This is a genomic window from Deefgea sp. CFH1-16, assembly GCF_016881365.1.
Classification (GTDB): domain Bacteria; phylum Pseudomonadota; class Gammaproteobacteria; order Burkholderiales; family Chitinibacteraceae; genus Deefgea.
Window position 1 is genome coordinate 460,576 of sequence record NZ_WLYT01000001.1, and the last position, 57,671, is coordinate 518,246.

Genomic DNA, 57,671 nt, shown 5'->3' on the forward strand with positions numbered 1-57,671 from the left:
ACCTTGTCTTGCTGCCAACGGGCACGATAGGCGTCCTCCCATTGACGATCTTCAGCAACAACTGCGCCATAGCCATCAGCAAAAGTTTCTCGAGTACGGCTTAAGAATTTTAAACGATCTAAAAAATTACTCATGGACCCTCCAACTAGAAGCAGTCAGTGTGTGAGAGATGCTTTTGCTTGAGCTGAGCACCTTAATTCTCGGCAAGCTTGAACGGTTTGCCGCTTGATCAATAGGGAAAATTAGCAAGGTAATGGCGCATTTTTCCGTGCATAGAAAAACCAAGTTATGCATAAACACAGCACATAAAACACGATAAAACAATATAGTGCGACTTCGGGGCCTCCGGTGTTTTTCATCGAAAGCCCAAAGCTTTGCGGAATAAAAAAGCCACCATAAGCGCCAATCGCACTAATAAAACCAGCTGCCGCCGCAGATTCTTTTAAGCCGTCCAATCTAGATTGCTCAATGGCCGCATCGCCTTTGCCTTGCGCATCACGACGGCATACCGTGGCAAAAATAGTTGGAATCATTTTGTAAGTTGAACCATTACCGACGCCGGTTAACGTAAACAAACACAAAAACATGGCAAAAAAATCCAGTCCAACTGCCACCGACTAATTGCCCAGTTGCATCATGTGATGGCAAGAAATACAGCACACCTAACACAGCAATGACCATGCCGAAAAACACCGCAGCAGTGACCTTAGCGCCACCTAATTTATCGGAAATCGCGCCGCCAACCGGACGAATCAAAGCGCCAATTAAAGGGCCTAAAAAGGCATAGGTTTTAACGCTAATCTCAGGAAACATTGTTTTGGTCAGCAATGCAAAAGCGCCTGCAAAACCAATAAAACTACCAAAGGTACCTAAATATAAAACGCACATAATCCAATTATGTTGCCGTTTAAAAATCACCGCCTGCTCAGCAAATGAAGCCCGTGCATCAGCAATATCATTCATACCAAACCATGCGGCAATCGTCGCAATCGCAATCAAAGGCACCCACATAAACCCGGCATTTTGTAGCCACAGTTGATGCGTCACACCGTCTTTTAAATAAGTTTGCGCTTCGCCGCCAAAAACGCCCATTAAAGGCAAAGTCACCGCCAAAGGAATCAATAATTGCGCCAGTGACACGCCCAGATTACCAAAGCCAGCATTCAAGCCATTGGCTGAGCCTTTTTGTGCTGTAGGAAAGAAATACGCAATATTGGCCATCGAGCTGGCGAAGTTGCCGCTACCTAAACCACATAGCAAGGCAATGGTGAGCATGACCGGATAAGAAGTAGTTGGATCTTGAACGGCAAAACCAAGCCATAAGGCTGGAACCAGCAGCAAGCCCGTTGAAATCGTGGTCCATTTGCGCCCTCCGACTAAGGACGGCATAAATGAATAAAAAATACGCAGTGTGGCACCGGATAATTGCGGCAAAGCGGTCAATAAAAACAGTTGTTCTTTGGTAAAGGTAAATCCCGCGTTGGGCAGATCGAGTGTGACCATGCTCCATAACACCGAGATAATAAAACCCAAGGTCAGACATGGAATAGAAATCCAAAGATTACGCTTCGCAATCGACTGGCCTTCTGATTGCCAAAAAACCGGATTTTCAGGCTCCCATCGTTGCAATAGTCCCGCTTTTGCCATTTTTCTCCCCTTTTTCGATTCGATTTTCGTCAGCTAGCGAATAATGCCCAGACTCATCAGTAGCTAGCATTTCCTTTCATTTCAAGCGCACGATGTAATTTAGCTAGACCAATGGTGATCGCTACGCAGCTTGTAAAACAGCCAAATCAGTACAAATAGAAGAACAAAGTAAGAACAAAACAACAAACAAACCAAAAAAAACTTACACCAACAAAACAAATATTAAACATCAGACGTCAAAATGGCATCGTAAATAATGCAAACTACCTCTTTGTTGCTCGGATTGGTGGGGATTGGATTTCTTACTATGCTCGCGCGATGGCGAGCGCGAGAAGACACTAGGCGGAATGCTTTGGCCGGCCTATGCACGATGCAAATTGATCTAATAAACCGTACTGTTGGCGTATTCAACGCGTTAAAATCAAGTGCACTCAGTTTTGTTATCGATCGATCTTGGATCACCCAAAGGTTTTATGCAGCGCCGCACTTTTTTAGCTTTACTCAGCACATTACCGAGCACGGTATGGGCGCAATCATCCCTACAAAACATGCAGGCTGAGGCCAATCGTCGCCGCGTCATTTTTTTGGCGCAAGTACGCCAAATGGCCATCGAGCAAGATCCTGCGATTTACTTTAGCGCCGCCGATCCGGTGATCGGTGCGGCCACTGCACCACGTACTGTTTTGGTTTTTACTGATTTTAATTGCCCCTACTGCCGCAAAATGGATGCCCTGCTGCAACAAGTAGCCCAAGCATGGCCCAACGCACGCTTTGTTTTAAAATGGCAAACCATGATGGCTGATAGCAGCGCCAGCGCCGCCAACTACGCGCTGCAGGTTTGGCAATCGGCGCGCCAGCAGTATTGGCAAGTCCATCAAGCCTTAATGCAATCACCTATTCCCATCACGCAACAAGCCATCAACGACATCGCGCAGCGCACCCAACTCAGCATTTACTGAATTTGGCCGAGCCCGCAGCGCTCAAAGCCAGCGTCCAGCTCGGTCAGCAATTGCGGGTATTTGCCACGCCGAGCTTACTCATCGGCAGCAAAATGATGGGCGGGATGACGGATGCCAAAACGCTGAAAGCCACGATTTTGCAATGGCCACTCAAGCCTTAAATGGCCTATTTGTTGCGCCATGCATCGCTGACTACGCCTTGATTCGCCGCGCAAAGCCCACCAGCGCGGCGGCAAACCCAACGTCAACAGACCCTAGCCTTCGGCCGAAATATGAAATTTAAATGACAAGTATCTTTATCCAGCCCATATTGCATCTATGCTGGCTTGATATACCGTGTATTTTTTGAATCAAGCACTACACTCAGTTTATTCTCTTGCCCACTGAGACTTCACTTTGTACCTTGCTGAACTTGCCGCACTCGAAAAAATCATTGCCAGCGCCGGCGCCCAGCTACGCACTCAACAACACGGCAGCGTGACGTATCAGCAGCATTCATTCCCACTATATAGTTTGCAACTGGGCTCACAAGATTCGGCAGCGCCGGTGATTGGTTTTTTTGGCGGGGTTCATGGCTTAGAGCGCATTGGCAGCCAGATTTTAATTGGCTTTTTACAGAGCCTATTGCAAAGGCTCAAATGGGATCGCAGCCTGCAATATCAGCTTGAATCGCTACGCATCGTGTTTATGCCCATCATCAATCCCATCGGCATGGCGCTGGGCCGCCGCGCCAACGGCAATGGCGTTGACTTAATGCGGAATGCCCCGATAAATGCCGCTGGCCCCGCAGCGTTTTTAGTCGGAGGCCAACGCATCAGCCGCCATTTGCCTTGGTTTCGCGGGCTAGAGGGCGCGGCAATGGAAGGCGAAAACCAAGCGCTTTGCGCGGTAGTACAAAACCAATTACTCAGTAGCCCGCTGAGCATTGCCTTAGATTGCCATTCAGGCTTTGGACTACGGGATCGAATCTGGTTTCCCTACGCCGCTACGCGCCAACCCATGCCACAATTGGCCGAAATCTACGCCTTACAACAGCTTTTAATCCAGTGCTATCCGCACCACCCCTATGTGATTGAACCGCAAGCGCGGCAGTATTGTACGCATGGCGACGTGTGGGATTATTTATTACACACCCTCACCCCAGCCCCAGCGTTACAAAGCGCCAGCGTACCCCCTCACGCGCATATTTTTTTACCCCTCACCCTTGAGCTTGGTTCTTGGCTGTGGATTAAAAAAAACCCACGGCAGTTGTTTTCTATTGCGGGCTTTTTTAACCCCTTGGTCGCACATCGCCAGCGACGGGTATTGCGCCGCCATTTACCGCTACTTGAATTTCTCATTCGCGCCACGCACGATTACCGCAGCTGGCTACCGCAATCGATCCAGCGCATGGATTGCCAACACGCCGCCATCGAGCAATGGTATCGGCAGGATAGGCCATGAAAAACTGGGTGTTACTCCGTGGCTTGATGCGTGAAACGCGGCATTGGGGCGATTTTGCACAGCAATTGCAGCAGCAATACCCGCAAGATCGCATCATCGTGCTCGACTGGCCGGGCAATGGTCAGCTCAATTCCGAAACCAGCCCAAACCGCATCGAACACATGGTGCAATACCTCAGGCAAACGCTGATCGAGCAAGGACATCAAGCGCCCTACCATGTCATAGCGCTCTCGCTTGGCGCGATGGTGGCCATTGCTTGGGCGCAGCAAGCACCCAATGAATTGGCTAGCGCTACGCTGATCAATACCAGCTTGCGCCCTTTTAATCCGTTTTACCAACGCCTAAGGCCACGCAATTATCTGCAACTACTGCGCCTACTGTTCAGCACTGCCGCGCAACAAGAACAAATCATTTTGCAACTCACCAGCAATCGATATCAAGCCCAGCTATTGCCGCAGTGGATCGCGTATCAGCAGCAATATCCAATTCGCCGCAGTAATATTTTGCGGCAATTATTCGCTGCTCTGCGCTACCGCAGCAACCTTGAATGCCCCGCTGTTCCGCTGCAATTGCTAGCCAGCCAATGCGATCAGCTGGTGAGTGCACAATGCAGCCAAACACTGGCACAGCGCTGGCAAATCCCGCTGTATAGCCACCCCAGCGCAGGGCATGATTTACCGCTAGACGATGCTGCATGGGTGCTAGCGCATTTGCAGCTTGGCCAGCCAACATGATTTTGATAGGCAATCGAACTTAATCCAAAGCAAAAGACAGTATTCAGATTTGGTATTGATGCTGTGCCGCGCTCGTTGAGCTGGGACTTAAAACCCGTCCAAGGCACCGAGTGCGGAGGGAGACAAACGGTTTTATCGTTTGGCTCACGACCATCGAGGGCACAGCGGAGCTGAGCGAGATCAAAATCGCCTTTCTTTTCCCCCAACTCTTTGACGGACAAAGAGTTGGGGTCCCCGTCGCGGACTGCGACTGTACAAAATGTGCCGAAGGCACTTAAAATCATCTACATCAAATCTGAACATTGCCAAAATAAAAAAGGGTATATCAACACAGCGCTTATGGATAAAGCACTGTATCAACATACCCTTAAATCATCCGCCGCAATACGGCGGCAGCAAATCAGCAAATCAGTTTATTTTTTATTTTCTTCTGCCTGGCACGCCGCAGCAGTAAATAAGACATCCGTCGACGAATTCAACGCGGTTTCTGCCGAATCTTGCAACACGCCAATAATAAAGCCGACGGCGACCACTTGCATTGCCACATCATTCGAAATCCCAAACAAGCTACACGCCAATGGAATCAATAACAGCGAACCACCAGCCACACCCGAAGCGCCACATGCACAAATCGCGGCCACTACGCTCAATAGCAAAGCCGTTGGCAGATCAACCACAATACCCAGCGTATTCACCGCCGCCAAAGTCAGCACCGTAATCGTAATTGCCGCACCGGCCATATTGATGGTTGCGCCCAATGGAATCGACACCGAGTATGTGTCTTCATGCAGGCCTAGCTTTTCACACAAGGCCATATTTACTGGAATATTCGCGGCTGAACTGCGGGTAAAAAACGCCGTAATCCCGCTTTCGCGTAAGCAAGTAAATACCAAAGGGAATGGATTTTTACGGATTTTCCAAAACACAATCAAAGGATTGAGTACCAACATCACCAACAACATACTGCCCAGCAATACCGCCAACAACTGGGCATAGCTCCACAATGTGCTCAAGCCACTTTCGGCCAAAGTCGCGGCAACCAAGCCAAAAATACCCAAGGGCGCAAAACGAATAATCAAACGCACAATAAACGTGATGCCATAGCTTAAATCGTGCACTACCAATTTAGTGCTTTCAGAAGCATGTCTAAGCGCAATCCCCAGTGCAATGGCCCACGCCAAAATGCCGATAAAATTAGCTTTTAATAAGGCATTAATTGGATTGTCCACCACATTAAACATCAAACTTTTGATGACTTCACCAATGCCGCCGGGCGGTGCTAATTCGCCGGTTTTCGCCACCAAAGTCAGTGCAGTCGGAAAAGCAAAACTCATCATCACCGCAACCAAAGCCGCCGAAAACGTACCCAATAAATACAGCACTAAAATCGGCCGAATATGCGTTGGTTGGCCTTTTTTATGATTGGCAATTGATGCGGCAACCAAAACAAACACCAAAATCGGTGCCACCGCTTTTAGCGCACTGATAAATAAATTACCCAGCAAACCCACCGATTTTGCCGCGTCGGGCGCAATCAAGGTCAACAAAATACCTGCCGCCAGACCCAGCATAATCTGGCCCACTAAACTTCCATGCTTTATATAGCGCAGCAAATGATTCATTTTATTCCTCTCTCAAAGTGACCCCCCTCAAGCGCAGCATCAGCCGCCTTAAATTCGAAGGGGGTCGACAGTCTAGCGGTAAAAACGTCATTAATTTGAAATAAACCACAACAATTTACTATTTTTTGCAAGCAGAAAGCCAATCGCTAACAAGTAGTCAATAAGGAGTTGATTTTGGGTAAGAAATAAGCCGAACTGCTGACAAAACGCAGCAATACTCGCCAACGTAACAAAACCCACTCGCACCAAGCAATAGGCGCTAGCGAGCTGGGCTTAGGCTATTGGCGGTATAAATGAGCTGGCCTTGGTAACGAATATAAAACTGATCTTTGGCCCGCAAAATACTCAGCCCTTCAGTCTTGTTTTGATACAAGGTCGGCGTGACATCGCCCTCAAGCACCTTTTGAGCGCTCAAGATGGCCGGTTTATCGCTAGTGGCAAAAAAGATTTCGGCTTGCTGCCGATCAGCAGACAACACCACAAAAATAGACTGCGGCTCGCTCGCCTTGGCGTCATAACGCTCAAAGCGAATACCGCGCTCAAACAGGCGAATACATTCACCCAGCATCGCCGACCACTGATACCCTGCCGAAGCAATACAGCCGTTGGCATCTCGATCCGCACCCACAACCTTTAGCACCGACCGCGCTGGCGCGACATTCGTCGACGATGCACTGATGGCAGCGCGACTCACAACGGGCGCATCAGCAGATGTGCATTGATTGCCCGCCGCAGCACCAGCTTGATCGAGACAACGATCTTGTTGCCCAAAAGAGCAAGCCCCCAAGCTCGCCAATAATAGGCATGCGCCCAATCGTTGATATTTTTTCATTCGTTTTAGTCCTTCAAACAAACCACTCAACAGCCAGCGGCTAGCCTGTAGTCGCCGCCTGCCACTTAATCCATCATCGCATTAAATTTACTCACGCTGTGATCAATCTGTTCTGGGGCGTAATTATTACCCACCGAATAAGCCGCAATCTTGCCCAGATGGGTGTAACTCAAACCGGTTTCATTCGCCCAAGTATTAAACGCCTGCTGAATGCGTTCTAAATCGCGTTTGGCGCTCGGTTGAGCGGGAATATCCAAACCGGCTTGCTGCAGCGCCAACACCACATCTTGGCTTAATACAAAGCCATCTTTGCCGACATAGCGCAAAAACCATTGCCCGGTATTACCACCCAAGCGGCTACCGCGTTTTTTTTAACACCGCCATCAAATCGATCTGCCTCGACGCAGGAAAAGTATTTAAAAACCGCGCAAAACTACCGTACTCATGGCTATACGCCCGCACAAAGCTGACATTATCCATTAGCGCTTTAATCCGCGGCCAATGCCGCACCACACGAGCATCATTGCAATACGCCTCCCACTGCTCGGCAGACAGCATCGCCAACCGATCGACATCAAAACCCAAAAAAGCCGCCTCAAACTGCGGCCATTTGTTATTGATCACCGTCCAATTAAAACCCGCTTGATTAATCGTGCGGCACATCATCGCCAACACCCGATCATCGGGCAACGCCAAAAACTGCGCCTCGCTCGCCACCTTGGGCAATAAAGCCTGCAAAGCCTGCGCCCCACCTTTACGCGCCATCGCGCGGGCTTGAATCTCAGCAAATTTTTCCATCATCGTCTCCAAATCACCCAACAACGCAGCAAATCAAAATCGAGCCAAGTCGCTACCAATCATGATACCCAAGTCCAACGCAGCGCAGCGCGGACTGATGGCTAAACAACACGATCAACGCAACATCGCCAAGAGCGATTCATCCAGTGAGGGGATAACAAGCGGAGGTTAATACGGGGTATGAATAGCAAGGTTTGGAAAATAAAGAGCGGCAATTAAATACCTAGGTAGGGTGTATTCGACGCGAAGCGGCAATACGCCAATTGACTTAGAGATTCAGCGTGGTGGAGTGCGATGCGTGATTGATTGCGGAATGCGGCGTAATGCCTTCGGCGATTACGCCCTACTTAGTACCGCGGTATTGTAGGGTGTGCAAATCCACCGGATTTGCGCACGCGGTTGCCAAAGATATCATCACCGCAGCGATACCCGAAAAATACATCCGCCACACATACGACTCACTGCGGCTGATTAGCCACACAAGATAAAAAACAGCCAGTTAATGCCCCATATCCCAAGCAAGAATATCGTAGTAAATTGCTGGAACGCCCGCTTTGCTTGTAATCGTAGCGATTTTTTTCTGAAATTTGATGTATTGCTCTAAACTCTCAACAAATTTCATCGTTGCATTTTTTGGAATTGAAAATTCTGGTGAAATACTTCGCAATCCAATAATTGTGTAGCTATCTAGTGGTACGTGCTGCAACGAAATAAGAGTTTGTTTCTGCCCCGGCGATAGTGATTCCAAACAAACAAATTTTTTCAACACCAGGTTGAAAAAGTTTTGCACCTCTTCCATAACCCATTTCTGAATTGGTTATGTTTTTCCATTCATCGCACAACGATAAAGTTGCGTTATGAACATAATCTGAATATGCCAATTCAGTACTGTAATTACTTAAATTAGCAACACTTTTTTGAAGATAATCCGCTGCCCAATTTCTAAATGTTATTGATGGCTTGACATTAAGATTTCGAAAAGCTCTAAATGTATTGCCTGTTACGCCCGTAGTAACAACGTCATTTATAGTACCGCTCTCCATTGCAAAAAATGCTGCTGAGCTGCCAGTCGTGTTTTTTCTTGGCCTAACATATCAATCAATTCTGATTCAGACTTAAACTCGTATGGTCTAGGCATTTATTTAAATTCCTAATTTTTAATAAAATAGATCTTAGAATGTAGCTAAAAATTCAAGAGAAACACTTTTGACTATTCATAGAACTTATTCAGTCAGCAACGCATTGTATTTTATGGCACGCCAGCTCCTACAAGTCTAATCTGTTATTCGTGACCACTCACATAAATTTATTAAAAATACCAATTAAAAGAAAAAACTAACTATCAAGAACCTGATTAAATGCATCTTCAACTGAAAAACCCTCAGTAATCAACTCGATAATTTCATCTCGATATTCACGAATTTTTTCAGGCAATGTTGTTTTATGCATTGAATAGCAGCATCAATGGGGTCAGAGTCGATTGATTTCTAGTTTTCCGTGGAATCAATCGACTCTGACCCACTGCTGTCCCAGTTAAATCCAATCAAAATGGCCTGATTACACCTTAAAAATATACAATAGAGTCAACACAACACATTGATATTTATAGGGTAATCAAGCCGTCCCTCATCATAACATTGTGCTTTCCCAACTACTACGACTCGTACCCCGACATCAATTTGACAGTACTGTAGGTTGGGCTAAGCCTGCGCAGCCCAACGTTTACCGCGTACCTAGGCCATAATTTCAATCGAAAACATCAACCTGCAGCACCAATAAATCATGCTAAAGCTTGGCTTAAATAACGAAAAAGATCATGCGCCATCGACGCTTGTACTTCGATAAAACATTTTCATGATGCCGACATCGCTTCAAAGCAATCTCGTAATGAAATGAATCGCGATTACAGATTGGCACTCGGTAAACGTTGGGCTGCGCAAGCTTAGCCCAACCTACGATACTGATCGAAGTTGATGACCTCGGCGATAGATTGGCGGGTTACGCCTGAAGGCTAACCCGCCCTACGCTTTGGATTTACGTTTTGGTATTTGATTGCAGGGCTTTATTAACAAAGCCCTGCTACCCATACTCCCAGTATCACCGTCCTTCCATCACGCTAATGACGCTTCGACCGCCGGCGGTTTTTTGTACGCTGATTTTGCTGGCGATGCGTTCGGTCATTTCTTGTACGTGCGAGATGACGCCGACTTTTCGGCCTAGCGCTTGCAGGCCGTCTAGCGCATCCATGGCGATACTGAGGGTGTCGGCGTCTAGGCTGCCAAAGCCTTCGTCGATAAATAGCGATTCAACGCGCACCCGCTGCGATGAGAGTGACGCCAATCCCAGCGCCAGCGCTAGCGACACCAAAAATGACTCACCGCCCGAAAGCGAATGTACCGAGCGCGCTTCGTCGCCCATGTCTTGGTCGATCACCATCAGCGCCAGCGTTTCGTTAATCCGTTGCAAGCGGTAGCGGCGGGAGAGTTGCTGCAAATGGCGGTTGCTATAGCCAAGCAGCACATCCAGCGTGTATTGCTGGGCGTAATTGCGAAATTTTTTTACCGTCGCTTGAGCCAATTAAATCACCGAGTTGCGCCCAGCGGCGCTGGATGGTTTCTTGCGCGGCGATTTCTAGCAGCAGATCGGCGGCGGCGCTGCGGCGGGCATCGTCTTGGGCGAGTTGTAATTGTAAGGTGGCAACTTTCGCCTGCGCGGCGGCTTGCTCGCTGCTGATGTCTGCAACCTGTGCTTGCAATTGCGCCAGCGCGGCGCCGTCCTCAGTGTTGACGAGCTCGGGCTGTTGCGCTTGGTGTTGTTGCTGTTGCAGTCGGCGCTCTTGCAATACCGTTTGCGCGTGCAATAGCGCCGTATCCAGCGCCAATAGCGCGGCGCGCTCACTGGCTAACCCTGCGGCATCTAATGCCAAATGTTGTCGTAACACCGCCAGTTCAATGCCCTGCTCGGCCAACCATTGATCAAGTTGCTGCTGCGCGTTGTGCGCTTGCTGTTGCCATTGGCTCAGCTGCGCTTGGGCTTGGGCCAACGCCGCTTGCTCGCGAACCACTTGCTGCGCGCGGCCGATTGTGCGGCGAGCAAGGCTTGGTTTTGCAGCGCTTTGGCGCTGGCCAAGGCTTGCGCCAATTGCGCCTCAATACTTGCAACGCTGTGTCCGGCAAACAGCGCCTGTCGCTCAGTCTGCAATGCGCTTAGCGCGGCTTGCTCGGCATTCATTTGCGCTTGCAAGCGCTGCTGCTCGGCGCTGGTTTGTTGCGCGGCGGCGAGTAATCCAGCCACCGTTTGCGCCAGTAAGGCGGTGCTTTGCAGGCCGCTCGCGTGTGCGCTGTGCTGCGCCAACCAAAGCTGAGCTTGCTGTTGCCAATGCGCTTGCTCCGCCGCCGGATCGGCCTGCCAGCGCGTTTGCCAAGCGGCGTCAAACTGTAAAGCCGGTGCCAATTGCGCCAAGCTGGCGGCGCAGCGCGCGGCGTGCTCTTGCTCGGCAAGTTGCGCGGCAGCGCGTTGCGTGGCGATCTGCTGCAATACGCTTTGGCATTGTTGCACCGCGTCTTTCTGACTTAGCTGCGCTTGGTTGGCTTGCTCGAATGCCGCTTGTGCGCTGTCTTTGGCCTGCTGCGCGTGTTGCCATGCGGCTTCTTGCGCGGCCATGGCGCTGGCTTGTGTTTGTAATGCGGTGTGTTGCTCGGCAAACCATGCGGGCTGCTCAGCCGGACTCATTGTGCTGATTTCGGCCAGTAAAGCATGGTTTTGCCATTGCGAATTTAAGGCATCGCGCTCTGCGGTGATGCGGGTGATTTCGGGGTGAATCTCGGCCAAAGCGCGCTGAATGTTGGCAAGCTCGGCGCTCAATTGGCTGTGTAAGCTTAATTGCTGTTGTTGCTGCTGCCGCTGCGTGGCGACTTCGGCTTGCAAGCTGGCCAACATCGCTTGCAACTGCGGATTTGCACTGACGTAAGGATGATCGAGCGCACCGCAGACTGGGCAAGGCGCATCCTCTTGCAGCGCATCGCGTAGCGACTCAACGTTGCTGTTACACGCCGCTTCGGCCAATTTGAGCGAGCGCTCAGCTTGCGCCAAGGTGGCGGCAATCAGCGGTTGCTGCTGCGTCAGCACTGCCAAACTTTGCTCAGTTTGAGCCTGCGCCGCTTGCTGCATGGCTTGCTGATGCAGCAATTTATCCAGCTGCGCCGTGTATTCGCTGATGCGCTGCACCAGTTGCTGGGCGCTGGCTAAATCATCCCGCCGCTGCGTCCATTGCAGTTTTTGCGCTGGCAAGCTGCCAATGTCAATTTGCGCCTGCTGGGCTATGGCCGCTTGCCGCAGTTGCTCGGCCTGCTGCACTGCAATTTGCGCTGTTGCTAATTGTTCATTAGCGGCGCTAAGCTGCGCTGTTTGCGTAGTATGCGCTTGCGTCAATTGGGCGCATTGGCTGGCTGCGCCTTGGGCGGCGGTGCGCGCCGCGGCCGCTTGTTGCAGCTGCACTGCATACGCGGCCCAATTCTGCGCCAAATCTTGATACTGGGTATGTGCATGCAGCCATTTTTCAGCGTTGGCTAGCTGTATATACCCATGCTCAAGCTCTTTTTGTTGCTGCTCATGCTGCGCCCATGCTTGCTGCGCGGCGTGATTGGCTTGCGCCACCGTACTGTGCAATGCCGCTTGTGCGGATTGGCGAATGTCGATGCTGGTGTCGAGCTTTTTGGCGGCATCCAGTTGTGGCGCCGCAGCGCTTTGCGCTTGTTCGGCCGCCAGTTGCTGGCTTTGCGCTTGGCTCAATGCGGCATTGGCTGTGTCACTGGCCTGATTGGCCGCGCTCAATTGCTGCTGCCCCACGGTGATGGCCGCGCTGGTTTGCGCCAAACTCGTGACAAGGCGATCCACGTCAAGCAATAAAGGGCGGGCGGCTTGCACCAGATCGAGCTGCTGCAGCGTTTCGCGGCGTAAAGCCGCCGCCGCATGGGCAGTCTGTTGTTCAGCCACGGCAACTTGCGCGGCATTCACACCAAGGACGAGTTTGTCGGCCTCGGTGTACCAGCGCAGTGCGTTATTCAATGACTGCGCCGTGGTATCGAGGGTGCTTAAAGCTTGCGCGGCAGTAGTGGCCGCCACATCCAGCTCGCTACGCGCCTCTGCACTGAGTGGTTTTTGATCGGCGAGTCTATCGTTAATCCGCTGCAGCGCTTGTAATTCAGCTTTGGCGCGAACAAAAGCGCCTTGCGAGAGCTGGCTATAAATGGTGCTGCCGGTGAGCGTTTCTAATAGCTCGCCGCGCTCGTTATCATCGGCTTTTAAAAAGCTGGAAAACTCATTTTGTGCCAGCAATACCGCGCGGGTAAATTGCTCAAAATTCAAACCAATGCGCTGGATGATCTCGGCTTTGACTTCATTTTTTTTGCCGCCAATGGGCTGCATGTGCGGCAATTGCAGCAGCGACATCGTACTGGCTTGCAAGCTGCCTTTAACACTGCCGCGCGCCCGGCGCACGCTCCAGCGCGCGCGATAGCTCGCACCATCGTTGCCGACAAAATCCACTTCGGCATAGCCATCAGCACAGCCACGGCGCAGCAAATTGGCGGCGTCTTGATGGGTGATTAAATCCGTGCCGTCAGGCAAGGTTTTGCCGCTACCGGCTTTAAGTAAGCGCGGCGTGCTCTCATACAGCGCCATGCACAGCGCGTCGAGCAAAGTGCTTTTACCGGCGCCCGTTGGGCCGCTAATGGCAAATAAACCGGCGGATTTAAGTGGCTCTTGCTCAAAATCAACGTCAAATTCACCGGCTAAAGAGGCGAGGTTTTTACCGCGTATCGCTAAAATTTTCATTTTTCATCCGCCCCTGCATTGAGCATTAATTCGGCCAACGCCGCCATCAACTCGGGCGGCGCATCCGCCGCGTATTTGCTGCGATAGAGGCGATTAAAAATGGCATCGGGCTGCAATTGCGCTAACTCAGGCAAGGTTTCATCTTCAAGTTCAGCGCTATTTTGGGCGGCAAAGCGAGTTTCAATTTTGGCCAAGCGCACCGGTTTGCCTTCAATGGCCGCTTCAATTTGCGCGCGCAAACCGGGCTCGGGCTGCTCCAGCGCAATTCGCACCTCTAAAAAACGGATACTGCTCAGGGGGCAAATCAGCCGGTAAATTAAGCGCCGCTAAAGCCGCCAACACCTCGGCCATTGGCGCGGCTTTTTTAGGGATGCGCAATAAATCCACCGCGCGCGGCACCCATAAAGGCGTCACATCCACCACCGTTTCGCCTGCGGTATCAAAGCGCAGTACTTGATGCGGATACGCCACTTCGGCAAACGACAGCGGAATTGGGCTGCCGCAATAGCGAATATGCGCTTGTTGCCCCACCATTTGCGCCAAATGCAAATGCCCCAAAGCGGCGTAGGCAATATTGGCGTCAAACATTTTGGCCGATAGCGCTTCGCTGCCACCAATCACAATCGGCCGCTCTGAATCTTGCGAAACCTCACCGCCCACCATATGGCAATGCCCGAGCGCAATAATCGGCTGGCCCGCTTGGCGCAGGCTCAGCGCATACGCCAAAGTCTGTTGATACAGCGCAGTAATGCCGGCGGTATACGGGTCAACGCCTTCGGCTAAATCGGCAACGCGTGGCACATCCCGGGGCGTAAAAATGGAATCGCTAAACACCACGCCGCCACGCCTTGCGTGTCTTGCAGTGGAATCACTAAGCGGCTGACGTCGATTTGCCCTGCCGCATCGCGCGGTACAAAGCCGATTACGCTGGCATCCATCCCCGCTAAAAACGGCGCAGGCATTTCAAGCCGCCCCGGTGAATCATGATTACCGGCGATAATCACAATATTGAGCGCCGGAACGCGCGCCTTGGCTTGCTGCAAAAATTGATAAAACTGCTTTTGCGCTGCAGCCGAAGGGTTGGCGTTATCAAAAATATCACCCGAAATCAGCAAGGTTTGCGCTTGCTCGGTCACCAAGGTCGCCAGCAACCAATCCAAAAAACATTGATGCTCAAATCGACGCTCAAAATGATGCAAGGTTTGGCCTAAATGCCAATCAGAGGTGTGAATAAAACGCATACCAATCCCAAAGTGAATAACTCAATGTGCCAGCGCCCAAATCAGCACAAAACGCCCCAATATAACCGAATCAATCCGTCGCCGTCAGTAAGCCAAGCCAAAGCCGTACGAATCCCTACTCCCTACTCCCTACTCCCTACTCCCTACTCCCTACTCCCTACTCCCTACTCCCTACTCCCTACTCCCTACTCCCTACTCCCCATTCCCCATTCCCCATTCCGCCCCAACCTTGATCCAGATCGCGCAGTGTGCCTAGTTTACTGCGCTCAAGTGCAGTTCAGAGTATGCTGCCAATCCCCGCGTTGCCCGTCACTGGGCGCAATCAATGAAGGAACGCCGATGCCTGAGCGCAATGTGCAACTGATCATCATCGACCCGCAAAATGACTTTTGCGATCAAGCCGGCGCGGCGCTGCCCGTTGCTGGCGCCAGCGCTGATTTGCAGCGCATTGGCGCACTTTTAGCCCAGCAAGGCACCGCGCTCAGCCAAATTCATGTCACGCTCGATTCGCATTTACCGGTGGACATTGCCCACCCGAGTTGGTGGTGTGATGCCGCAGGCCAACTCCCCGCGCCGTTCACGGTGATCAGCCAAAACGAGGTAGAAAGCGGTGTGTGGCGGGCGCGCGATCCGGCGCAGCAAGCGCATAGTTTGGCGTATGTGCAAGCGCTCAGTTGCAATCAACGCTATCAACTGATGATTTGGCCCGAGCATTGCCTGATTGGCAGTTGGGGGCAAGCGGTGCAAAGTGATTTACTCGCTGCGCTTTACACATGGCAACGGCAAACGCTCAAACCGCTACACTTTATTCATAAAGGCAGCAATCCGCGCAGCGAGCATTATTCGGCGCTGCAAGCCGAAGTGCCCGATGTGAATGACGCCAATCCAGCCGATACCGCGTGGTTAACTGAGCTCGCCAAAGCTGATTTGATTTTGATTGCCGGCCAAGCGCTATCGCATTGCGTGGCCAGCACGGTGCGCGATTTAGCCAACGCCTTGGGCGAAGCGCAGATTCATAAATTATTATTACTCACCGATTGCACCAGCCCTGTGGCCGGTTTTGCCGAACAAGGGCAAGCTTTTATCACCGAGATGCGCGCCCGTGGCATGCAAACCGCCAGCCATTTAACGCTGGCGCTCGATCATTGATCCAACTTAGAAGCGATCTTTGCATGACAACTTTTGTGCCTGTGATTGAGTCTTTACTCGACACCGATTTATATAAATTCACCATGATGCAAGAAATTTTGCATAGCCAGCCGCAAACGCAGTCGGAATACGCGTTTAAATGCCGCAATCGTACCGCGCTGCCGCTCGCGGCTTGCCAAGCCGAAATCAACGCCCAGCTTGATCATTTGTGCACACTGCGCTTTAGCGAGGACGAGCTGGCTTATTTGGCGGGGCTGCGCTTTATCAAATCGGATTTTGTCGATTTTTTGCGTTTATTTCAGTTGCAACGGCGCTTTATTCGCGTCAGCGAAATCAACGCAACAGCCGGGCCAATTGTGCATCACCGTGAAAAGGCCGATGCTGCATTGCATGTTGTTTGAAATCTACGTGCTATCGATTGTGAATGAAGTGTATTTCCGCCAGTTTGAGCTCGCGCCTGCGCTCGCAATTGGCCGTGCCCATCTAGCGGCCAAAATCAATACTTTGCAGCAATTTGCCCAGCAAGCGCCGCTGGCCAATCCTTTTGTGTTTTTTGATTTTGGCACTCGACGGCGCTTTTCGCGGCAATGGCATGCTGAAGTGGTGCAAGCACTCGCCAGCCAAAGCAGCGCAATGCGCGGCACCAGCAATGTATTACTCGCCAAACGCTTTGGCCTTACGCCGATTGGCACCATGGCGCATGAATATCTGCAAGCGTTTCAAAGCTTTGGTTCACGACTGCGCGATTTTCAAAAAAATGCGTTAGAGCATTGGGTGCGAGAATATCGCGGCGATTTGGGCATTGCGCTGACTGACGTTGTCGGCACCGAGGCGTTTTTACGTGACTTTGATTTGTATTTTTTGCAAACTGTTTGACGGCGTGCGCCATGATTCGGGCGACCCATTTATTTGGGGCGAAAAAATCATCGCGCATTATCACACCATGAAAATCGACCCGAGCAGCAAGCAATTGGTGTTTAGTGACGGGCTCAATATTGATAAAGCCATTGCGCTCTACCAACACTTTGCGCCGCGCTCACGTGTCGGCTTTGGGATTGGCACCGATTTATCCAATGACTGCGGACTAGAACCCTTACAAATCGTCATGAAACTGGTGTATTGCAACGGGCAACCCGTGGCCAAAGTCAGCGATACGCCGGGCAAAGGCATGTGCGAGGACGTGAATTTTCTCAATTATTTGTGTGATGTTTTTAAAATCAAATAAACCGCAAAAATCCATAAAAATCCAATATCGCCGCGTCAGTACAAGCAGCAAATCCATGCCGAGTGGTGTAATGCTGACAAATTCAGGCGTATTGTGATTCATTCAAAAGACGCGAGCGCCTTCCCCTTTGCTGGGATTGCAGCAACACGCAAATCTTCACTTCTTCATCGGTATTGATGGGTATTTACTTGTAGGCAAGGTTAACAATTACCTGCAGGTAAATACCCATATAGATGGTATTTCAGCACTCGCCTTAATGCCCGTTAAACCGGCCCCGCTCGAATAATGGCCATCGCCAACAAAAAATACAACAAAAGAAAGAATAAAGTAAGATTTAACGCCTTATTTACGCAGCTTACTCGGCAAACTATTCTTGCCGCGACCTCACCCGACTAAATCCTTACAGATCAATATGCTACGACTAAGAACTGATGCATGCAAACCACAGAAAGCGGCAAATTGCATTAGGCATTTCCCCTAAAATGACGACATGCCAAATAAATTACTAGTCATTTAAGCTGTAACCCAATACCATCAGCATTAACTAATATACTGTTAATCTAATTTAAAGCCACCATGCCGCACCAACCCCATTTCAATCCACTCTGCCATTGCGTTAAAACACCATTTCAACTGGGCTTTACCTTAATCGAGCTCATGGTCACGCTCAGTATTTTGGCCATTTTAACTGCCATTGCTGCCCCCAATTTTAGCCAAATGATGGTCGCCAATCGCATGACCACACAAAACAATGAATTGATTGCGGCGATTAATTTGGCACGCTCCGAAGCGATCAAACTCAATCGCAGCGTCACTTTTTGTAAGCTTGATTCGGCCAGCGCCAGTGCGTGCTCGAGCACCGCCGGCAATTGGTTGCATTGGGGTGTTATTTCTAACGAAGGCCTAATCCGCCGTGGTGTCATCACCAGCGCCAGCGAAATCAAAGTCATTAGCGATTTAACCGCCAACCAACTGCGCTTAGGGGCCGATGGCTTGGCTTACAACAATAACAATTTAGCCGCTGCCAATATGTCGATTTGGTCGTGCAGCTGGGGCCGTCCTAGCGACAATTTAATGACGCTCGCCATTGGCGCCGGGAGTCGTTTTAGTTAGCACAAAAGGGAGCAAAGTATGCCCGTAAACTCATTGTCTTCGCCCCGACCACAAGCTGGCTTTAGCTTAATTGAAGTGCTGATAGGGATTGTGGTGCTATCAGTCGGTTTATTGGGTTTTTGGCGGCGTTACAATTGGCCACGCTCAAGCACAACCAAAGTTCGACCGAGCGCAATATGGCGGTGATTCAAACCAATTCAGTGCTCAGCGCCATGCGCGCAGATCGCGAAAACGCCATTAACGGGCAGTTTAATCTGGCGATCGATAGCGCCGTCAGCTCTGGCAGCAGCTTTGCCAGCGGGGTACTGAATCGTTGGCGCACCAGCATTAGCAATCAGTTGGGTGAAGGCGCTAGCGGTGCGGTCAACTGCAGAGCAGCACTATGTACGGTGACCATACGCTGGGATGATTCGCGCGCGGCGCAAGGCGAGCGTGAACAAACCATCGTCACCGAGGTGTTTCTATGAGCCATCCATCCCTACCCGCTCGAGCGGGATTTTTATCTCAGCGCGGATTTTCGATTGTTGAATTGATGATTGCCGTGGCGATTGCCTTATTGATGATTGCCGCTGTGTCTGGGGTAGTTCTGTCGAGTAAGCAAAGCTATCGCAGCTCTGAGGGCTTGTCGCAAGTCAACGAAAGTGGCCGCAGTGCGCTGAGTTTTCTAGAGCGAGCTATTCGTGGCACCGGCGTGATTGCCTGCGGCAATACCCAGCAAGTAGCCAATGTTTTAAACAATCCAACTTCACAATGGTGGTCAAATTGGGCGGCGATTCGTGGATTTTCTGGGAGTACGGCAACCAGTGCCGCCGCTTTTGGCAGCGGTGTTGGTCAGCGTATTACCGGCACACACGCGATTCAATTACAAGGCATGAGCGATTCGGCCTACAGCATCGAAAGCCATAACGGCGGCTCGGCCAATATCAAGCTCTCTGGCAGTAATTTCGACATTGCCGCTGGGGATATTTTAATGGTCTGCGATAGCGATCATGCCACCATTTTTCAAGTTTCAAATATCAATGGCACCGGCAATCTAGTGCATAACAAAGGCAGCGGCACTTCTCCAGGCAATTGCAGTAATGACTTGGCCTTTCCGACTGACTGCGGCAGTGGCCCGACCAGTAAATATGAATTTGCGCCCAATTCAACCGTGGCTAAATTGGCGGCTTCCACTTGGTATATTGGCAATAATGGCCGCAGCCAAGACGGTGGCCGCTCGCTGTATCGCGTTGGCATTGATGGCACACGCATCGAGATGGCCGCTGGCGTGGTCGATATGCAAATCAGCTATCGCATTCCTATCAGCACCAGCTGGGTGGACGCCAGCAGCCTCAGCAATACCCAGTGGGATCAAGTCAATGCCGTCACCTTAACGCTCAGCCTGCAAAGTGCGGAAAAAAACATTGCCACCGCAGCGACCACGCCCAATGGCCGTTTAACGCGCGAAATCACCCAAGTTATCTCGCTGAGGAATCGAACATTATGATGCGCGCAGCGTCTTACCGCCCTGCACAAGCGGGCATTATTTTAATCATGGCGCTGGTTTTGCTATTGATTGCGACCTTGCTCGGCGTATCAGGCATTCGTAATGTGCTACTGCAGGAAAAAATCAGCGGCAATAATTATGATCAATCCATGGCCTTACAAGCCACCGAATCGGCACTGCGCGCTGCCGAAGCCAAGATTGAAAGTAACCCCGATATCACCGCGCTCAATGGACAAAGTTGCCTTGCGCCCACGCTATGCCCGATTTCTCCGCCCGATGATGCCCCAAGCGGCTGGACCGATATTGACGCGGCTTATTTGGTCAACACCGCGCTACTTGAAGGCAAACCTCAGTATTTTATTCAGTTGATGTCTGAAACCAATAGCGATGATGAATCAGGGATTTCTGGCAGCGCCTTAGCCAATCAATACGGCGGTAGTGGCGGGATTGTTTCGCGCACTTACCGCATTACCGCGCGCAGCCATGCGCCCGACGCGGCCACAGGCCGTGCCGCAGTTCGCCTACAAACCACCGTCAAAGTCGATAGGTAGCACCATGTTTAAATGTCAGATCAAATCGATCACCTACTTGGTCGTGATCGCGGTTGCGACGCTAACGCCGCCCGCTTGGGCGGCAATTGAGATTGCCCCTGCCCCCTTGTATGTCGGTGGTTTTGTACCCGGCAGTTTGGCCTTAGTGCCTTCGGTTGAGTTTCCGACCATTCTTAGTCAGGCCAATGTCGGTGCTTATTCAGCGGCCAATGAATACACCGGCTATTTTGACGCCAATAAATGCTACGACTACGTGAATGCCAGCAATGAAGCCGATCGCCATTTCAAGCCCGTCAGCAAAACCACCACACGCAGTTGCTCAGGCAATTGGAGTGGTAATTTTATGAATTGGGCGGTCACACAAACCATCGATCCATTTCGTTCGGCACTGACTGGCGGTTATCGCGTTCGTGACACGGCAGGCGAGACGTGGCTAGAAAAAGCCCGGCATGATCGTGGAGGCAGTTATGGTGATCGCACCAGCAACGTCGCCGGCACTACGCCGTTTAGCTGGGGTAATCTCACCATCCGCGTCGCTGGCTTGGGCAATAAGATGTATTTCACCGGCACTGGTAATGTCAACAACCCAGGTACCGTGCGGCCTTATCCTGATTCAATCAGCAATGCCAAAAAAGATCAGGTATTTGAAGCCTCGGTGCGCGTGAAAGTCTGCGACTCGGCCTTCCCCGAAAAAAAACTGCACGCAATATGGCAGTAATTGGAAGCCTGAGGGCTTGATTCAACAATATTCAAGTAATTTGCAATACAGTATTTTTGGCTATCTCAATGACAGTAGCGCGCTACGAGATGGTGGTGTGATGCGCGCCAAAAATAAATTTGTCGGTGAATATAAACTCGATCCCAGCAGCAACCGTTTAATCGCCAATAGTTCACGCGAATGGGACCCTAGCACAGGGATTTTATACCGCAATCCAGATTCTGCTGATGCGGCCGATACCAATGCGGGCATTCAAGATAGTGGCGTGATTAACTATCTGAATAAGTTTGGCCAAATGACCAATCGCCAACACAAAAGTTACGACCCAGTGAGCGAGTTGTATTACGCCGCGATTCGTTATTTTAAAAACTTGGGCAATGTAGCGAGTTATTCCACTTTGTCCGGCGATAGCACGCAAAAGTATGAGCAAGCTGATGGCTTTCCGGTGATTACCCGCTGGGATGATCCGATTAAATACTGGTGCCAAAAAAATGTGATTTTAGGGATTGGCGACGTCAATTCGCACCGAGACAAAAACTTACCAGGCAGTACCCAAAGTCGCGGTGAGCCAAGCATGCCAAGCGAAGTCAGTGATGACAAAACCATTAATGTCGTCACCGCAACGCAAAAAATCGCGCAATTAGAAGGGATCAGCATCAACGATACGCAATTTACTGGCCGCGACAACTCAGCGTATATCTCCGGTTTAGCCTATGACGCCCACACCGTTGATCTGCGTCCTGAAGGTAATAACAGCAGTAGCGAGCTACTCAAACGCATTAAAGGCATGCAAACGTTATCAACGTATTGGGTTGATGTGCGTGAGGGCGGCGTGCTTGCCAACCGTAGCAGCAATCAATATTGGTTGGCGAGTAAATATGGTGGTTTTAAAGTTCCGAACGACTTTAAACCCTACGACAGTAAAACCACCAGCATTGCCGATGCGCTGTGGTACACCACCAAAGACATCTTATCGACAGGCGACAAGCGCCCAGATAATTTCTTTGTCGCCAGTGACGCACAAAATATGGTCTCGGGTCTCACCAAAGCGTTTGCCAGTATTAGTGCCGAGCGAACCAGTTCAGCCGCTGCGCTCACTTCGTCGAGTAATAAAATTGAGCCCGGCGTAGCCGTGTTTCAAACTACATTTTCTAGCTCTAGCTGGAGTGGTGATTTAAGCGCCTACGCCATCAATCAAACCACGCAAAAACCAGAAAGCACGCCGTTATGGAGCGCCGTTTGCCGCACTACCTCAACCGGTGGATCGTAAAATTTATTTTAATCAAACCCCACAAGCGGCCTCAGGCAAAACGGAATTTAAGCCCGGTGCCAGCGGTTTAGATCCCAATGTATTCACAACGGATATCGTTAACTACTTGCGCGGGGATCGTAGCAAAGAAGTACCGAGTGGCGCTTTTCGAGCACGTAGCAGTGCACTGGGTGACATTGTCAATTCTGCGCCAGTGTATGTTGGCAGCCCTAACCCTCGGCTGTATGCCAAAGAAGTCGGCTACGCGCAATTTGCCAAAGACAAAGTCAATCGCACGCCGATGGTGTATGTCGGCGGTAACGACGGCATGCTGCATGGGTTTAATGCCAAAACCGGCGTTGAAGTGTTTGCCTTTATTCCCAATGCGGTACTCAATCAGCAGCTGGCCAACACGGCCTCACCCGACTATAGCCACCAGTACTTTGTCGACGGTGAAATCACCGTGGCTGATATTTATATCAATAGTCGCTGGAAAACCATCTTAGTCGCCAGCCTAGGTCGAGGCGGCCGCGCCACCTTTGCGCTGGACGTGACCGATCCCCACAATATGTTGCCACTGTGGGAAAACAATCCGCAACGTGCACCAAACATTGGTCAAGTGATCGGTAAACCGGTGATTGCGCAATTGGCCAAAGGCAAATGGAGTGCCATCATGGGCAACGGCATTAACAGTGCTGGCGACAAAGCCCAATTGATGATGATTGATATCGACAGCGGTGATGCCACCTTTGTCGACACCGGCGTTGCGAGCAATAACGGCCTGTCTGCCGCCGACGTGTGGGACACCAATAACGACGGGATTCATGACACCGCCTACGCGGGCGATCAACGTGGCAATTTATGGAAGTTTAGTAATTTAAAAAACAACCCCACTGCCATCAAGCTGTTTAGCGCCACCAGCAGCTCAGGCGCCCAAGCGATTACTGCCGCGCCGATTGCCGTCGTGAACCCGAAAACCAAAGTTCGCTGGGTGTTTTTTGGCACGGGTCGGTTTTTAAATAGTAACGACTTAAGCAATAAAGACGTGCAAAGCTGGTACGGGATTATCGACAGCAATCAAGCGGTGGAGCGTAGTAGCTTAATGGTGCGAAGAATCCTCAAAGACGGTTCGACCACCAATGGTTCGATTCGCGTGATGTCCACACCAAGCCCGAATGATATGCAAGGCAAATCGGGCTGGGTGATTGATTTTAAAGGCTCGGGCGTGGCCATCGAGGGCGAACGAATGCTGCTACCGAATCAAATTCGCGGCAATAGCTTAATTGGCACAACTCGGATCCCAGACGGCAGCGATCCTTGTTTACCCGAAGGTCGCGGCTACACCATGGCCATTGATCCATTTAGCGGCGCGAGTTTAGATCAGGGCTTTTTTGATCTCAATGGCGATGGCAAAGTCGATGAAAAAGACCAAATTGACGGTGCTTACGCCAGCGGTGTTGGCTTTGACAGCAGCCCCAATGCGCCGATTTTTTGTTGGCGACGGTATGATTTCCAGCTTGGAAAACGCCGGTACTTCACACATTAAAACCCAAGGCAAATTAGGCCGCATCGTTCGCACCTCTTGGCGTGAAATTTTAGGAGTTTAAGTTGAAAATCCAATCGCCCCAGCGCACTGCACATGGCTTTACGCTGATTGAAATGATGATTGTCGTCGCCATTATTGGTATTTTGGCCGCCATCGCCTACCCCTCTTACACGCAATACGTGGTGCGTAGCCATCGTGCGGCGGCCAAAGCGTGTCTTTCTGAGCAAGCGCAATTGATGGAGCGCTATTACACCACGCATATGAATTACACCGGCGCGTCGCCGACCTTGGCTTGCCAAACGGAGAGCGGCATGGCAACGCGCTATCAATTTACAACGGATATTGCCAGCGCGCGCAGCTACACCGTCACCGCCACACCGCTTGGCACACAATTGAGCCAAGATCGGCAATGCGGCGCGCTGAGTATTGATTCACAAGGTGGTAAAAACCGCCAGCGGTAGTGGCGGCGCAGCCGCTTGTTGGTAAAAAAAACGGCGCTGATTTGCAGCGCCGTTTTTTTTATCTTGCCTGCCCGCTCAAACTGGACACAAGGTCTGCATCTCTTCACCCCGTATCGTATGCACGGCAGTGCCAAAATGCGCTGGCTTCACATGTTGCGTCCATGGTGATTTAGCCAAAGCATGTTTCATATCGGCATAACCGGCATTGCGTCGCTCTAAAATCGATGGCCGAGAGAATTCCGCATCTGAATCGGCAATCTGCTCACCGCTAGGGTGATATACCAAGTGGACAATATCAAAATGCGCATTGCCATTATGCGCGCTCAGGTTCAAATCATCGCTCACCGCGCTAATATCGACGCTAGCACCTTGTGCAACATGATGCATCGCACGGCGATGATTATGTCGCTTGGCCAAAGAATCAATATGCTGCTGAGTACGGCTAGCGTATTGAATCTGTTTTTGTCGCCATGCCACACTGTCCATATTGCGCGGCGCAGGGCCGTGCGCATCCCATAAATCAATCATAAATACCAAGGTGTTGCCGTCGAGCTCACTGTGAAAAATCGCATCCAATGGCGTATTGGACACACAGCCGCCATCCCAGTACAGCTCACCATCCACCTCGGTGGCCGGAAACCCCGGAGGCAATGAACCACTGGCCAAAACATGCTCTGGGCCTATGGTTTGCCGATGATTATCAAAAAAAACCAACTCGCCCGTCGTGACCTTGGTGGCGCCCAACACCAATTGTGCGCCTTGGTGGTTGATCAAATCAAAATTGGCCAAACGCTGCAAAGTGGCTCGCATTGGCGAGGTATCACAAAAACTCGCTGTTTCAGGCGGCATATCATTGAGTAATAAAGGGCTAGGAAAGCGTGGTTGCCAAAAATTGGGCTGGCCCATGGTGACCGCTTCCATAAAACTCAATTTGTTATACATTCGCCGCCAATCGCCCTGTAGATATTCACCGCTCATATTTTGCGCGAAATATCCGACCATAATGCATCCAGCTGGCTTAAACGATTCTCAGGGGTATTGCCCGCTAAGATGCAAGCATTAATAGCCCCAATGGATATACCCGCAAAAAAATCCGGCTCTAAGCCGGCTTCATGCAAAGCTTGATACGCACCAATATGATAAGCCCCTAAGGCCCCTCCACCTTGTAGCACCAAGGCAATGCGCGGTTTTTGAGATGCTTTTTTTTCTGCCACAGCCATCAATCGCTCCTCAATTTAATAATCAACACAGTGTTTTATTAACGATGTCATGGCTTCAGACTCCGGCAAAAGCGTGACATTACTTGCCGCTTGTTTATACACTCCGACCTAGCTGTGCATTACCCAGTCCAAACGCTGCTGCATCGCAACAAAGAAAGCGTAGTCGATGAAAGGCAGATTGGCATTATTTTTAAGCATCGCTTTCACCCCGCGACATAAATCAAACCGATGAAAGTATTTTGGCCATAAACTTACAGTTATCTGTACAATCCGCGCAAAATAATACCCAGCAGCACGCAATAACGCGGTAAAAAACGTTATCTACTCTGCCATCAGTGCTTTCATCTCCCCAATTGCTCATGCCCAAGGTCTGCATATGCTGCGTTTTTTCCTAATTTTATTGTTCATGACCTCGGTACACGCCGAAACCCTGAGCGGCCATATTATTGGCATTAACGATGGCGACACCGCCACGCTACTCACTACTGACAGAAAGCCCGTCAAAATCCGCCTATGGCAAATCGATGCGCCGGAACGAGACCAAGCTTTTGGCGAAAAATCCAAACAATCTTTATCTGATTTAATTTATCGAAAAGACGTCACCGTGCAGGTCGATACCCAAGACCAATATGGGCGCAGCGTCGGCAAAGTGTTTGTTGGCGGGATGGATGTCAATCTGGAACAAATCAAACGCGGCATGGCTTGGTTTTATACCCAATACGGTAGCGATGAAAAATACCGCGCCGCTGAGCAGCAAGCTAAAGCGGCAAAATATGGTTTGTGGATCGACCCTGCGGCTGAAGCACCATGGCAATGGCGCGCCAGTGGCAAAACCAGCCGCCCAGCCGCCCCTGCTAACGGGAACCCACCGGCCTCGAACCAAGCTGCGCCAAGCAAAACCACCACCAGCAATCCGCCCGCCATCGTTAGCAATTACCGCTGTGACGGCCGACAACACTGTTCACAAATGAGCTCTTGCGCGGAGGCAACGTACTTCATCAAGCATTGCCCCAATGTCAAAATGGACGGCAATAACGACGGCATTCCGTGCGAAAAACAATGGTGTAAATAAAGGCAGATTCACTTCAGCGTTAAGCAACTAAAATCCAACGCAGAGGCGCAGAGACGCAGAGGAAACCAGAGCAAAAACATCAGCAAAACACAGGTTAAATCATCGTGCTTGCTCAGTTCTGATTTGTTTTTTCTCCGCGCCTCTGCGTCTCTGCCTCAAAAAAGTTTTTGTCAGTGCGGCATAACCATCGATTGATCCTCATGCCGCAACGCAATCCACCGAACAAGCAGCGCCCTGCAATTAATTCACTTTCACCTCCAGCACCCCCGATTGAATCGACAATTGCGTGTCTTTCATAATGATCTGGCTAGGCACTTGGCCGTTTTGCAAGGGGTTGATTTTGCGGAAGGTGCATTGCAATTGCGACGGGGTTAATTTCACCACCGCGTAGCCTTGTGCATCGGTATCGGCATAACGAATCCATGGATTATTCACCGGCGCAGCACCCGTTGCTGGGCTGGCAAAGGGATTTAGAAACGGCGTGACTTGGCTGGCAGGAATCTGCGCCGCCGTGATGCCGCCGCCGACTTTTTGCGCGATATTTTGTGCAATAAAACCGGCGAGTGTTTGCGCGGCGATGGATTTTTTAGTCGCCGCCAAATTGGCAATCAGCGCAGCAATGGTTTGCCCGAGTTGGCCACCGAGTAAATCATTAAAAGTATTCACCTCGCTGCGGCTTAGGCCTGCAGTGGCGACAAAGGCTTGTGCTGGCACGATTTTAGCGTTAATTGCCCCCGTTACGGCGGCGCTCACTTGGCTGCTATTACTTAAATCGCTCACCCCAGCTTGCTGCGCGATGCCAACGCTGAGCATTTGAATCGCAATCTGCTCGGCCCCCGCTTCGCTACTAAACACCAAAGCCTGCGCACTCGCCAAAGCTGGATCACGTACCGCACTGGCAAAATAATGGTAGAACGAATCGCTACTCATTCCCGCCGTCACCAAGTCGATCAATGCTGGCGTATTGGGCGGCGTAGCGCTGTAGTCGGCGTGAGCCACACCGGCGTAAAAACTATGAATATCACCAGTAATCGCCACCACATTTTTGATTTGATTTTGGCGAATAAATTGCAGCAAATCGCTGCGCTCGGCATTAAATCCGTCCCACTGATCGGCGTTAAGAACCAAGTCTTGCTGCAAAGCACTTGGCACGCCGGGCAAATTGCGGGCATCTAAGCGCATTTTGAGCAAAGACACTTCATTGCCCCAGACTTTCCACTGTGCTTTGGAATTTTTAAGCGTGCTTTTCCACCAATCACGTTGGGTTTTACCCAAAATCGACACCAGCGCCAACTCGTCGCCCTGTGCTTTACCGATGGCCATTTTTTGCGCTTCTACCGCGCTTAATTGCTGGCTAGGCACTAAATACCGACTGCCAATACTGCTGCCCACTGCCGCCTCGGGCAAGATATGGTCAGCGCGGTAAAGTCGCTCGTCGGTCATCACCAAATGCATCAACTGGCCAAATTGAAAATCGCGATACAGTCGCACGGTATGAAAACTACTGGCCTTGGCGTCAAACACGATGTCTGCCGGCATAAATTCATACCATGCTTGATTGGCCGAACGGCGACGCGTTGTTTCGTGCTTGTTATCACCGCCGCGCTGCGGATCGTAAGTCCCATTGTCGTACGTGGTTGCGTCGCCCCAGCAATCATCAGAAAACTCATGATCATCCCAGATGGCAATCATCGCAAAGCGCGCATGCACTTGCTGCAAGCGTGGGTCGCTACGGTATTGTTTATACAGCGCGCGGTAATCGGCCAAAGTCAGCGCATAGCGCGCACCGCTATTGCCCACTTTAAACGCGCCATCGGGCAGTTTTAAAGCGCCATGCCGAGCTTCAACCTGACCGGTTTGAAAGTCTTCACCAATGGTTTCGTAAATATAATCGCCAAGATGGACGATAAAATCGAGATCCTCAGTCAACAATTGGCTAAAGCCGCCCCAGTGATGAATGCTCCAATCCTGACAAGACAAAAACGCAAACTGCAATTGCGCTAAATCAGCATTGGCTGCCGCTGCAGTTTTAAAGCGCCCCACCATTGAGCGCGAACCATTCACAATAAACTGATACCCATAGTAGGTATTGCCCGCTAAGCCAGTTAATTTGTGGCGTACGCTATGATCCCACTCTGAGAGCGCCGCGAGCGTCACATTAGCAACCACTTTACCCGTTAACACCCCCTCGCTACCGGTCAAGCCCGCTGGATCACCCTCAGTCACCAATAACTGAATCGTGCTATTCATTGCCGCACCTTGGCTGGCAATCGGATCAACATTGCGCGGTAAAACGCGAGTCCATAAGACGATGCTATCGCTGCGTGGATCGCCAGCCGCAATGCCTTGTGGAAACTGATACTGCACAGGATTAGGACTCGAACTTGGGCTTGGACTCTCTGTTGGCCCTAAAGCAGAGTCAGTGCCACCACAAGCAGTGAGTAAAATTGGGCTAGCAGCGCTGGCAGTCATAAAGCCAGCAAGACGAATAAATTGACGGCGATCCACGGTTTTCTCCCAGAAAGAACGCCATCCTCCTCGCCTTGTATTGCAACAATATAAACAGGTGTTTTATTTTTGATTCTGTTGTAAGCGTGCCTAGCCGCGTCTGCCTAAAGAGGCAAAACTCAAGTCACCCATCGCCATTTTTAAACTGTACAGATGTCGATAAAACCCAAGCCAACAAAAAGCCCTACAGGTATTAAGCTGCAGGGCTTTTTGTGGTTGGTCTAGGGCTCAATACTTAATGCGTTGCTAGGTGAATAAAGATTTGTGCGCCAACCAGCATAAAGTCGTCGTCGACAAAATACGGGTTTGCGTGCAAATAGTTATTGATGCCTTTGCTGCGATTGCCGCTGCCTAAAAAGAACATCGCACCACGTTGCTCGCGAGCGGCGTTCACCATCAGGCTAAAGTCTTCGCTGCCAGTCATGGGTTTGCAATCGGCTTGCAGCAGCTCAGCAGGAATAATTTCCTTGGCTGCGCTGACTACGCGTTGATATGCATCTGGATGATTAATCACCGCTGGGTAACCGCAGTAATCCATGCTGGTAACAAAACCGCGCAAGGTGCTTTCTTGAACAATCCCATCAAAACTATTTTTTAAGATTTGATCGGTATTGGCATCCATGGCGCGAATCGTGCCGCGCGCTTGGGCATGGTCGGCAACGGCATTGGGAATCGTGCCGCCATGAAACATACCGCAGCCAAAAACGGCGGGGCTAAATGGGCTGGTTTTTTTGGCGACGATATAGTCAAAATCCATAACGATTCTGGCGGTTTCACGAATCGCATCCAGACCTTTTTCTGGCGTTGAGCCATGCGCCGAAATCCCTTGCACATCCAAAGTCCAAGCCGAACCATATGACGACATTACGCCAGCATTAATCAGCACCGTACCGCATTCGCGTGAGGCATCGTTATGCAGGGCATACACTTCGTCAACGCCGTCCATGCAGCCCAATTCAACCATTTTATCCGCGCCCGGCACGCGCATATCTTCTTCGGCCATTTGGAATACAAAGCGCACATTGTGCTTTAATTCTTCACGGTGCAAAGCCAGATAACGCGCGGCAGTCAGCGCAATGGTCATATGCGTATCATGACCACAATTGTGCGCGCGCAGCCAGCATGTGTTGAGCTATACGCATCATTGGTCAGGTCATCCATCGCCAAGGCATCCATATCGGCACGGAAAGCCACGCGGCGCGCATCAGGATTGACATCTAAATCAGCAACAAAGCCAGTAAAGCCAGCAAACGTGGTGATTTGGTAACCCACTTCACGCATCAAGTCTTGGCAGTACTGCGTGGTTTTAAACTCTTGTCCAGATAACTCTGGGATTTGATGCAAATGACGACGCGTTTGAAGACTAAAGTCGTGCAACTCACGCAATTTGGCGTTCAATTGAAAGGCATTTAACGTGCTCATTTAGATGATTCCTTTCATTTGGAAGCCGATTTGCGCCACCAAAGATGCGCCAAAGAAGCAGCTAGTAGAAACAATCAAGAAAATCACGATGACTTTCCACGACATTTTTTTCAATTCTTCCATCTGGCCACCAACTGACAAACCAGCAAAAGTCAGCAAAGGGACACAGCAAGACAGAAAAGACACTTTACCAATCGACTCTAAAAAATAAGCACGCACTAGCGTATCGGGCAAACAAATGGCAATCCCGATCAAAGTCGCGTAGGCAAAAGTCGGTAACGACGATGGAATCCATTGTTTGGCAACCAGGGATAAAAATACCACGATCGACATGGCTAAAAAGCTATGCAGCATGTCAACAATCGGCGTTCCTGTCGTCAGGAACTGGGTAAACATGGCTAAGATAATGGCCATGAACACCAGTTTCATATCGATTAAGATGGCTTTCATTGAATTTAGCCCTCCTTTTTATTACAAAATTTATACATAAATTCAGCCAGCGGTACACCAAGGTAAGTCAAAGACAAAGCGCCTAATACCGATGACAATAAATTTGATGCGGCGGCAATACTGAGTACTTTTTGCGCCACAAGTGGGTCTAAACCATGAATCAAAGCGCCAGATGCAGCACTGAGCATTGAGCCACTACCTACGCCAGCACCCGCGGCCAAGGCCAATGGATTTAAGCCGGTCAATGGGCCTAAACTGCCCAAAATACTGAACCACAAGGTACCAACAACAGAGCCACATAGATAAATCCCAACACGCCAACGTACTCTGGGCTGCCGGTACCAAATCGACCTTGAATCACGGCGATAGATGGCTCGCGACTAATTGACGAGCAAGCGCCGATGGCTTTACGGCCAAAACCAAATTTCACCGCCAATGGAATCGCGATAAAAATTGGCAATAAATTGCCTAACTCTTGCATCACCAAAGGAATACCGGCGGTAACGATAATGTCTAGATTAGGAATAATCATGCCGGCGTATTGGGTACCGAGTACCAATAGACAAATGCCGACCATTTTGGAGCAGAAGTTTTCTTCTTTTTCAGTAAAGATTTGGCCCCAAGCTTTTACTTTTTGCTTAGTCCAATTGACTGACAAACCCATCCCAATCATCACCGCAAACAACATTGGCAAGATCGGCAATTTAGCAATGCCAACATCGATTTCTTGTTTGCCAATAATAAATTGCGCAATAAAAATAACAATGGCAGCGACAATCCCACTGGTCACGGCAATTTTTATTCCGCTTCGACTAGGGCCTGACTCATCCGCTAGCGGCGTTGCGCTGGCATGATCCTGATTTGTGGACATTATTTTCCTTTGCTTAAAGCATACCCAACGGTATCGTTTCCGAATGCTAGCGATAGTAAGGCAAGCCCAAGGGCGAAAAATTGACTGACATCAATTTTTAACAGCCGAACCGTAGTGACATAATGCCAAGTAAAAGTCAGCCCAATTAGTAAGCCATTGTGTTAACCACCGCGTTTCAGCCCACAAAAATAACCATAAAAAACATCACGATAAGCACCAAACAAGTGAGAAAACAGCTTTTCATAAAATTACAAGCCACGTAAAAAATAGCCTACTTATTTGAGCTATTTGCATGCTGAAGTGGTGCCAGCTTGGGCGTTCAGACGGCAACGCTGGCTCGCTTGCGCTATACCACATGATCAATTCGCTACAGGGCAAAATCATGAGTAACGACCGCATCGAAACGGATTCTTTTGGCGCCATAGCAGTGCCAGCATCGGCATTATGGGGCGCGCAAACGCAGCGCTCTTTAATGCATTTTCATATTTCGACTGAGACCATGCCGACTGAATTAATACAGGCTTTGGCGCGGGTAAAACGCGCTTGCGCCGCGAGCAATCAAGCGCTGGGTTTGCTCGATGCCAATAAGGCCAACGCAATTATTGCCGCCGCCGATGAAGTGCTCGCCGGGCAACACGCAGCAGCGTTTCCACTCTTAGTCTGGCAAACGGGTTCAGGCACGCAAAGCAATATGAATATGAATGAAGTGCTCGCCAATCGAGCCTCTGAATTACTCGGTGGATCGCGTGGCACAACGCGATTATTGCACCCCAATGACGACGTGAATCTTGGGCAATCCAGTAATGATATTTTCCCTACCGCGATGCACGTTGCCGCAGCGCAAGGGATTCAAAATGAATTACTGCCCTGTTTGAACCGCTTAATTGACAGCCTGCACAGCAAAGCGGCTGAGTTTGCCGACATTGTCAAAATCGGTCGCACGCACTTACAAGACGCCACCCCGATCACGCTCGGGCAAGAAATATCCGGCTGGTATAGCCAGCTGGAGCACGCCGAACGCATGCTCAAACTCAGTTTACCGTCCTTATGCCAATTGGCCGTTGGCGGTACGGCCGTCGGTACGGGGCTCAATACGCATCCACAGTTTGGCGCTCGCGTTGCAGCTGAATTAGCCTTGCAAACGGGTCTACCTTTTGAATGCGCGAGTAATAAATTTGCCGCTTTAGCTGGGCATGATGCGATGGTTAGCGCGCATGGCGCGATGAAAACCTTGGCCACGGCCTTAATTAAAATCGCCAATGATATTCGCTGGTTAGCATCGGGCCCGCGCTGTGGCTTGGGCGAATTGCAATTACCTGAAAACGAACCGGGCAGCTCAATCATGCCCGGCAAAGTCAATCCAACCCAATGCGAAGCGATGACGATGCTGTGTTGCCAAGTATTGGGCAACGATGTCGCCATCAGCATCGGGGCGGCGTCGGGCAATTTTGAACTCAATGTCTTTAAACCCTTAATTGCTCATAATTTTTTGCAAAGCTTGCGCCTATTGCGCGACGGCATGGCTAGCCTAACGACGCATTGCATTGTCGGCATCGCTGCAGAGCGCGAGCACATTGCCGCACTGCTTGAACAATCCTTAATGCTGGTCACCGCGCTCAGCCCGCATTTGGGCTACGATCAATCGGCAGAAATCGCCAAATACGCCCTGAAACAAAACTGCACTTTAAAACAAGCGGCGCTGGATTTAGGTTTATTAACCGGCGAGCAATTTGATACCTGGGTGAATGCCAAAGCGATGACGCATTCCTAAAATCGGCTACTGTCGGCGTGATCGCTGCTGATACGCGTTTAGCGCTCAAGCAAGGTCTAAAAAGCGATGCATCGTTGGCGATATGCACTGGCTACACAGCGCAATCATCGCAAAAAGGGCCGCAACCGCGGCCCTTTTTCTTTATCCAACCCTGATGCTCAGTCGAGCAATTTCAAGCGATGACTAGAGCAAGACTGAAGCAATTACTGGCAGGCGCCCAAATCTTGCCACGGCATAGCGCTACCGGTATTACGGCTTGGCCGCTCGCCTTGGCTAAGCCATTTTGCTTTATATTGACGACCTTGATCAGTGACGACACTGCCTGCGGGATAACTCACTTGGCTTTGCCAAGGGCTAGCGCAGCTAAGTGTTTTGCCGCTCATCGTCACGCTACGCAGCGTTTGCAATGGTTGATTAGCCGCGGCAATGGCACGAATTTCGCTAGCTGGTAAGGCGCGATTCCACACGGCAACATCGTCAAAAGCCAAGACAAATTTTTCTTTCGGGTAGCGTTTGTAGTAATCACCACGGGCATCTTCATTGAGCGCCCAACGTTGATAACTGGGGACGATTTTGCCCGTCACATTGGCGTACGACAGCACACTTTCACCAATCAAACCGGCGGCATTGCTGGCATAACAGCGCATGCGTTTTTGCGCTGGCTCCAGCACAATCGCCACATACACCCAAGCGCCAGTGACCATGCCTAAATACGTATCAGCGCGATTGGTGCCATCGCCGATATTAAATTTAAAGCGGCCATCGCCCGAATGGCCAATTGAAATACCGGCATTTTTGCCCGATGCCCAGTCTTTATTGGCCACCACACTGCACATATTGCTGCCCATATTGCTTGGCATTTTGACCCAAAACCCGAGCGTAAAATCAGCGGCGCTCGGGTCAAAAGGCATAAATGCAGCACTACCCTTAGTGGCATCAAGCTGCAAGGCTGATAAATACTTAGCGCCAGCGCTATACCCCACTGGCCCAACAGGCGTTAACGCCGCACTACCGATCTCATCATTGAGGGTGTTTTCAAATTGATAATAATGACTCACTTGGCTCAGTAAGGCGGCGGTAAACGGCGCTTGCACCGGTGGCGTGGGCGTGGGTGCCGGACTTGGCGTTGGCGTGGTGATGCCTGCAATCGGCAAACGGCCCGGATACGTTTGGCTAATCCCGCCTTCGATATGACCGCAGTACTCATAAATAAACCGGCCGCTACTGTCATTGGCGAGCAAAATCATCACGTCATACCAATTATTCAGCGTTGCAATCGTCCAGCTAGCGCTGGCATTCGCGGCAATCACTTGCTGGCTACGCTGCCCAGTTAGATAGTCATCGACATACAGCGTTAACACCGCTGGGGCGCGATTTTGCACCTGCAGCGTGATAAAACCCCCACTTAAATTAGGCATCATACTGATTTGCGGATAAGCGCCATTTTGCCAAGCATTGGGCAATAAACTCCCGGCAAAGCGCCGATAAAAACTATTTGGCCCATGAATCGCTAAATCAAACTGCCCGGCACTGGCGGCGGCACCATCGATGACTTGGTTTTGCGCGCCGTTGGCTGGCACAGTGACAAAAATTGGATTAAACACCAAACTTTGATAACCATGAATATCAAAAGCCGCCGCTTGCGCCCCGCTATTACTCATTTTCAGCGTAATTTTTTTACTCGCCGTGTCCACCACGGCATCGACATTCACCTGCACCGCCACCGGTCGTAATGGCCGCGAGCCACCAGCCGAACAGATCGGCGCCCCTGTTTCTCCATTCGGTTGAGCAGCCGGCAAACTGCTACAGGCAAAAGCGGCATCACTGGCCAAAATGGCGGTATCGGGTACACCCGTTGGATAGCCATAAGGGCTGGCCGTAAAGTCAAAACCATCCATTAAATCAGCACAGACACTACGCCGCCACGCACTGATATTCGGTTCTTGCACGCCGGTGAATTTTTCTAAAAAGCGTATCGTCGAGGTTAAATCACACGTTTGGCTATAGACATAACCGCCAATACTCCACGGTGAAATCAGCCACGTTGGCATACGGTGACCTAAGCCCAGCGGAAAACCGTTTTTCCACTCATTAGCTGTACCAATCGGCGCTGTGGGCGGCACAACGTGATCAAAAATCCCGCCGTTTTCATCATAGGTATAAATAAAAACAGTTTTTTCCCACACGGCAGGATTGCTCGCCAACGCATCTAAAAAAATCTTGGCGTAATTGGCACCGGCATTTGGTGCATGGGCTGGGTGCTCAGACAATGCCGCCGGGGCAATAATCCAGCTTACCGCTGGCAAAGCATTGTTAGCGACGTCTTTGGCAAATGCATCACGGCTACGCTTAACCATCCCGTTTAGATACAGCGCGGAATTGGGAAGCGCCGTTTTAAACTTGGTAAACCACGCTAAGGCATTGTCATCATAATTATCTTGCTCTTGATACATTTTCCAGCTGACACCGGCAGCTTGCAACCGCTCGGCATAAGTAGTCCACGTAAATGGAATGACCTCGCTATTGTCCATTACCGCGCCAGCCGACCAGAGCCCTTGACCGTTACTACCACTCATTAGAAATAAGCGATTGGGATTGGTACTGGTATTGCTCGAGCAAAAAAAATGATCGCACGTGGTAAAGACATCGGATAAAGCGTGATGAAAGGGAATGTCTTCGCGCTGGTAATAACCCATCGCATAATTGCCTTTATTGGCAATCCACTGATTCATTTGCCCGCCATTAAATGCATTACGGCCAGAAACCCAATCATGCGTGACATCGACCATGCACTGGCCATTGCTGGTTTTGCTATTGAGGCGAAACGGCCAAATCGGCTGATTATTGGCATTTTTTTGCGCAAAAACGCTACTGCCATCGGGTTGGCGTAATGGATGTGGATCATTAAAGCCGCGCACGCCGTTCAGCGTGCCTAAATAATGATCAAAAGAGCGGTTTTCCTGACTCAAAATCACCACATGTGCCACCGAAGACAAGCTACCGCTACTGGTCCCAGCGGCTAAAGCGCGTTGCACGCTCAAAGGCAAAGCGGCCAATGCGCCGCTGGCGCTGGCATATTTTAAAAACTGACGACGATCGAAACTCATGACTTCTCCTTAGAAAAGTCAGCATCGTCGTCTAGATGTATTGAAGTTTTATCACGGCCAAATCAAATTTATATGACATACAATAATTTGTTCTATATGAAATCGACCTCTTAGCCGCGCAGCCTTATGCCGTAAGCTGACGCCTTACCGCAAGCAGCAACAATAAAAAAAGAGCACCCGAAGGTGCCCTGTTGTTAATTTAAGACGCGATACATTTAAATGCGCCGTAGCGCCATTATTTTCCCAGTGAACCAGCATACTTGCTTGCTAGATCGGCTTGTTCAGCACCCGAAACTCCCATGTGATTCATATTACTAGCATGTACGGCGCTCATCGAAAAAGTAAACGCCAGGGCCAGCATTAAGAGGGTTCTCATCGTCCTACTCCTTTATCAATTCATCCAGCTATAGCTATAGCCCTCACCAGATTGAATCAGTCTAAATAGCGCTCAACGGCGCGATTTAATTGGACTATCGGTAGTTTATTCTTTACCTGAAAAAACCTATCGCCTTGCTGTCAGTTTGAGTTTGGCTCATGCCCTTCTTGCTGCGCTCTGGCAGCTGAGGCGCGTAATTTATCTTTTTTACTCATTCGAGCGCCTTTAATCCCGCCCTCCCCCGAACCGGCAACGGCTTGCTCTTTGCGCGATAAAACCATCGATATGCTCGCGTACAATTCGCATTTCAAGGCGTTTTTCCAGCAACCTAAAATGCGCTTCACTGTGCGGCGTCACCAAGCTAATCGCCACCCCACTGCCACCGGCACGGGCAGTGCGGCCAATGCGATGGGTGTAATCGGCGGGCGAGCGCGGTAAGTCAAAATTAATCACGCAAGGCAAGTCGTCAATATCAATCCCGCGCCCCGCTAAATCGGTTGCGACAACGACTTGTAAATTACTGGATTTAAATTCGGCCAAGACTTGGCTACGCCGACCTTGGCTAAATTCACCATGAAACGGCGCGGCTTTAATTCCAGCACTGGCTAAATAGCGCGCCAATTGTTCGGCGATATTTTTCGACGCCACAAACACCAAAGCCCGCGCATCGCCACTATCCAAAAAAAACTGCACCAATAAATCAGCGCGCCGCGCTTCATCCACCACAATCGCACGCTGCAAAATATCAGGGCGATTTTCGTCGTTGTTTTCAATGACAATGCGTGTGGGCTGCTGCAAAATGGCATCGGCCAGCGCATTGACATTGCTTGGAAACGTTGCCGAGAATAATAAATTTTGTCTTGGGCTGGGTAGCAAGGCCAAAATGCGATTGATTTCTTCGTTAAAGCCCATATCCAGCAAGCGATCGGCTTCATCGAGCACTAGCGTGGTAAAGGCTTCGGGCTTAATCGCATTTTGCCCGATCAAATCGAGTAAGCGCCCCGGTGTGGCCACCAAAACGTCAGCTCGGCCGCGCAATTGCATCATTTGTGGATTGATCGATACGCCACCAAACACAGCAACGACTTTAATTGGCGTCGCCAGCATTTGTACCAGCGATTTGATTTCTTGCCCCACCTGCATCGCCAACTCACGCGTTGGCACCAAAATCAACACCTTACGCCCAGCGCCTTGCACCAATTGCAATAAAGGCAAAGCAAAAGCCGCGGTTTTACCCGATCCAGTCGCCGCCTGCGCCAGCACGTCCTCACCACGTAAAATCGCCGGAATTGCAGCGGCTTGAATTGGCGTAGGCTGAAGGAATTTTTTCTTGCTGGCAGCAAGGGTCAGAGCGGGCGATAAACCCAAAGCGCTAAAGGGCATAGCAGGCCTTAATCAAAGAATATGTCGTGCATGATACCAAGTGAGGGGGCCACTGGCCGAAAAACATCGCGGTTTGGCTTAGCCAACGGCAAGACAAAACCATGAATCGCCCTGATCCCAGCCACAAAAAAGCCGCTACGCACGTTGCGCAGCGGCATTGATGGTGGATAAAAAAACAATCTAGCTTCAATCAAATACTGACTTTCAAAACCAGCGCCACAAGCAGTAGGTATATCTACGCAGATCTTGATTTACAAACCAAAAACAGAAATACCCTAGCCATCAGTGTTTTTACTTATCTCGTCAATCGGCGTTGCTGGTTTTTCGGTAGCGAGGATTTTATCGATGCGGCGACCATCCATATCGACCACTTCAAACTGCCAGTTTTCCCATTGCGCAATATCACCCGTTCTTGGCATTTGCCCCAACAGCAGCATCACCAAGCCACTTAAGGTATGGTAACTGCCCTTTTCTTCATCAGGCACTGTGGGCAAGGCCAAACGATCTTTGAGCTCTGGAATCGGAATCAAACCATCGAGCAACCACGAGCCATCCACCCGCTGCACCGCCCAAGCATCACTACTGTCCTCAGTGGTAAATTCGCCGGTCAATACTTCAAGTACGTCTTGCAATGTGACCAAGCCTTGCACTTCGCCGTATTCATCGATCAAAAAGACCATTTCCACGCCGGAGGTTCGCATTTGGTCGAGTAGCTCTAGGCCGCTCAGCGTTTCGGGAACAAACACGCAAGGCTGTAAATTACTGGATAAATCAATCGACTCGCCTTTGAGCATTTTTTGCAAAATGTCTTTCGCGCTTAAAATGCCGAGCAAATTATCTAGCCCATCTTGGCATACTGGAAAGCGTGAATAACGCGCTTCAGACACAATCGCCATGTTTTGTGCGACCGAATCATCTAAATCGAGCACCACCATCTCTGAGCGCGGCACCATCAAAGACGCCACTTTTCTATCGTCTAAACGCAGCACATTTTTCATCATGGTGTGCTCGTGCTCTTCAATTAAACCGGCGGCCGAGCCTTCGTGTAGCACGGCATCGATTTCATCTTGCGTCACACTTTGTTGGGTATTTTGATCAGCCCCCAATAAGCTAAGCACACCTTTAGTGGAGCCAGTAAGTAAGTGCACAAAGGGGCGTGAGATCAAAGCTAAAAACTGAATCGGCCGAGCGATTAAGCAGGCAATTTTTTCTGGACTGATTTGCCCAAGACGTTTGGGAACCAATTCACCAAACACAATAGAAAAATACGTCACCGACATCACCACCAGCACCGTGGCAATCGTGGTACTGAGTTCCGGGCGCATGCCCGATTGGATCAGCCACAGGGCAAATGGTTCGGCCAGCACCGATTCACCAACAATACCGCTTAAAACCCCAATCGAGGTAATGCCAATTTGCACCGTAGACATGAATTTAGTTGGTTCATCGGCCAGCTTTAAAGCCGCTGCAGCGCCTTTATTTCCTGCTTCTGCCATTTTGCTAAGCCGCGCTTTGCGTGAGCTAACCAAGGCCAACTCCGACATTGCAAATAGGCCATTTAGCAAAATCAGCCCCAGCAGCATGAACACTTCCATGAATCAATCCAAATTATAAATAATGAGTTTAGATGCGGACAAAGCGAAAAAAATTCAATGCAAGTGCGACCGTTTAGCGTGGTATTTTTAAATGTCACCCCATTTTCGTAGCAAATTATGGTAAATCCCGGTCATTGAAATCGCCGTTTCCGTGTCGCCCATATCTTGGCGTAACTGCCGAATATTACGATCCAAATCAAATAATAAGCCGCGTTCAGTCCCGTCTTTAATCATACTTTGCAGCCACATAAACGACGCCACGCGATGGCCTCGGGTAATCGGCTCAACGCGGTGCAAACTACTCGATGGATACAGCACCATATCGCCGGCAGCGAGTTTGACCTCGTGCACGCCGTAAGTGTCTTCAATCACCAACTCACCGCCATCGTATTCATCCGGATCAGAAAAAAACAAGGTCGCTGATAAATCCGAGCGCACCCATTCGCCAGTGTCGGTAATACGGCGCATGGCGTTATCAACGTGCATGCCAAAGCCCATACCTTCGCCATAGCGATTAAATAACGGTGGAAAAATGCGCTTAGGTAAAGCGGCAGAAAAAAACAAATCATTTTTAGCCAGCGCCGCCAAAATCACCGCCCGCACGGCCACGGCATTGGCTTCATCGTTGGCCAATTGCTGATTGTTTTTGACTTTGGCCGACTGACTGCCTGCGGTAATTCGCCCATCCAACCAATCGGCTTGATCCAAGCGCTCGCGGCAGGCTTTAACGGTCGCCAAATCAAGTACTGCGGGGATGTGTAACAACATACAAACTCCAAATTCAAACATAAAGCGAAGCGCAACAAAATTCGCCGAACTTTGCAATATTCATCAAAGGTATATCCAGCTAAGTCATAATAATTAATGACTTCATGGCTATACCCAAAAATAAAAACATTCGAATTGAGTGTTAATGCTGTGCCACGCTCGTTGGTCTGGGGCTTTAAACCCCGTCCAAGCGCACCGAGTGAGGAAGGGAGACAAACCGTTTTATCGTTTGGCTCACGACAATCGAGGGCATCGGGGACCGATGCGCGCTCGGGTCGCCTTTCTTTGCTTACTTTCTTTGGCGAAGCAAAGAAAGTGTGTCCCCGTCGCGGACTGCGACTGCAAACCTCAGTGCCGCAGGCACACCATCAACACGTTATCCGAACAAACCAAAAACAATAACAAAAACCAGCAACAGCAAAGCCCTGCATCCATGATTTGGACTGATGTGGACTTTGCTGCCGTGGTGTGACGACTTAATTAAACTTATAGCTGGCGCTCAAACGGGCAGAACGCTGAGTGCCCGGTAAAGTGAAGCCTTGATACAAACCTTCGTAATGGTCGGTATCAAATAAGTTGTATACATTGAGCTGCACGCTGACATCACGGTGACTCCATTCGGCCATCGCATCCCAGCGCACATAGCCTGGCAGGTTCACGATATTGTCCAAATTGGTGTAGCGCTTGCCCATGGCGTTAAATCCGCCACCGACTTTCCAATTGCCGTCGATTTGATACGTGGTCCACAAATTGGCGGTATAGCGCGGCGCATTGTCCGGCAGATTGCCTTCTTGGTATTTACGTTGCGGATTGGTAATCTCGGCAATTACCGGATCCATCAACGCCACACCGGCAAAGATTTGCCAATCGGCACTCAACTGCCCAGCGGCTTCGAGCTCAATCCCGTCGGTATAACGACGACCTGACAGCAAATACGGTTTCACCACACCGGGCTCCATATCGGTTTGGCGCTCATTGGTTTTCTCGGTACGGAAAATCGCCGTACGCAAGGCCAAACGGCCGTCATACAAATTAAACTTGGCACCGATTTCGTAGTTGGCGTTTTTTTTTCTGGATCAGTCAGCGCGCTCTTTGGATCGGTGGAATACGCTTCAGCCGATGGATTAAACGACGTGCCGTACGACACATAATACGATTGCACCGCAGTCGGCTGATAAATCAAGCCAGTGCGCCAGCTCCATACATTATCAGTACGGCCAGTATTGGGCGCAGCATCCAATTTGGTGAAGGATTCATTGGTGGTTTCAGCTTTGAAATGATCGTAACGCGCGCCAAGTAAGACTTTCCAATGCGGGTTTAAATCAATCATGTCTTGCAAGTAAAACGCTACCGTATCGGCGGTTGAATGCGCGGCAACGGTATTGACCGGTGCGCTGCAATTGGGCGCGCCGCCTAAGTTTGGATTGCCCACGGTGGTCGACGGCATAATGCAAGGTCTTAAACCAGCGTCATTGGGTTTAGCCGTGCCGGTTAGGTCTAGCTGCATACGACCCGTGCTGGTGAGTTTTTCGCGCGTTAATTCCATCCCCGCCAAAATACTGTGGCGGATGGTGCCGGTTTCGACATCCCACAACACATCGGTTTGATTGGAGATAATTTCTTGATCGCGCATCCGCAATTTGCGGCCACGGGTGACCTTGGTGCTGTCGCTTAAAGCGTCAGAAGGGCTGGCAAATTGCAAGCCCGGCGCGCTCGCGCGTAAATCAAGTTGATATTTACCCAAACGCGTGCCGTTTTTTAGCAATAAATTAGGGGTAATTTGATGCTGAAAATTCAAACTCAGCATATCGGCCACGGTGTCTTCTGAATCAAAGTCGCGTAAGCCATAAAATTGATCGACGTTGCCAATCGGTTGGTCGGTGCCATGAATCGACGCCGCTTTACGGTAATACGGCACGCCATAATCGGGCACGTTATTTTCTTCGTAATGCAAATACATCACGCTAAGCTGAGTCGGCTCGCCAATACCAAAAGTCACCGTCGGCGCGACGCCCCAACGATTCATCTCCGCGCCATCGCGGAAACTATCGGCTTTTTGCCCCATGACATTCAAGCGAATCGCGGTGTTGTCGTTAATGGCTTTATTAAAGTCACCTTCGGCGCGGTAATACGCATCGGTTCCCAAGGTGGTGGTCACTTGGTTTAGATCGCCTTTAAAGGCTTTTTTACTCACTTGATTCACTACGCCGCCGGTTGAACCACGGCCAAATAACATCGATGCTGGGCCGCGTAATACTTCGACTGAATCAATAAAAAAGGTGTCACGATTGTATTGCGCCGCATCGCGGAAACTATCGAGATACAAATCATTGGAAGCGCCAAAACCACGGATACGAATCCCATCGCCACTGGCGCCGCCTTCAGCGGCGTTAAAAGTCACGCCAACGGCATTTCGCAGCGCTTCTTTGACCGTGTTGGCGTCTTGATCGTGCATTAATTCTTGGGTAATGGTGGTCACCGATTGCGGCACATCAAGGGTATCTTGCTGCATACGGCCCACACTCACGGTTGGCGCGTTATACGTATTAGAAGTGCCATTTTGATTGGCTTCAGCACTCACTTCAACCGGCGCTAATACCGCCTCATTGGCATGAACGCCGCCGGCAACGGCGCTGAACAACGCTGCTGCTGCGGGGAATTTGGCAAAGTGCCGAATACCTGATTTATCTCGCATGAGTTTCTCTATTAATCAATTTTTGAACAAAAAAAAGGCGGGGTTAACCGCCAAAACGAGGGTAAGTGCCCAAACAATCATTAACCCTCTAGCGCCCACAAGACAGTAGACTGGGGCGCGAGAGGCCAGCGAAATCTTGCTTAGGCAAATTTAGTTAACAGGACAAATCAGCCTCCTTGCCCATTGGTCATTAAGCCAATTTTGCTTAAACCGGCGCGCTGCGCGGCGGCCATGGTTTGCGCGATGCGTTCGTACTGCACGGTTTTATCCGCATATAAATGCACTTCAGTTTGCGGATCGGCTTTAAAAACGGCGGCCAATTTAGCGTCCAACTGCGCGGCATTCAGTACGGTTTGCTCATCGAGCAAACTACCATCGGCTTTGAGCGTTAAACGCAGCGGCGTTTTGACCACCTGCTGCACACTGGCCGTCGCCTTTGGCAATTCCACTTTGACGGCATGCGTCATCACCGGCGCCGTCACAATAAACACCACCAATAGCACCAGCATCACATCCACCAACGGCGTGGTATTGATTTCTGCCATTGGTGCGGCATCTTGCTGCCCAAAACTACCAAACCCCATGTTCAAACTCCTTTACTCTTTATTCATTACCAGCGCGAACCCAAGCCAGCACTTGATTTTCAACCGCCAGCCAAGCATCAGGGTGCTTCGCTTAATAATTGCGCGTGCAAATCATGGGTAAAACCATCGAGCTCTTGGCCAAAACGGCGATTGGCGCGAATAAACGCGTTGTACGCCACCACTGCCGGAATCGCCACCGCCAAACCGGCGGCTGTCGCCACCAACGCTTCACCAATGGGCCCGGCCACCGTGGCGAGTGAAGCATTGCCGCTGGCAGCAATCCCGACCAAGGCGTTATAAATGCCCCACACGGTGCCAAACAAACCAATAAAAGGCGCCACCGAGCCAGTGGTTGCCAGCCAAGTTAGGCCGCGCTCCATCTTGGCGGTTTCTTGACTTAAACCGGTTCGCAATTGCCGCACTAAATAATCATCGAGTGACACCGCTTTGGCCAAACCACGGCCTTCGTGTGCACGGTAATGCTGCAAACCAGCCGCACCGGTCGTAGCCAATTTGGCAGCGGGCGACTGATTTTTTGCCGCCAAATTAAGCGCAACTTGCCAATCGCTGGCCTCCCAAAATTGACTCATAAAACGCTGCTGATGGCGCTTCATCACCCACAGCAAACGTGAGCGCGCCACAATCACCACCCAACTCACAATCGACATCAACACCAATAAACCAAATACGGACTGCAAAATCGGATCACCCGAATGCAAAACCAAAGACAAATCCATCATCAACCTCAAGACTTTTTAATAGAAAAATGCACCGGCACAATCACCGTGCCCGCCACCGCATCTTGGCCGCGCTTAGCAGGAACAAAACGCCATTGCGTTACCGTAATCTGCGCCACGCGATCTAGGCGCGGATAACCACTGCTTTGCTGCAAACTCACCGCTTCGGCACTGCCTGCGGCACTCACCTCAACCCGAAGCATCACCACGCCTTTTTCACCCAAGGCCAAAGACTGTGGTGGATACGGTGGTTTGGGATTGTTTAAATAATTGGCATGAAAGCTCGGCTCAGTCACGCTATCGACCACTTCCGCACTTTGCCCACGCGCCCCGGCGCTCGATTGCGCAGCAGGACGACTTTGCGGCACGGCCTCAGTCGTTTGGCTTTCAATAGCTGGCGTAGTTTTTTCGGCTGCGGCCACCGTCATCGTTGCCGTGCGCTCTGGCGTTGGTGCGATGCGACTGGGTTTGGCTTTGACGATGACGGGATTTGCTGCCGTTTTCACAGGCGTCTTGGCCGCCGTGACTGGCTTTACTTTAGGCTTGGCTACGGGCGCTGCGGCTTGGCTAAGTTTTGGCGCAGGCTCGCCCTGACTGAGCGGCATCGCTTGCAGCAGCATCGGCTCGGGTAAACGGCTAGCACTTGGCGTACCCATCACCCCATGCAGCAAACCGGCATGGGCCAATACCACCAAACATAAAGAGTATTTGTTATCGAGAATCATTCTCGTATGTTATCAAGAAGCATTCTCATTAGCAATATGCCATTGCATTTATCTTTGCTCGCCGATCTGTGACGATTTAATTCAATTGAATGGGCGACAATTTAAAAACCAGAAACAACCCGGTGCATTGCGACCGATTGCGATGGGATAGGTATAGCCCGGTACGATTTAATCGAATTTGGTTTGCAGGCTATACCCAAAGACAATCTACAAATTATTGTGCATCTTTTAGTGGCGCGGCACTTTGCGATTCTTTTGCCAGGCTCGATGAAAAATGAAACACCATGGCATTGGCAAACATGGCATCAAAGCCTTTGGCAATCATCGTCTGCACCAAAGTTTGTGCCTGACAACCGCGCTCTAGGTTTTCAATAATCCATAGCTGCCATTCGGGGGTTAAATGGGTATAACTGGACATGCACTCTCTCCATAAGTTTTATCACGGCCAGCTCGAACGGCCAGCTCGTCACTTGATCGACACTTACAATTAAAACTAAAAACGGCGACAAACACGCCAGAATTGTAAGGCAACGGTATTATTCATCTGATTTGCCAGCACTGTCACGAATCGATTTTTTGCTGTGCAAACCATCCACATAATGCGCGCTGTCACGCACACGCAAGCACTGCTGTGAGTGGATGAAGGCACTGTGTTAGAATCGGCGCTTTGATAGACCAAGACCTACGGACGGGTTGGCATAATGGAACTTTCAGCACTCACCGCACTTTCACCACTTGATGGCCGCTACGAAAAACAACTGACCGATTTACGGGCTCATTTTAGCGAATACGCATTGATCAAAAACCGCGTAACGGTTGAAGTGGCTTGGCTTAAAGCCCTTGCCAGCGATGCTGCGCTTGAAGATATCAAGCCTTTTTCTGCTGCCACCATTGCTGAACTCGACGCAGTCGTCAGTCAATTCAATACCGAACACGCACTCGAAGTTAAAACCATCGAGCGCACCACCAACCACGACGTAAAAGCGGTTGAATACTGGTTAAAAGAGCGCCTATCGGGCAACGCCGAAGTTTCAGCAGCCAGTGAATTTATTCACTTTGCCTGCACCTCTGAAGACATCAACAATCTATCACACGCCTTGATGCTCAAAGGCGCACGTGAAAGCGTGATGTTGCCTAAATTGTCGGAAATCATCACCAAGCTTAAAGAATTAGCTCACGAGCTCGCTGATGCGCCAATGATGAGCCGTACCCACGGCCAACCGGCAACGCCGACGACCATGGGTAAAGAAATGGCCAACGTGGCGTTTCGTCTAGAGCGCCAATTGTCGCGCATTAGCGAAGTTGAATTACTTGGTAAAATCAACGGCGCAGTAGGTAATTACAACGCGCATTTATCGGCTTACCCTGGCTTTGATTGGGAAGGCTTTTGCCGCCGCTTTGTCGAAAGCCTAGGCATTAGTTTTAATCCCTACACCATCCAAATCGAGCCACACGACTATATGAGCGAGTTGTACGACGATTTCGCCCGTGCCAACACCATTTTGGTCGATATGAACCGCGACATCTGGGGCTATATTTCGCTGGGCTTCTTTAAGCAACGCGTTAATAAAAACGAAGTTGGCTCTTCGACCATGCCGCACAAAGTCAATCCAATCGACTTTGAAAATTCCGAAGGTAACCTCGGTATGGCCAACGCGGTGTTGTTCCATTTAAGCCAAAAATTACCGGTATCACGCTGGCAGCGTGACCTGACTGATTCGACCGTATTGCGTAATATGGGCGTAGGTTTGGGTTACACTTTGCTGGGCTACGTTGCGGCACTCAAAGGCTTGAATAAATTAATGGCCAATCGCGATGCAATGGTTTTTGATTTAAACAACAATTGGGAAGTCTTGGCCGAGCCAATCCAAACCGTGATGCGCCGCTATGGTGTGCCTAACCCATACGAACAACTCAAAGAGTTAACGCGTGGCAAAACCGGCATTACCAAAGAAGCACTGGCGGTGTTTATTGATGGCTTAGCGATTCCGCAAGACGCCAAAGATCGCCTCAAAGTATTAACGCCTGCCACCTACCTGGGTACGGCTGAGGAACTTGCTCGTCGTATCTAAGTCTAGAGTTCGGGCAGCGCGCTGCCCGGCTCTTTTTACCGTATTTAAGGAACTCACAGTGAAACGTAAAGTTGTTTTGGCCAGTAGCCTCACCTTCGCCGCGCTTGCCATCGCCTACGTCGGGGGCAGCTATTACGCTGGCCAAGCCGTAGAACAGACCATGCAAAAGCAACATGCTTGGCTGGCTAACTTGCCGTATTTCATTGTGAAATCGCACAGCTATCAGCGCGGTTGGTTTAGCTCGACTGAAACCCACCACCTTGCAAGTGCGCCCTGAACTGTATCGCTTCATGCTGGAAAAAGAAGGCGAACCTCTGCAAACCTTTGCAGTGACGTACACCAATCACATCAAGCATGGCCCGCTCCCCTTGCTTAGCCAATTTAATTTCATACCGTATAAGGCCGCAGTGAGCACACAATTTGTGTTTGCGCCCGATACCCAGAAATTTTTAAGCAAATTCTTTGGCGAACAACAGCCAATTAAAATCGAAAATCGCATTAGTTTTAACGACGATGGGATTGTGAATTTATCCATCCCCGCGTTTGAATACGAAGAAGCCCTGTCCGGCATTAAAGCGCACTGGGAAGGCCTCACCGCCAGCCTCGACTACGGTGGTGACTTTAACCGCGTAACGCTGATTGCCAATGCGCCGGGCCTAAAAGGCGAAGCCAAAAACAAAGGCCAATTTGCCCTCAAAGACTTTAGCTTTAACATCACGCAAGTGCGCGGCACCAGCGGCTTAATGATTGGCAGCACCACCGCCAAAATCGGCCAGCTCGATCTCAATCTCACCGAAGGCACGCCGTTTAAACTCAAGCTGGAGCAATTGGCTTACGCGGGCGACATCAAAGAAGCCGGCGAATTTATCAATGCCAGCGCCAAGATCGATCTCAATACCTTGACGCTGGATCAGCAGCCCTACGGCCCAGCGGTGTTGATCGCCGAAGCGAATCATTTGCACGGCAAAACCTTGGCTAAAATTGGTGACGAGCTCACCTTATTACAAAAACAAAACCTCGATCGTGACCAACTGACGGCCGCGTTGACTAATCTGGCGAAAACCCAAGGCCTGCCTTTATTGCAAAACAATCCGCAATTGGCGATTAAAAAATTCGAAGTCAAACTCCCCGAAGGCGCGCTGCGCTTTACGGGTGAAGTGGGCTTAAATGGCTTTGTCGCAGCAGATTTAGAAAACCCAGTCGATTTAGTCAATAAAATCGACGCTAAAGCCGATTTTTCTGTGCCACGAAAAGTCGTCGAAACCTTGGCGCTATGGCAAGCACGCAATGTATTTGGCGGCGCCGATAGCCAAGTAAATATGGCCGATTTGGATTTTCTAGCTGGGCAATTTGTCGAAGGGCAAATCAATAAACTGGCCGAACAAAACCTAATTCGCGTTGATGGCAAATTACTGGCTGCGACGGCCTCACTGAATAAAGGTAGTTTTATTCTAAACGGTATTAAAGTGCCGCTACCATGGGCAACACCAGCCAGCGCAGAGGCCGAATAAATCCCGGCGGCAATTTAAACACAAGGCCTCCTACGAGGCCTTGTTTGTTTTAAGCGCTACGCAAGCAATGCTCTGCGCCAAAACCAATCGATAACAAGGAAAGCCCATGCAAACTTGGACCATTTTTTGTCGCGTGGTCGACAATTTTGGTGATATTGGCGTGTGTTGGCGTCTAGCACGGCAATTGGCCACTGAGCATCAGTTGGCAGTCACTTTATGGGTGGACGATCTAGCCAGCTTTGCCCAAATTCGCCCAGAAATTCAGCCTGATTTAGCCGAGCAACAGCTCGACAGCGTCACCATCAGGCACTGGCCTAGCCAATGGACAAACACCGCCGCTAGCGATGTGGTCATCGAAGCCTTTGGTTGCGATTTACCTAGCGAGTACCTCGCGCAAATGCAGCAATGGCCAAGCAAGCCCATTTGGCTGAATTTAGAATACCTCAGCGCCGAAGATTGGGTGGCCGGTTGCCATGGCTTGCCATCGCCACAAATGGGTTTAAATAAATATTTTTTCTTTCCCGGCTTTAGCCAGCGCACCGGCGGGCTCATCGCTGAGCGCAGCATGCTCAAGCGCCGAGCACACTGGCAGGCCAGTGACAGCCAGCAATTGCGCCGCCAATTGGCACCGCAATTGCCCGCCGAAACTGCTGACACCGTGTTTATTTCTGTATTTGCCTACGAAAACCCCGCCGTAATCGACTGGCTGAGCGCACTCAAAGACAGCCCTACCCCCGTCCATTTGTTTATTCCTACCGGCAAGGTATTGCCACAGATTGCACAGCTACTGAATCAGCCAGCGCTATACATCGGGCACGTATATCAATACGGCGCGTGTCATCTAGCCATATTACCGATGCTCAGCCAAGACGATTACGACCAACTTTTATGGAGCTGTGATTTAAACTTTGTGCGAGGCGAAGATAGTTTTGTTCGCGCCCAATGGGCTGGCATACCCATGGTGTGGCAAATTTACCCGCAAAGTGAAAATACCCATTTAGACAAACTCGCGGCGTTTTTGGCGCTGTATACCGCCGACTTACCAACTCAGAGTGCCGCAGCTTTAACCGCGTTTTATCAGTGCTGGAATCAAGGGGGTGAGGTTGCCGCCAGTTGGTTGGCCTATCGCCAGCAATGGGCAATCTTGCAAGAACACGCCAAAAACTGGGCTTTTCGACTAGCGGAACACGGAGATCTTGCGACTAATCTGGTCAAGTTCACCCAATCCAAGTTAAAATAGTCGATTGTGTCGAGCGTGTTTTAAAAGTACGTGGCTCGATTGATGTTTTTTGGCCGTAGCAAAGCCAAGCATCAACGGATGCTCTGGTTCACACCGACAAAATCGCCGCACTCTTAAAACCCGTTCTATTTAATCTGCTTTTAGGTATGTAAAAAATGGCAATCAAAACTGCTCAAGAAGTTCGCGCTGGTAATGTGATTTTAGTTGATGGTCAACCTTGGGTTGTGCAAAAAACTGAATACAGCAAATCAGGCCGTAACTCATCGGTTGTAAAAGTTAAAGCCAAAGGCTTGTTATCAAGCCAAGGCTCTGAAGTGGTTTACCGCGCTGATGACAAACTCGACGTGGTCACTTTAGAAAAACTCGACTGCACTTACTCTTATTTTGCTGATCCAATGTTTGTATTTATGGATGCAGAATTTAACTCGCACGACGTTGAAGCTGACAATCTTGGCGACACTCGTGGCTTGATCGTTGACGGCATGGAAGACCAATGCCAAGTGACTTTCTACGAAGGCAAAGCGATCTCTGTTGAATTGCCAACCGTGGTTGTGCGTGAAGTGGAATACACTGAGCCAGCAGTTCGTGGCGATACCTCAGGTAAAGTCATGAAGCCAGCTAAACTCAAAGGCACTGACTTTGAATTGCCAGTGGCTGCCTTTATCGAAATCGGCGACAAAATCGAGATCGACACTCGCACTAACGAATTCAAAAAACGCGCTGCTTAATTGCTCGTTTAAGCTGCCAAAAGCCACCGTTCGCGGTGGCTTTTTTATTGTCATGTCGATCCTCAGCACCCCTTCCCGCAAAAAGACTTTCAATTCCCCTGCCCCGTTACAGCACCAGCAAACCACAATTAATGCGCTATTCAAATTGGCAATCTAAACTATTTTGACTGCTACCCCTCACACGTGAACATCAGACAGCTGTAGTTGCCAACGACCATCAGGAGTTAGCTAATGAAAATTACGGTTGAAACCATCATCAATGCGCCAATTGACAAAATCTGGAGCGCCTACACCACACCCAACGACATCATGCAGTGGAATGCCGCTTCTGATGATTGGCACACCACGCAGGCAACGGTTGACTTACGTGTGGGCGGGACATTTTTATCGCGCATGCAGGCGAAAGATGCCAGCTTTGGCTTTGATTTTACAGGGACCTATACCCAAATTGTGCCGAACGAATTGATTGCATATTCTTTGGGCGACCGTACTGCTGAAGTCGTATTTGAAAGCCGCGCCAACGGTGTATCTATTCGTGTCACTTTCGATGCGGAAACTGAACACACAGTGGAACAACAACGTCAGGGATGGCAAGCCATTCTAAATAATTTTGCTATGTACGTGACAACACACCCATAAACACATGCGTATCAAAAATAAGGCGGCATAAATTGACTCAGCCCAGTAAGAAACTCACCCAGTCAGCGACTACAGTACAATCCATTGACCAAGGTGAAGCAAAATGCTGCAAAAATGTATCCCCGCGCTGATTCAAGCCAAAATACTCGACGCCTTAGCCCCAGTTGCCGATTTTTTACTGCGACTCTATCTGTGTAAAGTTTTCTTTCTTTCTGGTTTAACAAAAATTCAAGACTGGAATACCACGCTATTTTTATTTACCGATGAATATCATGTGCCACTGCTGCCCCCCATTATTGCCGCCTTATTCGGTACCGCAGCTGAGCTAATTTTACCCATCGCTTTACTCTTCGGTTTATTCACTCGCTGCTCGGCCCTGGGCTTATTTCTAGTCAATGGCATGGCGGTGGTGGCGTATTTTCATGTACTCAAAACGATCCCCTCAGCACTGCAAGACCATTTGGAATGGGGCTTAATGCTGCTGGTCTTAGTTGCTATTCCAACGCGGCGCTGGAGCTTAGATGGCGTGTTACTTTGCGCACAAAAATCACCGAAACTTTAAAAGTTTAAATTTTCAGCGCAAAAAAAAAACGCCACAGCGATGTGGCGTTGTTTACTGCACCCTTGGCGTTACATCGCCGCGCGATAGATTTCGCAAACTTCTTCAAACGTTGGTTGTTTTGGATTGGTCAAACCACACGCGTCTTTTAATGCATTAGTTGCCAAGGTTGGAATGTCTTCGAGCTTGGCCCCCAATTGCGCGACGCCAGTTGGAATACCCACATCAACCGACAATTGACGGATCGCGGCAAGGCAAACATCGGCGGCAGCGTCGTCACTTAAGCCATCCACCTTCTCGCCCATGGCCCGTGCAATATCGCCCAAACGTTTAGCACACACTTGCTTGTTATACGCTTGCACATGTGGCAATAAGATTGCATTGCAAACACCATGCGGTAAATCGTAAAAACCACCCAATTGATGCGCCATGGCGTGCACATAACCCAGCGAGGCATTATTAAATGCCATCCCGGCTAAAAATTGGGCATACGCCATTTGTTCACGCGCCGCAATATCATCACCGTGACGCACCGCTTGGCGTAATGATTGGCTAACGATCTCAACGGCTTTGAGCGCACACGCATCGGTAATCGGCGTTGCAGCGGTCGATACATACGCTTCTACTGCGTGCGTTAAGGCATCCATCCCCGTGGCGGCGGTTAAACCGGCGGGTTTAAGCAACATCAATTCAGGATCATTCACCGACAAAATCGGCGTAGTGTGCTTATCCACAATGGCCATTTTTACATGTCGCGCTTCGTCGGTGATAATGCAAAACCGCGTCATTTCACTGGCGGTACCGGCCGTGGTGTTAATCGCAATGAGAGGCAATTGTGGTTTAGCCGAGCGATCTAGCCCTTCGTAATCTTTAATATCACCGCCATTGACCGCAACCAGTGCAATACCTTTAGCGCAATCATGCGGAGAGCCGCCACCGACTGAAATCACGCAGTCACAGCCATTGGCTTGCAGCATGGCCAAGCCAGTCGCCACATTGGCGGTGGTTGGATTAGGGTGAACACCATCAAATACCACACTGGCAACGTCTTCTTGTGCCAATAAATCAGTGACAGTTTTCACCACCCCAATTTTAACCAAGGGTAAATCAGTCACAATCAGCGCTTTTTTAAAGCCATAACTTTTAATTGTTTTTGCCGCATCGCGTAAGCAACCAGCACCCATTAAATTCACACTCGGGATAAAAAAAAGCAGTCGTTGTCATGATCAATACCTCGTTTCACAGTAGTAACAATACGTCTAGACTACTCCGAATACCGCCGTAATAAATTGACTTATATCAGAACCAACACCCACAAAGTACCTCGTAAGCAATACCCGCAATCGGTGTAAATCATTGCGTTCATCTAACTCTAACGAGGTACTTTGTGGTGTTTTTTAAATTGAAAAACGCTCGCTGGACTGAGCACAGCCAGCATCGATTGAACGCTTAGCACGAGCGCTTATTTTTCGCCTTTTGCATCAGCATCTGTTGGCCACAAAATAATCGCCGCCATCGACAAAGCAATGCCAATCATCGACTCGCTAAAGCGCAATATAGAATTTAAATAAGGATTAATCGTCGGATTCAAACTGGCCATGACCATGGTGATACACACGGTAATCGATGCTAAACGGGCATTGTCTGGAATATTGAGCATTTCACACAATAAAACCGTCGCAAAAATTGTCGCCCCCATGCCTAACCAACTAAAAGGGAAAAACTGAAAGTACAGCGCACTCATGCTGGCCCCAATCAAGGTGCCTAAAGTGCGCATCCACGCCGATTCAATCGTGGCTTTTTGCGTCGCCTGCAACACCACTATCGATGAAATCGCCGCCCACAAACCACCAATACCTGCCGATTCACCCTGAAAAAACTGGGTAAAATGCACCCCAAAATAAAATGACAGTACAGAAACAATCGCAACCTGTAGCGAAAACATGCAAAGATCGGCGTCGAATCATCGTGCACTCCTTAACTATTTGGTCTGCAAACGCAATCACTTCAGTGCTCGTGCAAATGTTTTATAACAAGGTTTCATGGCAAGGTATGAAAGCCATAGTCAGAATATCGAGTAGGGCAAAGCGCGACTACGATGCAAGAAAACGCTGACTTAATCACTTAACTCTTGTAACTCAGTACTTCAACGGGCAAACCCAGTTGTAATGCGCCGCCTTGCACCACCCGCGCATTTTGGCCAAACACCACTGCAGCGCCTATTTTTCTAAACTTAGCCAAACTACGCAGCGGTTCTGAATCTTTGGTGCGCTCAGCGGTATCAGGGTCGAGGGTCGTCATCAAACAACGTTCACACGCTTCGGCTAATTCAATCTCCACCTCGCCAATACGAATCCGCTGCCAAGTATCCTCAGCAAATGGCGCGCTATTGGCAATGACCAAATTCGGCCGAAAACGCAGCATCGCCAACTCACGACCAATGCGTGCATTCAGCGCTTGTAAAGAGCCTTCACCAATGATTAATAAGGGATAGGTGTCGACAAAGCTAATCGCCACATCCGAATGATTTTTTAAGCGCCGGTGTGGCTCTAATCCCAGCCACATCAGATGTACGGTTTGATTTAAATACGCTGACAACCATGCATCAGCATCGAGTGCTCCGCGCCGTGCTAAAAACTCGGTTTCCCAAACATCCGCCTGATGCAATTCATTAAACTGTGCTAGCGCGACAAATAAATCGGCCATGCCCGGCGCTTTTAACCACAGACCATCGGGCGTGACCTCAGTACCAATCAATAAAATACGTGGCTCAGTGCGCGCGGTGATTTGCACGCCAGCCGAATTGGCAATCATCCATTCTCGATCTTGTGGCAAGCCGCGCACCTCGAGCTGGCTCTGGCTCAGTGCTTGAGCACGGCATGATTTAAGAGGGTAGCGGTATAAAGCAGAAAGCAACATGGTCATGGCGAAATTCCAACAGCCGTTTTTGGATCAGAATAAGTCGCAGTGTACCAATATCGCGGGGCAATGGCGCGCTGCTCTTGGAACTTAATCAGCTCGCCGACAGTAAATTGTAATGATCCAGACTGATCCGTTCGCAATAGCCTCGCCCCAGCTGCGGCATAGCGCTGCAGTACATCGGGATGGGGATGGCGAAATTGATTCATAAACCCCGCTGAAAATACCGCGTATTGCGGTTGCAGAGCCTGAATAAATGCATCCGATGAGGCGCTTTTACTGCCGTGATGTGGCGCAATCACGATCTCGGTGCTGGCTAAACCTGCCGCGAGCAGCTCCCCTTCTTCAAGACGGCTAATATCCGCCGGAATTAAGGCGCTATGCCAGCGATTATGAATTCGCAGCACACAACCGCGGGCATTGTCATTGTTAGCGGCATAATTGGGGTGCAGCCATAACACCTCAAAATCAACGCCATCCCAGCGCCAACGCTGCCCAGTTTGGCAACGCTGCTTGGCCACTTTACTACTTAAAATCGGCAAATCTTCTGGCAAACTATGCAAAATCAAACCCATAGGAAAAGCCAAACGATCTCCCTGCCCCAGCAAAATCGGCGCGCCGCCAATATGATCGTTGTCATTATGCGAGAGCAATAAAGTATCCAGCCGAGTGACGCCAGCCTGACGCAACACCGGCAAAATCACGCGTTCGGCATTGGCCTCACGTCCGGTATCAAACAGTAAAGCGTGTTGCCGCGTTTGCACCAATACACTCAAGCCTTGATCGACGTCGAGCACCTGTAATTTAAACTGCCCAACCTCCAACTTAGGCAGCGGCATAAAAAACAAGGGCAGTAGCATCAGCCACCCTAGCCAGCGTGCAGGAATACCTCTGGGTAATAGCAGCAAAGCCACACCCAGCATCGCCACTGGCAATATACCCATGGGAGGAGAGCTGATTTCTAGCGCCGGCGCCGGCCACGGCCAAGTCAAAATCCATTGCAATCCGCGATCTAAGATTGGCAAACAAACCCTCAGCCCAGCGCAACAGCGTTCCCGTTGGGTCGAGCAAACCCAATAAAGCCAAAGGCGTAATCAAGACACTCACCAAAGGAATCGCCAAAGCATTGGCTAGTGGCGACAGCAGCGGCACCTGCCCAAATACCAGCACCAAAATCGGTAACGACGCCAACGTTGCCGCCCACTGCGTACTTAGCCACAAACGCCACGCCGGTTCGCGGCCAATGCGATTGGCGCCCATCCAAATCAAATACGCAACCGCCAAAAACGACAGCCAAAAACCAACCGAGAGCACGGCAAAAGGATCAAACAGCACCACCACCGCCAAAGCGCTAGCCCAAATGGCGCTGATTGCCATCGGCCTAGCTCGCCACAAGCAACAGGCGCCGACCAAAAGCATTAACACCGTGCGCTGCGTTGGCACACTCATCCCCGCCAACACGCTATACATCAACGCGATCAATACGCCGGCGATTAAGGCCGCACGCTGCGCGGCCAGCCTTTGCGTTAAATACGCACTACGCCGCCAGCCAAACAGCACTAATGCCATGCCCATCGCCGCCAACATCGTAATGTGTAAACCCGAAATACTGATTAAATGCGTAATGCCCGTCAGGGCAAATCGTTGCCACTGTGGCTTGGGAATCCCAGCTTGATCGCCAATGGTGAGCGCAATAATCACCCCTTGATACGGTGCATCCTGTAAAGCGTGCTCAATGCGTTGGCGTAGCGCGGCGCGAATTCGCAGCACTGCCGCTTGCGCCGAAAAACCCGGCAAACGCTCGGCCGACTTCATGCTGGCAATCGCAGCAATATTTTGCTGTAAAAACCACGCTTCTAAATCAAAGCCTGCTGAATTCACCACGCCATGAATTGGCTTGAGTTTGAGCTGCAAGCGCCACCGCTCGCCAGCGCCAAAAGGCCCGCCTTTGGCGTTCACTTGAATGCGATCAACTGCCCACGCTCGCTTGGGATCGGCATCCGGCGTAAAAATAAAGCGCGGCCCATAGCGCGATTCTTGCGGTAAATCGGCAATAAAACCCGACATCCACAGCGTTTGACCGACTAAATCGACTGGAATACGCTGCGCC

56 protein-coding genes and 4 pseudogenes (2 of these 60 only partly in view) are annotated in these 57,671 nt (G+C 50.2%); 24 read left to right on the plus strand and 36 right to left on the minus strand.

Annotated features, from left to right (window positions below; genetic code table 11):
- A pseudogene (locus GKO28_RS02410) lies at nucleotides 1–134 on the minus strand (nitrate reductase subunit alpha) (it extends 3,560 nt beyond the left edge of the window).
- 108 nt (nucleotides 135–242) lie between these two features.
- A pseudogene (locus tag GKO28_RS02415) lies at nucleotides 243–1,647 on the minus strand (MFS transporter).
- 473 nt (nucleotides 1,648–2,120) lie between these two features.
- Here GKO28_RS02415 and GKO28_RS02420 point away from each other — a divergent pair.
- The 4 genes from GKO28_RS02420 to GKO28_RS02435 all read left to right on the plus strand — a co-directional run bounded on the left by GKO28_RS02420 (nucleotide 2,121) and on the right by GKO28_RS02435 (nucleotide 4,783).
- Entirely contained in the window at nucleotides 2,121–2,606 is a 486-nt protein-coding gene (locus GKO28_RS02420; RefSeq protein ID WP_203563852.1) for a thioredoxin domain-containing protein, read from the plus strand.
- 2 nt (nucleotides 2,607–2,608) lie between these two features.
- Entirely contained in the window at nucleotides 2,609–2,767 is a 159-nt protein-coding gene (locus GKO28_RS02425) for a hypothetical protein (RefSeq protein WP_182075236.1), read from the plus strand.
- A 235-nt stretch (nucleotides 2,768–3,002) separates the two neighbouring features.
- A complete protein-coding gene (locus GKO28_RS02430) occupies nucleotides 3,003–4,049 on the plus strand; it encodes a DUF2817 domain-containing protein (protein WP_182075237.1) in 1,047 nt (348 codons plus the stop codon).
- A complete protein-coding gene (locus GKO28_RS02435; RefSeq protein WP_182075238.1) occupies nucleotides 4,046–4,783 on the plus strand; it encodes an alpha/beta fold hydrolase in 738 nt (245 codons plus the stop codon). The genes GKO28_RS02430 and GKO28_RS02435 overlap by 4 nt, the downstream gene beginning before the upstream one ends.
- Before the next feature lie 413 nt (nucleotides 4,784–5,196).
- Here the strand turns inward: GKO28_RS02435 and sstT are convergent, their stop codons facing one another.
- From sstT to GKO28_RS02490, 11 genes are all read right to left on the minus strand, one after another.
- Nucleotides 5,197–6,405 carry a serine/threonine transporter SstT gene (sstT, locus tag GKO28_RS02440; protein WP_182075239.1) on the minus strand — a complete coding sequence of 403 codons (1,209 nt, stop codon included), beginning with the start codon at nucleotides 6,403–6,405 and terminating at the stop codon, nucleotides 5,197–5,199.
- A gap of 259 nt (nucleotides 6,406–6,664) precedes the next feature.
- The gene (locus GKO28_RS02445; protein WP_182075240.1) at nucleotides 6,665–7,237 is read right to left on the minus strand and encodes a hypothetical protein; all 573 of its coding nucleotides are present in this window, start codon (nucleotides 7,235–7,237) and stop codon (nucleotides 6,665–6,667) included.
- Between the two features lie 65 nt (nucleotides 7,238–7,302).
- The gene (locus tag GKO28_RS02450; protein WP_203563853.1) at nucleotides 7,303–7,590 is read right to left on the minus strand and encodes a hypothetical protein; all 288 of its coding nucleotides are present in this window, start codon (nucleotides 7,588–7,590) and stop codon (nucleotides 7,303–7,305) included.
- Between the two features lie 4 nt (nucleotides 7,591–7,594).
- Complete coding sequence (locus GKO28_RS02455; RefSeq protein WP_203563854.1) at nucleotides 7,595–8,038, minus strand: DNA-3-methyladenine glycosylase I; 444 nt, start codon at nucleotides 8,036–8,038, stop codon at nucleotides 7,595–7,597.
- A gap of 496 nt (nucleotides 8,039–8,534) precedes the next feature.
- Nucleotides 8,535–8,834 carry a hypothetical protein gene (locus tag GKO28_RS02460; RefSeq protein WP_182075241.1) on the minus strand — a complete coding sequence of 100 codons (300 nt, stop codon included), beginning with the start codon at nucleotides 8,832–8,834 and terminating at the stop codon, nucleotides 8,535–8,537.
- A gap of 1,298 nt (nucleotides 8,835–10,132) precedes the next feature.
- Entirely contained in the window at nucleotides 10,133–10,612 is a 480-nt protein-coding gene (locus GKO28_RS02465) for an SbcC/MukB-like Walker B domain-containing protein (RefSeq protein ID WP_203563855.1), read from the minus strand.
- Entirely contained in the window at nucleotides 10,539–11,078 is a 540-nt protein-coding gene (locus GKO28_RS02470; protein ID WP_203563856.1) for a hypothetical protein, read from the minus strand. The genes GKO28_RS02465 and GKO28_RS02470 overlap by 74 nt, the downstream gene beginning before the upstream one ends.
- Nucleotides 11,054–13,870 carry an AAA family ATPase gene (locus GKO28_RS02475; protein ID WP_203563857.1) on the minus strand — a complete coding sequence of 939 codons (2,817 nt, stop codon included), beginning with the start codon at nucleotides 13,868–13,870 and terminating at the stop codon, nucleotides 11,054–11,056. Before GKO28_RS02475 ends, GKO28_RS02470 begins: the two co-directional genes overlap by 25 nt.
- Nucleotides 13,867–14,109: an exonuclease SbcCD subunit D C-terminal domain-containing protein gene (locus tag GKO28_RS02480; RefSeq protein WP_247646294.1), complete on the minus strand. Its 243-nt coding sequence runs from the start codon at nucleotides 14,107–14,109 to the stop codon at nucleotides 13,867–13,869. Before GKO28_RS02480 ends, GKO28_RS02475 begins: the two co-directional genes overlap by 4 nt.
- Nucleotides 14,093–14,707, minus strand: a complete 615-nt coding sequence (locus tag GKO28_RS02485) for a hypothetical protein (protein ID WP_203563859.1) — start codon at nucleotides 14,705–14,707, stop codon at nucleotides 14,093–14,095. Before GKO28_RS02485 ends, GKO28_RS02480 begins: the two co-directional genes overlap by 17 nt.
- Nucleotides 14,650–15,111, minus strand: coding sequence for an exonuclease subunit SbcD (locus GKO28_RS02490; RefSeq protein WP_203563860.1), 462 nt, complete (start codon nucleotides 15,109–15,111; stop codon nucleotides 14,650–14,652). The genes GKO28_RS02485 and GKO28_RS02490 overlap by 58 nt, the downstream gene beginning before the upstream one ends.
- Before the next feature lie 339 nt (nucleotides 15,112–15,450).
- Between GKO28_RS02490 and GKO28_RS02495 the strand changes: the two genes are divergently transcribed.
- The 11 genes and pseudogenes from GKO28_RS02495 to GKO28_RS20945 all read left to right on the plus strand — a co-directional run bounded on the left by GKO28_RS02495 (nucleotide 15,451) and on the right by GKO28_RS20945 (nucleotide 24,609).
- Nucleotides 15,451–16,260, plus strand: a complete 810-nt coding sequence (locus GKO28_RS02495) for a hypothetical protein (protein WP_173533586.1) — start codon at nucleotides 15,451–15,453, stop codon at nucleotides 16,258–16,260.
- A gap of 23 nt (nucleotides 16,261–16,283) precedes the next feature.
- Nucleotides 16,284–17,485: pseudogene (gene pncB / locus GKO28_RS02500) on the plus strand (nicotinate phosphoribosyltransferase).
- Between the two features lie 576 nt (nucleotides 17,486–18,061).
- Nucleotides 18,062–18,598, plus strand: coding sequence for a GspH/FimT family pseudopilin (locus tag GKO28_RS02505; protein ID WP_182075242.1), 537 nt, complete (start codon nucleotides 18,062–18,064; stop codon nucleotides 18,596–18,598).
- Nucleotides 18,599–18,616: 18 nt separating this feature from the next.
- On the plus strand, nucleotides 18,617–18,784 hold the full coding sequence (locus tag GKO28_RS22610; protein ID WP_203563861.1) for a prepilin-type N-terminal cleavage/methylation domain-containing protein: 168 nt from the start codon (nucleotides 18,617–18,619) through the stop codon (nucleotides 18,782–18,784).
- Nucleotides 18,718–19,065, plus strand: a complete 348-nt coding sequence (locus GKO28_RS02515) for a hypothetical protein (protein WP_203564331.1) — start codon at nucleotides 18,718–18,720, stop codon at nucleotides 19,063–19,065. The genes GKO28_RS22610 and GKO28_RS02515 overlap by 67 nt, the downstream gene beginning before the upstream one ends.
- Complete coding sequence (locus GKO28_RS02520) at nucleotides 19,062–20,084, plus strand: prepilin-type N-terminal cleavage/methylation domain-containing protein (protein ID WP_182075243.1); 1,023 nt, start codon at nucleotides 19,062–19,064, stop codon at nucleotides 20,082–20,084. The genes GKO28_RS02515 and GKO28_RS02520 overlap by 4 nt, the downstream gene beginning before the upstream one ends.
- Entirely contained in the window at nucleotides 20,081–20,635 is a 555-nt protein-coding gene (locus tag GKO28_RS02525; RefSeq protein WP_182075244.1) for a PilX N-terminal domain-containing pilus assembly protein, read from the plus strand. The genes GKO28_RS02520 and GKO28_RS02525 overlap by 4 nt, the downstream gene beginning before the upstream one ends.
- Before the next feature lie 4 nt (nucleotides 20,636–20,639).
- The gene (locus GKO28_RS02530; RefSeq protein ID WP_182075245.1) at nucleotides 20,640–21,353 is read left to right on the plus strand and encodes a hypothetical protein; all 714 of its coding nucleotides are present in this window, start codon (nucleotides 20,640–20,642) and stop codon (nucleotides 21,351–21,353) included.
- Nucleotides 21,354–21,369: 16 nt separating this feature from the next.
- The gene (locus tag GKO28_RS02535) at nucleotides 21,370–22,623 is read left to right on the plus strand and encodes a hypothetical protein (protein WP_182075246.1); all 1,254 of its coding nucleotides are present in this window, start codon (nucleotides 21,370–21,372) and stop codon (nucleotides 22,621–22,623) included.
- Nucleotides 22,613–24,148, plus strand: a complete 1,536-nt coding sequence (locus GKO28_RS02540) for a pilus assembly protein (protein ID WP_182075247.1) — start codon at nucleotides 22,613–22,615, stop codon at nucleotides 24,146–24,148. The genes GKO28_RS02535 and GKO28_RS02540 overlap by 11 nt, the downstream gene beginning before the upstream one ends.
- A 62-nt stretch (nucleotides 24,149–24,210) precedes the next feature.
- The gene (locus tag GKO28_RS20945) at nucleotides 24,211–24,609 is read left to right on the plus strand and encodes a type IV pilin protein (RefSeq protein ID WP_282099210.1); all 399 of its coding nucleotides are present in this window, start codon (nucleotides 24,211–24,213) and stop codon (nucleotides 24,607–24,609) included.
- Between the two features lie 75 nt (nucleotides 24,610–24,684).
- On the opposite strand, the gene GKO28_RS20950 is transcribed toward GKO28_RS20945, so the two are convergent.
- A complete protein-coding gene (locus GKO28_RS20950; RefSeq protein WP_182075248.1) occupies nucleotides 24,685–25,611 on the minus strand; it encodes a DUF3734 domain-containing protein in 927 nt (308 codons plus the stop codon).
- Nucleotides 25,584–25,829: a patatin-like phospholipase family protein gene (locus GKO28_RS20955; protein WP_182075249.1), complete on the minus strand. Its 246-nt coding sequence runs from the start codon at nucleotides 25,827–25,829 to the stop codon at nucleotides 25,584–25,586. Before GKO28_RS20955 ends, GKO28_RS20950 begins: the two co-directional genes overlap by 28 nt.
- A 376-nt stretch (nucleotides 25,830–26,205) precedes the next feature.
- Here GKO28_RS20955 and GKO28_RS19065 point away from each other — a divergent pair, with 376 nt between their 5' ends.
- Complete coding sequence (locus tag GKO28_RS19065) at nucleotides 26,206–26,901, plus strand: thermonuclease family protein (protein WP_182075250.1); 696 nt, start codon at nucleotides 26,206–26,208, stop codon at nucleotides 26,899–26,901.
- A 240-nt stretch (nucleotides 26,902–27,141) separates the two neighbouring features.
- On the opposite strand, the gene GKO28_RS02565 is transcribed toward GKO28_RS19065, so the two are convergent.
- From GKO28_RS02565 to GKO28_RS02590, 5 genes and pseudogenes are all read right to left on the minus strand, one after another.
- Nucleotides 27,142–29,409: an alkaline phosphatase gene (locus GKO28_RS02565; RefSeq protein ID WP_182075251.1), complete on the minus strand. Its 2,268-nt coding sequence runs from the start codon at nucleotides 29,407–29,409 to the stop codon at nucleotides 27,142–27,144.
- Nucleotides 29,410–29,644: 235 nt separating this feature from the next.
- Nucleotides 29,645–30,493, minus strand: a complete 849-nt coding sequence (locus tag GKO28_RS02570; RefSeq protein WP_203563862.1) for a M20 family metallopeptidase — start codon at nucleotides 30,491–30,493, stop codon at nucleotides 29,645–29,647.
- Nucleotides 30,490–30,831 carry a hypothetical protein gene (locus tag GKO28_RS02575; protein ID WP_203563863.1) on the minus strand — a complete coding sequence of 114 codons (342 nt, stop codon included), beginning with the start codon at nucleotides 30,829–30,831 and terminating at the stop codon, nucleotides 30,490–30,492. The genes GKO28_RS02570 and GKO28_RS02575 overlap by 4 nt, the downstream gene beginning before the upstream one ends.
- Nucleotides 30,832–31,281 carry a hypothetical protein gene (locus GKO28_RS02580; protein ID WP_182075252.1) on the minus strand — a complete coding sequence of 150 codons (450 nt, stop codon included), beginning with the start codon at nucleotides 31,279–31,281 and terminating at the stop codon, nucleotides 30,832–30,834. It abuts the gene before it with no gap.
- 5 nt (nucleotides 31,282–31,286) lie between these two features.
- Nucleotides 31,287–32,152 (minus strand): annotated as a pseudogene (locus tag GKO28_RS02590) (DUF3100 domain-containing protein).
- Between the two features lie 382 nt (nucleotides 32,153–32,534).
- Here GKO28_RS02590 and fumC point away from each other — a divergent pair.
- A complete protein-coding gene (gene fumC / locus GKO28_RS02595) occupies nucleotides 32,535–33,923 on the plus strand; it encodes a class II fumarate hydratase (RefSeq protein WP_182077379.1) in 1,389 nt (462 codons plus the stop codon).
- 203 nt (nucleotides 33,924–34,126) lie between these two features.
- Here fumC and GKO28_RS02600 read toward each other — a convergent pair whose 3' ends face one another.
- From GKO28_RS02600 to GKO28_RS02650, 11 genes are all read right to left on the minus strand, one after another.
- Nucleotides 34,127–37,030, minus strand: coding sequence for a phosphocholine-specific phospholipase C (locus GKO28_RS02600; RefSeq protein WP_182075253.1), 2,904 nt, complete (start codon nucleotides 37,028–37,030; stop codon nucleotides 34,127–34,129).
- A gap of 235 nt (nucleotides 37,031–37,265) precedes the next feature.
- Nucleotides 37,266–37,406 (minus strand): hypothetical protein, encoded by a 141-nt coding sequence (locus tag GKO28_RS02605; RefSeq protein ID WP_182075254.1) that lies wholly within the window; start codon nucleotides 37,404–37,406, stop codon nucleotides 37,266–37,268.
- Between the two features lie 225 nt (nucleotides 37,407–37,631).
- Nucleotides 37,632–38,789 (minus strand): DEAD/DEAH box helicase, encoded by a 1,158-nt coding sequence (locus GKO28_RS02610; RefSeq protein ID WP_247646298.1) that lies wholly within the window; start codon nucleotides 38,787–38,789, stop codon nucleotides 37,632–37,634.
- A 275-nt stretch (nucleotides 38,790–39,064) separates the two neighbouring features.
- Entirely contained in the window at nucleotides 39,065–40,384 is a 1,320-nt protein-coding gene (locus tag GKO28_RS02615; protein WP_182075255.1) for a hemolysin family protein, read from the minus strand.
- Nucleotides 40,385–40,471: 87 nt separating this feature from the next.
- The gene (locus GKO28_RS02620; protein ID WP_182075256.1) at nucleotides 40,472–41,152 is read right to left on the minus strand and encodes a Fe2+-dependent dioxygenase; all 681 of its coding nucleotides are present in this window, start codon (nucleotides 41,150–41,152) and stop codon (nucleotides 40,472–40,474) included.
- Nucleotides 41,153–41,628: 476 nt separating this feature from the next.
- Nucleotides 41,629–42,168, minus strand: a complete 540-nt coding sequence (locus tag GKO28_RS20960; RefSeq protein ID WP_282099211.1) for a TonB-dependent receptor domain-containing protein — start codon at nucleotides 42,166–42,168, stop codon at nucleotides 41,629–41,631.
- On the minus strand, nucleotides 42,093–43,847 hold the full coding sequence (locus tag GKO28_RS02630) for a TonB-dependent siderophore receptor (RefSeq protein WP_182075258.1): 1,755 nt from the start codon (nucleotides 43,845–43,847) through the stop codon (nucleotides 42,093–42,095). The genes GKO28_RS20960 and GKO28_RS02630 overlap by 76 nt, the downstream gene beginning before the upstream one ends.
- 167 nt (nucleotides 43,848–44,014) lie before the next feature.
- Nucleotides 44,015–44,431 carry a biopolymer transporter ExbD gene (locus GKO28_RS02635; RefSeq protein ID WP_182075259.1) on the minus strand — a complete coding sequence of 139 codons (417 nt, stop codon included), beginning with the start codon at nucleotides 44,429–44,431 and terminating at the stop codon, nucleotides 44,015–44,017.
- Between the two features lie 77 nt (nucleotides 44,432–44,508).
- On the minus strand, nucleotides 44,509–45,171 hold the full coding sequence (locus tag GKO28_RS02640) for a MotA/TolQ/ExbB proton channel family protein (protein WP_247646300.1): 663 nt from the start codon (nucleotides 45,169–45,171) through the stop codon (nucleotides 44,509–44,511).
- A 5-nt stretch (nucleotides 45,172–45,176) separates the two neighbouring features.
- Nucleotides 45,177–45,893 carry an energy transducer TonB gene (locus tag GKO28_RS02645; RefSeq protein ID WP_182075260.1) on the minus strand — a complete coding sequence of 239 codons (717 nt, stop codon included), beginning with the start codon at nucleotides 45,891–45,893 and terminating at the stop codon, nucleotides 45,177–45,179.
- Nucleotides 45,894–46,107: 214 nt separating this feature from the next.
- Nucleotides 46,108–46,311 carry a hypothetical protein gene (locus tag GKO28_RS02650; RefSeq protein ID WP_182075261.1) on the minus strand — a complete coding sequence of 68 codons (204 nt, stop codon included), beginning with the start codon at nucleotides 46,309–46,311 and terminating at the stop codon, nucleotides 46,108–46,110.
- A gap of 283 nt (nucleotides 46,312–46,594) precedes the next feature.
- Here GKO28_RS02650 and purB point away from each other — a divergent pair, with 283 nt between their 5' ends.
- From purB to GKO28_RS02685, 7 genes are all read left to right on the plus strand, one after another.
- Complete coding sequence (purB, locus tag GKO28_RS02655; RefSeq protein ID WP_173533563.1) at nucleotides 46,595–47,965, plus strand: adenylosuccinate lyase; 1,371 nt, start codon at nucleotides 46,595–46,597, stop codon at nucleotides 47,963–47,965.
- A 58-nt stretch (nucleotides 47,966–48,023) separates the two neighbouring features.
- Nucleotides 48,024–48,242, plus strand: a complete 219-nt coding sequence (locus GKO28_RS20965; protein WP_182075262.1) for a DUF945 family protein — start codon at nucleotides 48,024–48,026, stop codon at nucleotides 48,240–48,242.
- Nucleotides 48,232–49,476, plus strand: coding sequence for a YdgA family protein (locus tag GKO28_RS02665; RefSeq protein WP_307839072.1), 1,245 nt, complete (start codon nucleotides 48,232–48,234; stop codon nucleotides 49,474–49,476). Before GKO28_RS20965 ends, GKO28_RS02665 begins: the two co-directional genes overlap by 11 nt.
- 106 nt (nucleotides 49,477–49,582) lie before the next feature.
- Nucleotides 49,583–50,716 carry an elongation factor P maturation arginine rhamnosyltransferase EarP gene (gene earP / locus GKO28_RS02670; protein ID WP_182075264.1) on the plus strand — a complete coding sequence of 378 codons (1,134 nt, stop codon included), beginning with the start codon at nucleotides 49,583–49,585 and terminating at the stop codon, nucleotides 50,714–50,716.
- Between the two features lie 161 nt (nucleotides 50,717–50,877).
- Entirely contained in the window at nucleotides 50,878–51,444 is a 567-nt protein-coding gene (locus GKO28_RS02675; protein ID WP_173534680.1) for an elongation factor P, read from the plus strand.
- 231 nt (nucleotides 51,445–51,675) lie between these two features.
- Nucleotides 51,676–52,083: an SRPBCC family protein gene (locus GKO28_RS02680; RefSeq protein WP_182075265.1), complete on the plus strand. Its 408-nt coding sequence runs from the start codon at nucleotides 51,676–51,678 to the stop codon at nucleotides 52,081–52,083.
- A 103-nt stretch (nucleotides 52,084–52,186) separates the two neighbouring features.
- Nucleotides 52,187–52,645: a DoxX family protein gene (locus GKO28_RS02685; protein ID WP_182075266.1), complete on the plus strand. Its 459-nt coding sequence runs from the start codon at nucleotides 52,187–52,189 to the stop codon at nucleotides 52,643–52,645.
- Nucleotides 52,646–52,713: 68 nt separating this feature from the next.
- Here the strand turns inward: GKO28_RS02685 and yiaY are convergent, their stop codons facing one another.
- The 5 genes from yiaY to GKO28_RS02710 form a co-directional block, all read right to left on the minus strand.
- The gene (yiaY, locus tag GKO28_RS02690; RefSeq protein WP_182075267.1) at nucleotides 52,714–53,826 is read right to left on the minus strand and encodes an L-threonine dehydrogenase; all 1,113 of its coding nucleotides are present in this window, start codon (nucleotides 53,824–53,826) and stop codon (nucleotides 52,714–52,716) included.
- 278 nt (nucleotides 53,827–54,104) lie between these two features.
- On the minus strand, nucleotides 54,105–54,587 hold the full coding sequence (locus GKO28_RS02695) for an aromatic acid exporter family protein (RefSeq protein ID WP_182075268.1): 483 nt from the start codon (nucleotides 54,585–54,587) through the stop codon (nucleotides 54,105–54,107).
- A 179-nt stretch (nucleotides 54,588–54,766) separates the two neighbouring features.
- A complete protein-coding gene (locus tag GKO28_RS02700; protein WP_182075269.1) occupies nucleotides 54,767–55,567 on the minus strand; it encodes an MOSC domain-containing protein in 801 nt (266 codons plus the stop codon).
- The gene (locus tag GKO28_RS02705) at nucleotides 55,564–56,421 is read right to left on the minus strand and encodes a ComEC/Rec2 family competence protein (protein ID WP_182075270.1); all 858 of its coding nucleotides are present in this window, start codon (nucleotides 56,419–56,421) and stop codon (nucleotides 55,564–55,566) included. The genes GKO28_RS02700 and GKO28_RS02705 overlap by 4 nt, the downstream gene beginning before the upstream one ends.
- Nucleotides 56,387–57,671, minus strand: the 3' portion of a protein-coding gene (locus tag GKO28_RS02710) for a ComEC/Rec2 family competence protein (RefSeq protein ID WP_182075271.1). It continues 236 nt past the right edge of the window; the window shows 1,285 of its 1,521 coding nt (coding positions 237–1,521); its start codon lies beyond the right edge, outside the window; it ends in the stop codon at nucleotides 56,387–56,389. The genes GKO28_RS02705 and GKO28_RS02710 overlap by 35 nt, the downstream gene beginning before the upstream one ends.

What these genes read in the sequence shown, in the direction of transcription:
- GKO28_RS02420 (WP_203563852.1), top strand. Translation starts at nt 2,121, where the DNA reads ATGCAGCGCCGCACTTTTTTAGCTTTACTCAGCACATTACCGAGCACG.
- GKO28_RS02435 (WP_182075238.1), top strand. Translation starts at nt 4,046, where the DNA reads ATGAAAAACTGGGTGTTACTCCGTGGCTTGATGCGTGAAACGCGGCAT.
- sstT (WP_182075239.1), bottom strand. Translation starts at nt 6,405, where the DNA reads ATGAATCATTTGCTGCGCTATATAAAGCATGGAAGTTTAGTGGGCCAG.
- GKO28_RS02445 (WP_182075240.1), bottom strand. Translation starts at nt 7,237, where the DNA reads ATGAAAAAATATCAACGATTGGGCGCATGCCTATTATTGGCGAGCTTG.
- GKO28_RS02455 (WP_203563854.1), bottom strand. Translation starts at nt 8,038, where the DNA reads ATGATGGAAAAATTTGCTGAGATTCAAGCCCGCGCGATGGCGCGTAAA.
- GKO28_RS02460 (WP_182075241.1), bottom strand. Translation starts at nt 8,834, where the DNA reads ATGGAAGAGGTGCAAAACTTTTTCAACCTGGTGTTGAAAAAATTTGTT.
- GKO28_RS02475 (WP_203563857.1), bottom strand. Translation starts at nt 13,870, where the DNA reads ATGAAAATTTTAGCGATACGCGGTAAAAACCTCGCCTCTTTAGCCGGT.
- GKO28_RS02490 (WP_203563860.1), bottom strand. Translation starts at nt 15,111, where the DNA reads ATGCGTTTTATTCACACCTCTGATTGGCATTTAGGCCAAACCTTGCAT.
- GKO28_RS02495 (WP_173533586.1), top strand. Translation starts at nt 15,451, where the DNA reads ATGCCTGAGCGCAATGTGCAACTGATCATCATCGACCCGCAAAATGAC.
- GKO28_RS02505 (WP_182075242.1), top strand. Translation starts at nt 18,062, where the DNA reads ATGCCGCACCAACCCCATTTCAATCCACTCTGCCATTGCGTTAAAACA.
- GKO28_RS22610 (WP_203563861.1), top strand. Translation starts at nt 18,617, where the DNA reads ATGCCCGTAAACTCATTGTCTTCGCCCCGACCACAAGCTGGCTTTAGC.
- GKO28_RS02520 (WP_182075243.1), top strand. Translation starts at nt 19,062, where the DNA reads ATGAGCCATCCATCCCTACCCGCTCGAGCGGGATTTTTATCTCAGCGC.
- GKO28_RS02525 (WP_182075244.1), top strand. Translation starts at nt 20,081, where the DNA reads ATGATGCGCGCAGCGTCTTACCGCCCTGCACAAGCGGGCATTATTTTA.
- GKO28_RS02530 (WP_182075245.1), top strand. Translation starts at nt 20,640, where the DNA reads ATGTTTAAATGTCAGATCAAATCGATCACCTACTTGGTCGTGATCGCG.
- GKO28_RS20950 (WP_182075248.1), bottom strand. Translation starts at nt 25,611, where the DNA reads ATGGTCGGATATTTCGCGCAAAATATGAGCGGTGAATATCTACAGGGC.
- GKO28_RS20955 (WP_182075249.1), bottom strand. Translation starts at nt 25,829, where the DNA reads ATGGCTGTGGCAGAAAAAAAAGCATCTCAAAAACCGCGCATTGCCTTG.
- GKO28_RS19065 (WP_182075250.1), top strand. Translation starts at nt 26,206, where the DNA reads ATGCTGCGTTTTTTCCTAATTTTATTGTTCATGACCTCGGTACACGCC.
- GKO28_RS02570 (WP_203563862.1), bottom strand. Translation starts at nt 30,493, where the DNA reads ATGACCATTGCGCTGACTGCCGCGCGTTATCTGGCTTTGCACCGTGAA.
- GKO28_RS02575 (WP_203563863.1), bottom strand. Translation starts at nt 30,831, where the DNA reads ATGAGCACGTTAAATGCCTTTCAATTGAACGCCAAATTGCGTGAGTTG.
- GKO28_RS02580 (WP_182075252.1), bottom strand. Translation starts at nt 31,281, where the DNA reads ATGAAAGCCATCTTAATCGATATGAAACTGGTGTTCATGGCCATTATC.
- fumC (WP_182077379.1), top strand. Translation starts at nt 32,535, where the DNA reads ATGAGTAACGACCGCATCGAAACGGATTCTTTTGGCGCCATAGCAGTG.
- GKO28_RS02600 (WP_182075253.1), bottom strand. Translation starts at nt 37,030, where the DNA reads ATGAGTTTCGATCGTCGTCAGTTTTTAAAATATGCCAGCGCCAGCGGC.
- GKO28_RS02605 (WP_182075254.1), bottom strand. Translation starts at nt 37,406, where the DNA reads ATGAGAACCCTCTTAATGCTGGCCCTGGCGTTTACTTTTTCGATGAGC.
- GKO28_RS02610 (WP_247646298.1), bottom strand. Translation starts at nt 38,789, where the DNA reads ATGCCCTTTAGCGCTTTGGGTTTATCGCCCGCTCTGACCCTTGCTGCC.
- GKO28_RS02615 (WP_182075255.1), bottom strand. Translation starts at nt 40,384, where the DNA reads ATGGAAGTGTTCATGCTGCTGGGGCTGATTTTGCTAAATGGCCTATTT.
- GKO28_RS02620 (WP_182075256.1), bottom strand. Translation starts at nt 41,152, where the DNA reads ATGTTGTTACACATCCCCGCAGTACTTGATTTGGCGACCGTTAAAGCC.
- GKO28_RS02630 (WP_182075258.1), bottom strand. Translation starts at nt 43,847, where the DNA reads ATGCGAGATAAATCAGGTATTCGGCACTTTGCCAAATTCCCCGCAGCA.
- GKO28_RS02635 (WP_182075259.1), bottom strand. Translation starts at nt 44,431, where the DNA reads ATGGGGTTTGGTAGTTTTGGGCAGCAAGATGCCGCACCAATGGCAGAA.
- GKO28_RS02640 (WP_247646300.1), bottom strand. Translation starts at nt 45,171, where the DNA reads ATGATGGATTTGTCTTTGGTTTTGCATTCGGGTGATCCGATTTTGCAG.
- GKO28_RS02645 (WP_182075260.1), bottom strand. Translation starts at nt 45,893, where the DNA reads ATGATTCTCGATAACAAATACTCTTTATGTTTGGTGGTATTGGCCCAT.
- GKO28_RS02650 (WP_182075261.1), bottom strand. Translation starts at nt 46,311, where the DNA reads ATGTCCAGTTATACCCATTTAACCCCCGAATGGCAGCTATGGATTATT.
- purB (WP_173533563.1), top strand. Translation starts at nt 46,595, where the DNA reads ATGGAACTTTCAGCACTCACCGCACTTTCACCACTTGATGGCCGCTAC.
- earP (WP_182075264.1), top strand. Translation starts at nt 49,583, where the DNA reads ATGCAAACTTGGACCATTTTTTGTCGCGTGGTCGACAATTTTGGTGAT.
- GKO28_RS02680 (WP_182075265.1), top strand. Translation starts at nt 51,676, where the DNA reads ATGAAAATTACGGTTGAAACCATCATCAATGCGCCAATTGACAAAATC.
- GKO28_RS02685 (WP_182075266.1), top strand. Translation starts at nt 52,187, where the DNA reads ATGCTGCAAAAATGTATCCCCGCGCTGATTCAAGCCAAAATACTCGAC.
- yiaY (WP_182075267.1), bottom strand. Translation starts at nt 53,826, where the DNA reads ATGGGTGCTGGTTGCTTACGCGATGCGGCAAAAACAATTAAAAGTTAT.
- GKO28_RS02695 (WP_182075268.1), bottom strand. Translation starts at nt 54,587, where the DNA reads ATGTTTTCGCTACAGGTTGCGATTGTTTCTGTACTGTCATTTTATTTT.
- GKO28_RS02700 (WP_182075269.1), bottom strand. Translation starts at nt 55,567, where the DNA reads ATGACCATGTTGCTTTCTGCTTTATACCGCTACCCTCTTAAATCATGC.
- GKO28_RS02705 (WP_182075270.1), bottom strand. Translation starts at nt 56,421, where the DNA reads ATGCTACTGCCCTTGTTTTTTATGCCGCTGCCTAAGTTGGAGGTTGGG.